This window comes from Affinundibacterium flavidum, assembly GCF_014284175.1.
Taxonomy (GTDB): Bacteria; Pseudomonadota; Gammaproteobacteria; order Burkholderiales; family Burkholderiaceae_D; genus Undibacterium; species Undibacterium flavidum.
In genome coordinates, this window is record NZ_JACOGA010000006.1 from 115,343 (window position 1) to 173,013 (window position 57,671).

Consider the following 57,671-nt stretch of genomic DNA (forward strand, 5'->3'; position numbering starts at 1 on the left):
TGGATAACCGTAATTGCGCGGCATTTAAATATTCGCGAGATGCATCAGCTACAAAAAAATGGGTAAATGCTCCTTTGTAGGCTTGGGATATTCTCCAGGCCGCCAAGACGCCTCCATCAGAAAACGAGTTATTGTGCCTCGTGTAGACACGCCCTGGCCCAGAAAATAGGTCTATATAGGTTCGGTTAGGCCATTTGTTTCGAGCCGCAAATGCTGAATGAATGTAACGCTTGATAATTTGATGCTTTTCGTCTGTAACCCATCGACCTACGATCATCGCGGGAAGACTATCAATTGGATCTAAAATGGTGTTTAAAGAGGCTGACATAGTTATCTAAGAGATAGGAATCTAAGCAACATTATGCAATAGATCATATACGGCTCTACGGATATTCGCTTGATCAGGCCGAGATATCTTTCTTTTTATTAGTTCAGAAAGCTCTTCTGGTGTAACGTCCCTATCATTCACCATTCCCAAAATATGCATACAGCGCATAAGAAAATGTTCAGGAGGTGCTGCCTTATTATGAATGTATTTTGATAGATTGTATTGCTTAATACCATTCTCCATGGAAAACTGCGCTTGAGTTAAGCCGCTTTTTATCCATGCATTCTTAATTATTTCGGCGGGGGAGGAAAACATTTACTCTGAGTCACAGTTAATAAATTATGCCAATTATATGCTTTACATGCATAAATACAATACCTATAATTAGAGTTAAGATATAGCTCTGGAGAGCGACATGGGTAAAGAAAGTAAAATTGAATGGACACATCACACTTTTAATCCCTGGTGGGGATGTGTTCGTGTTTCACCAGCGTGTAAATTCTGCTATGCGGAAACATGGGCGAAGCGTTTAGGTGAAGACTTGTGGGGCGGCAAAGCTGATCGTCGCTTTTTCAGTGACTCACACTGGAATGAACCGATTAAATGGGATCGTGAGGCTGCGACAGATGGGAAAAGACGCAGAGTCTTTTGCGCCTCTATGGCTGATGTCTTTGAAAACCGTAAAGACCTACATGTTGCGCGTGAGCGACTTTGGCAACTGATTGAAGCAACACCACATCTTGATTGGCTACTTTTAACAAAGCGCATTGAGCACGTAAAGAAACTAGCTCCTTGGTCAGGAAAATGGCCGCGTAACATATGGCTCGGTGCCAGTACAGAAAAACAAAATTGGTTAGAAAAACGTGTTGATCATCTGCTCTCACATGACGTGTCAGTACGATTTGTATCAGCCGAGCCGTTACTGGGACATTTGGAAATCGCACCGTGGCTAGCAAAGCCGAACTCTAAGGAGGCGGGAATAAACTGGGTTATTGCTGGAGGGGAAAGCGGCGTCAATGCAAGATGGATGAATCCCGCTTGGGTAGAGAGTTTGCGAGATCAATGTCGCGAAGCTGGCGTTCCATTTCACTTCAAGCAATGGGGACACTGGGGGCCAGAAGAAATTATCAAAGAGGGGATCTCCGCTCGTGCTCAACGAGTTGAAGTTGTTGGGCGCATGGGTGAAATGATACGAATGGTAAAAGTTGGAAAAACTAAATCTGGTAGACTTTTAGATGGATCAACTTGGGACGAATTTCCGATTGTGTTGTAATTACTTGGAAGTGATATGTCAAAAAAGCATTATGAGTGGCAAGATGGACCAGCAAAATTAAAACAACACAGCATCGCTAAACATAATCTTTTGAGAAGCTACCTTGCTTCATATTTTCCAACGCTCGTTAGCGCTCCTGGTCAAGAAGAGCTTCGTTTGACTATAGTAGACGGTTTCGCTGGCGGTGGCGTCTATCATCACGAAACTACTGGTGAACGCCATTTAGGTTCACCATTCATATGCTTAGAAGCGGCAAGAGAAGCTGAAGCGATGATAAATCATCCTGAACGCGCAAAAAAAGTTCACTTTAATGTGGACTATTTTTTTGTGGAAAAAGATAGAGATGCCGCGAATTTTTTGAGCAAGAGCATGGTGGAAGAAGGTTTTTCGCACCGTGTTGGTAATGATGTTCACCTGTTGAAAGGTGACTTCAATATTCATGCCGATCAAATTATCTCCCATGTACTTAAGAAAACCCCACGATCTGGGAGGTCTATTTTTGTATTGGACCAGTATGGATACAACCAAGTACCAATGCCGCTTTTAAGAAAGATTTTTCAAAAATTGCCTAGAGCCGAGGTAATACTCACATTCAATGTAGATTCCTTTAATTCCTTCGCCACAGAAAAAAATGGAAACTCGCCACTCGAAAAAATCGGCCTTCCGAATATTTTTGAGGGCCGCAAGCTACAAGATATAAAAAATCATGAATGTGATTGGAGGGCTTTTATACAAAGCCAACTCTATCCGCACATCGTTAAATCGGCGGGATCTCGTTTTCATACTCCATTTTTTATTCGCTCAGCCAAAGGACATGGGGACTTTTGGCTAATGCATTTGTCGATGCATCCAAAAGCACGCGACGTCATGACGGAAGTTCATTGGAAGCATAGCAATACCTTCATTCACTACGGTGGTGAAGGTTTTGATATGTTTAAGATCGGCTATATAACGAGCGCAGACGAGCGCTTCTCACGACAAGGAAAATTGGGCTACACCTTCGATGACGACGCGGAAAAACGCACGATTGAAAGACTGCACGAAGATATTCCACGGGTGATATATGCAGACGAGGATGGGCACAGCTATGAAACTTTATATGCAACTACTTGCAACGATACGCCCGCAACGTCGAGGATATACAAAGGAGTCCTTGGAACGCTAGCCAAGCTAAAAGAAATCGAAATTATTTCTTCTGATGGGCACTTAAAAACCTCTGCCAATCAAATTAAAGACAGCGACCGCATTCGACCATCAAGGCAGGGGAAACTGTTTATATAGTCATGCGGGGAAGGCCGGTCGCCAAGATTGCCAACCGACTGGCGCTATGCTGCCAGAGCTCCGGACGAATAAACCCAAAAGAGTGCGACTCGTCTATCAATTTCTCTTTGTCTACAAAAAAGACCTCGTACTCTTGGCAATTTTACTGATAGGCTAAGCTAACATAATCAAATTTCATGACATAATTTAGAAGACAATGGGATTCGTTTTTACAATTCAAGAGCTGAATATTGATTCAAAATTTTGGCGAATTGACTGGTTTGGATCAGTATCTTTTTCAGAGAACTATCGGCGCTCTAGTCAACCAAAAGTCGAAGTGCAACTCTCTCAAATTCTAGATCATGAGATCGATACGTCCGTCAATTTTGATTTGGAAAACATCAAGAAGGCGCGAAAACGAACTGTAAGGCTCCCGGTCGGTCTTTTGTCCGCCCTAAAGATCGGTGACATTTGGAAAAACGGGGCGCTTTCAATGCAGCCCGAATATGAAGTAATGTCGTTCAATCAGTTAAAAATTACCCGCGACACTTCATCATTAATAAAGGCTGGACTACCTGATCCAGAAACAGGGGAATATTTTCTCCCGATGTCGCACCATCCACAACATATGGAGCACACACAATCTTACTGTGTACATATCAAGACAAATGCCTGTCATATCATTGTCCCCTGTGTGGAATTGATTCGCTTCTATTTCGGTTCCTCTAGTACAGTTCTCGCAAAAATTTTTGACGCACCATTTGCTCAAGAAAACTTTTGGATGAGCACCGAAAATACTTCATCAACAAAGCCAACGATCCATCTAGCACCTGGTATACCAGGATTTTCAGCACCTCACATTGGGCGAATTGCGTTTTCAAAAGTAGCTCGCTCAGCAGCTGAGTTGATTGGTAACTCATGCATTACGGCCACTGCTCGGAATGAACCCGCTTTTCCTAAGGCAGTGTTTCCCTTTGAGGGAGAAACTGACTTAGTCGTTTCGGGAAAGTGGCTTCCATTCAACGGAAATAGTAAAGGCGTGTTTCTGGTATTCAGCCTTATTTCTTGCTCACATCCATTTCCATTCAAGGAAATCAAATACACCTCTACAAAAAAATCTACTTCAAAGTCAGGAGAGGCTCCTAAAACTGATTTAAAAGCAAAGCAAGAGAAGAGTGAGCTTCAATACTCAAAAGCCCGTCAGACGAACAATACGGTTATTGATGAGGAGCCAGATAAGAAAAGAGTCGCACAGAAAATCAGCACGCAACATTCAAGTGCTCAATTTCCAGATCTAATACGCAAGTCAATTACAAAAATTGAAAATGAGCACGTCCCAACCCTAATGCTACGCAAAGAAGGAATATCAGTCGTTGACGGACTATCTGTTGGTGATGAGGGGAACCTATCCACGATTCACCCAATTGAATTCTCTGATTACGATGACGAAGATTTCCAAATTCCAAAATCTACAAACAAAAAAATATCTTTAACTTCCTTAGTATTTTTCGAGTTACTCAAAAGGATTCGTCGGAACTACCAGCACATGCCAATTAACTTGGTTCGCTTAGACTCGCGGCAACGATTTAACTACCTTTCGACCATGCCCAGAATCGTTAACGAGGATGGAGAACTGCTTTCGTCTTGCGTAATGTCATTTCCAGAGTCTTCCAACAATTCAAAAGCATTTACTCGAAATCGACAAATTTCGGTTGCTCGGATTATTGATGCCTGCAGCTGTATTTATCTCATCGTTCCGGAGATGTCTGAAACCACGAAAGAACTCGAATTGCACGTCATCCTTGATAAGTCAAAGACGATAAGAACAAACCAGGATTTATTGGCCGCAATTGGGATCCATTTTTCGAAATATGTCGAAACAGAATCCAATTACGAACTCGGTCAAGGTGCGATATCGACCGTGCATAAAGCAGAATTATTGGATGTTCAAAATAGCCACGAATTAATTGCCGAAATTTTTCATTCAGCGGTAAGTGGAATGTTGACACAAGAATTTAAAAATGCATGCAAGGATTCTTCATCCACTTTGATCGACAAAAAGCTTAACGCACTGACTTTGAATTAAAAGCACCTTTCAACCAATCCGCTCTTACTCAGCCTCAATAGGCATAATTAATTCCACCACATCGACACCTAATGCGATAGCCAGTTGCTCTAAGCCATCGATGGATATATTCGTGATGCAACGTTCCAATTGCGAAACATACGTGCGATGAAAGTCCGCAGCCTCGGCCATGTACTCTTGACTCCAACCACGCTCTTTACGCAGACGTTTCAAATTAATGGCAATTCGATGCCGTGCATTCTCTATAGGTTTTTTTCTTGCATTCATACACGCAAGGTTGAACCTCTACCGCTTTTGAATCTACAGCCTATAACTCTACTGTTTTTAAATCTCATTTTCAGGTAAGATTAACGAAGTTGCATCGTCAAATTCAACAAACTATTGAAAACTGAGGATACCGATGGCGAATACCTTAAAAACAGCTGGCACTATCATGGCCGCGTCTCTTGCAATTCCCATCGCAGGGCTCTCTGGGCTCGGTGCACTTGGTTCAATGCTAGGCTGGTTGTTTATCAAAGGTAATCGAACAAGTGGTGTATTCCTTTTCTTTGTCATCGCTTCTGCCATTTTTTACATCACGTTTCGCTTTTTAATCAATCTTCAAAAAAAGGCACATAACCTCGTGATAAAAACAAACGAGGAAACAAACTTCAAATTCGACAAATCCAACTTGCTTGGCTACCCCAGTCCAGTTTTCTTTGCATTTGATCGAGCAAATCGAAAAATGGCTTCCTTCAATAGTGTGGATGGATCCTCACAAATATATGAACTCTCGTACCTATTAGCGTGGCAAGTTGAATGGACCAATAAGAATAGAATGGAAATTTCCGGGATGGGGAATCAAATTGATGGCACCAACATGCGCGTACCAGCCTTCCAGAACACGACTCGACGAGAGAGCTTTTGTCTCGCCATTGAAGTAGCCAATATGGACAATCCGATTCTCAAATTTCCAATGAGTGAAAGAGCGGCAAACGAATGGTGCGCAAGACTCAACGCCATTGTTAATGGCTAAATATTTTCAAGAATAATGATTTGTATCATCTAAAAATGAACGATCTCTCAAATTAAGTAAAAAATCTAATGTACTCTGTTAAAGATTTAAAAGCTGCATCCAATGACGTCAAATTAATTTGCTTAGATGCGGTAACCAAATTCGCCCATCAAAATCCCAATGTACCAGCACACGCGGTCATGATTGGTGTTGGTGAATTACTCATTCAATTTTCCGTATCACATACGGGATGCGAAAAAACCATCCATTTACTTAACTCACTTCGAGATGCAGTCGTTCATCTAGGCTCAAACGAGGAGTCAATTTAACTTTTATATGTATTAACATATGAAACACATACAAAGTTGTAAATAACTACGTTTCGACTTTTTTTAGACACTCAACGATGCTAAACATAACGGCATAAATTGGATGATCCTTTTTCTTGATTTCGATGGCGTGCTACATCCTGACGAAGTTTATCTTGTTCGCGGTCGACCTATGCTACGCGACGAAGGACATTTATTTATGTGGGCACCGCTATTAGAAGATGCACTAAGTCCATTCCCAGACGTTCAAATTGTTTTGAGTACAAGCTGGGTTCAAAAATTAAATTTTAGGCGCGCAAGCAATTTCTTGCCTGAGGCCTTGCGTCGGCGAATAATTGGTGCAACTTGGCACAGTAAGATGGCCGAAGAAATCGATTATTCACATTGGTGGAACGCCGCCACACGCTACCAACAGATTCGACGCTACGTGAATCGTGCAGAGCTTACCAATTGGATTGCGATCGATGACGATGGCGAGGGATGGTCAACAGGAGATGCCAATAAATTGATATTAACTGACAGCCAAAAAGGATTATCTGACGCCAAGTTACTGCTGCAATTGTCGATCAAATTGAGGCTACACGATGATTAGCGAAAAAATTAACAAATGGATACTCAAGGTAATCCAAGACCGAGAATCTCATGATTTGATGATTGAATTACCACCTGATCTGCTTAAGTCCGTAGGCTGGAATATTGGCGATACACTAAACTGGGAGCTGAGTGAATGACGTACAACTTATGAAATATTTTCCAATGTTTGACGCACTGAACCCGTTGAGATTCGTTTAGCGATAATTTTCCATAGCTCTGTCTTATATGGCGTGTTTTCGTACTTTATCAGCAATTGAAGCATCGCTGCTTTCTCCCCTTCAGATGGCCCCACTGGCAAATATTTTAACTCTTGAACGGCGTCGAAAAACCAGAATGGTATTTCATCGAAATCACGTATTAATTCTGAATGACGTACTTTGAGTAAAGTACATAGTTCTAGGAGCCGATTTGGCCAGTCTAGAAGAAACCAAGTTCCTATTTGCAGCAAGCAATGCCGCTCTGCCACACCATAAAATTCAAATGCTTGTCTATTGACGATTTTCAGAGACCTAGTCACAGGAAATTTCTCTTGAAAATGCTCAAGTAACCTTGATGTGGTCCAGTTCGAAAGCAATTTATAGATTAGATTCCGGAGAGCCGAAAAATAGAGATGTGAGTACAGAAAATTTTGCCCGGGAATAAATGTCCATCCATTGTCCAAGAAAAATAATTGTGATTTCAAATTGATCCAAGAGTGAATCTCTATTACGGGGGCTTGAAAAGCCGGTGATCTCTTCAAATCAAAACCACATGTGGTACATAGCGTAATCGAGAGCACCTGATGACGCCATCGATCACCAAGCTCCTGCCGATGAAACACGACCGGTGCTTGGCATTTAGGGCAACAATCATGCAGCAATACATCGTGTTGATCACAAAAAGTATGAAGCGCGAGCCGCCACTGTTTTCGAAAGTATGGTACTTGATCCATTGCAAGACACAGTGGACAAAATTGCATACTGCGCCTACGCCGTTTTCGATGAAATACGCCGGCTGGCAAAATCCAATTAGTATTACCAGTTGTCGTTATTTTATCAAATAGCAGTGTTTCAAAACTTCGAAGAGTTGTGTCGCGTGCACGATCAATATCAGTCGCACAAATCGAAGCGACTCTCTCTAAAGTGGGCTCGTCAATTGACCTATCGATGTCTCGAGTCCAAATTTGTTTGTCTCGACCAAAAAGTTGCACCTCAAGCGTATGCAGTTTGATTCCATTCTCTTGCGCGATTCGGCAATACCATGACGAGAATATCTCGTCAGTTTTTGGTTGCGGGTGAATGGGAAGAACATTTCCGGATAAACCCAACGTCATCTCAATGATCCTTCAGCGCCTTTCTTCTGGCGCTAGGTTTTTCATATCCAGATTTGTCGAGCACGTCGATATCGATTTTTTCGATACCATTACTTATCGCGTACCGAGCCGATGCTTTCAACAAGGTTACGGTCTCTCCGATGGTTCCCTCCGCTCTTGCCCAGATGTCATGAGCTAAAATTTTTTCAGATAAATTCGAAGGATAGGATAGGGGTAACATTTGTTCATAGCTAGCTAAGAACCGACGAAATTCAGTATCAAAACCCCACTTAGGAAGTATCATCGGATTAAATCGATTTTCAAGCTGCCGATCCGTCTTTATCGCTCTAATCGCATCTTCTGTACCAGCAGCTACAATAGGAATTTGCAGCTCATTGCTTAGATGTTTCAAGACAGTAAGAAACTGCCTCTGTCTTGCAGACGAACCAGACAATATGCTATTTAGCTCGTCAATGATCAACATACGTACGCCAATACGGGAAAATTTGTCCTTTACATTACTCAGCAACTTGTGCGGATGGTCAGATACAGAATACTTTGCAAACAAGGTATTCAAGATGTCTGCATACAGTCTTTTTTCATCAGGCACGGCAGGAGCTTGAACGTAGACAACTGGTACACTGATCGCCTCTTCTCCCAAATTATCATTTCCAGGATGTAGCTCCCGAAACCTCTTCAAAATTTGGGTCTTTCCATTGTTTGTACTGCCAACCAAGAGCATATTTGGCATGCGACTGATTCTAGGAAAATTCAGTAGTTCTTCCATTCTATCCAATATCATTCTTGCGTGAGAATACCCAACCCATTGATCTTGATTCATGAGAAAAATACGTTCATCCCGCGATAATCTCATCCGGTTTTGGGTTTCTGCATTGAGATGCGGAAAATCACTCATGATCTGTTCACCACAATGTCTTCAAACGGCAATATCAAATCATCGTCGTCCAAGAATCCATCACTTGAACTGACACTGTCTTCAGACGAATTTGAGTTATCTTGGTAATCTAAAATTGCTGTTGGTAATTGCATTTTTTTTGCGGTCACATTCTTTTTCCGTTTATCTTCATGATCTTGGCGTTTTTGTTGATTTCTACGTGCTGTTTTCTTCTTTTCAGCTGCTAGTCTTTCTACCTCTCGCATTTCTAGAATGCCTTCAAAAATAATATTTTCGTCGACTTGCGAATTTCCTTTTGCGTTCTGCTCTCGAACTATAGTGCGAACTTCCCAAAGAGACGCCGGTGGACGCCCCAGATGTGCATATGGAATTTCACGATAGTTCTTTGAATCAGGATCCCAAAAATAAATCACGCTAACATCGACAGGGTCACGTCGAAAAATAAATTTCCTGGCGTTCTTTGGGTTTTCAGGATCTGGCTCATCAACCCTCATTCGCAAAACATCATCAAAATAATAGATATGATCGATTAAGACGCCGTATCGTTGTACCGTTCTTTCATAGAATGGGAGGAAATCTATTCTAAAAGTTTCTGGATCCGCAAAAATTTCAAGTTCCCCAACGCCAGGCTTATCATCAGTGCCACCAATGCCTTCCTGAAATCGTGCCAAAGGTGTGGTATTGATACCAGAGTGCTTTTTTTGATGATAAATTTTGGTGATGTACACTGTGAACCAATACTCAAACTCTTTGAGAGTAAAGATCGCTTTTCCTTCAGAATCATAATCAAATTTGGATTTAATATTTGAAAAAGTAGTGCCTGATGCTGTATGGGTCCTACGCATGAAAGTCCTAAAGCTGCTCTCGACAGTGCCTCCATAATTCGGTGAACCACGCGGCCGTTGCTCTAAATCTATCCCGTAATTTTCGCAGGCTCGACCAAGAACGGTACCACGAAATTCTTTTGCGTTATCTGTGTGAATTTTTCGTGGGCGCCCATAGCAAGGCCAACTAATATCGATCCCTAAGTCTTTTAGCCATTTGTCTTTCGGCATAAGTGCATGCATCAAACACAAGCCTGTGCTTGCCACACTCGGTGCATCCAACCACAAATTGAAACCCATGAGTACCCGTGAATTCACATCAATTGCTATGGTAAGAGATGGGCGCCCGATGGGCTTTCGATAGACGTCGTCTACAATAATAATATCAGCTGGCGTGTGGTCAATTTGAATGACATCTAATGGGTGTTCTGCGCCTGGAAATTCTCCCAAAGTTGGCATAAATCTTTGTTTGGAAGCCTTCTTGCCTTGTCTACTTGAAACTCGCTCTTTCTCAGAAATTTGGGAGAATCGATTACGAATAGTCGAAACACTCGGCGCTTTAATGTTTTGTTTTAGACATGCTTGCTTCACTTCAAGATAGACGTCACCAAAGGTACCAAACTCTCGTTTCATTAAAAGTCGCTTGATCGCTTCCGCAATAATGGGTTCAACTTCGGGCACTAAGCGGGAGCTACCTTTGTCGATTCTCTCTTCTTTGAGAAACGTCCTTACAGTCGAGTCCTTCTCGAACTTTGCTATCCACCTATAAATCGTAGGTATCGATCGATCAAACTCTTTGGCGATCTTTTCCACTTCATCGCGATTTTTTTGTCGTCGCCCCATTTCAAAGAGCGCTTTTACCTGCGCCATTTGCTTTGTTGCTAGACTCCATTCCTCAGAATTCACTGCACCCAGATCTATTTTTTCTTTACGCTTTTTCGATGCTTTTTCCGAATCCCTCTCAAGCTCGACAATAAGTAATTTCGTCGTTTCTCTACTCGATAACTTTCGACACAAAACAGACTCTAAATCAATAAGACTCACAACAATATAGCGCTCGCCTTGATGCCGAACGAAAATACCTGGCTTTAATTTGAAGATAGTATTCATTTAGAAAGGCTAATTTGGGAATTCATTGTGAGCGGTGACAAAAGATCGACCGTGATCAACCCGTTTGCAACAAGATTCCATAAACAGCTTATTAGCTCAGCTTGCCTTATCGAATTTTCACTGACAGAATTTATCAATATTTTTGGAGTGACCATTTTGTCGGTTGCGATTAGCTCTAGCAAAAGCTCTCGATCAGATTGTGAGACCAATCGTTTTTTATAGCGAAATAAAAATTTCAGATTAGCAAATCGAGTTGTTCTGATTCGTCTCTCGGTAACAACTTTAAATATCCATCCGCGTTCTCTAGCAAAACGACGCGCAACGAAAAACCGCTCTCTGAATTTATCAAAATCGTTTTCAAGTTCTTCCCGATACTTTACTTCGCAAAGGATAGGGCGACGGGGTGGTAGTCCTGCTTTAAGTGATTTGAAATGTACCAGTGCATCCGGTGTATAGCGACGTAATTTGTTATCGGTAGTTAAATACTGAATCTTCACAGGCTGTGCTTCCAAGCGGTCAAAGTCTGGTTCCATCATCATGCACTCAAAGAAATCTCGCTCAAGTGAGGACTCATATCTTGCTCCGGTACCAGCGTGTAGACCCGTCACCGCACGATTACTAATTGGAATTTTACGCACCGGCATTTTGATGTTCTCCTGATTGCATTCCTTTAATTTCCCAAAGAACACTTTAAAGATAATTACTGTTTATGTGGCTATTTTAGTAAAATCTAGTTCGATTAGACATCATTAATTTCTTACACGAAAAATATTTGTAATCACTATTGATTGGAGTTGTATGGCTGAGACATCCGCTACAAAAGTTCCGTTATTCAGCATCGATCTTGGTTTTAAAGGTGGAATATTTTCTCCTTCGGATATAACTGAAATTATTAATTGGATAGCGGAGGAGCTATCTTTTTGGTCTTGGATAAATCCTTTAAATTCAAACTATCAAGACCAAGCTATTCGACAAGCCATAGGGCGGCTAAATGAATCAGCGGACTACATACGCAGAGCATCTGCAAACTTAACTTCTAATCCTAACGAATCTACAAGATTAATTTTGGAAGCTGAGAGATCTCTTAAAGAAGCTTTTATTACTCACGGGCTACCACACAGCTCCTCGACGTTAGGGAAGAGAATCGCAGATTATCGAAAGGAAAATGATCAAGTTAGTGCACTTTATTTCGCTTCTGTTTTTATTCCTCCGAGCATTGGCAATCATTTTCAGCCTCAGGATCTGAACGCTTGGCGTGGCTTGGTGGAGGGCTTGGTTGACAAATACTCGATGGGCTCGAATGGACAAAAAGCGGAGCAAATCGCGGCTATTCAATCGTTTGAGCAGCTGAAATCCAGAGTCGATGTCTTGCTCAACGAGAAAACGGGGCAATTGAACACACTACAACAAGAATATGATGCGATTACTGGTGATATTAATTGGCAGAGAACCGAACAACTCACAAAATTCGACGAAACCCAAACTCAGCGAAATTCTGATTTTGAAAAACTACTACTGGAGCACAAGTCCGAAATGGAAAACCTCCGAAAAATTTTCAAGGAGGAGATTGCGCTACGCGCACCAGCTGAATATTGGACTAAAAAGCACTCTAGCCATCTTTGGCAATCTGTCGGATTGGGCATAGTTTCATTTTTGTCGATGCTTGGATTTGTATTCTTTGCTAAAAATTATGTGCATGACTTATTGGGTGAGGTCAAATCAGGAACCCTTCCAGAATCTTGGAAGGTCGCGACACTGGTACTCATCGGACTTTTCTCTGTTTGGGCGGTAAGAATTTTGGTACGTATGTTTTTGAGTCAACTCCATTTGGCTACCGATGCATCGGAACGTGTTGTAATGGTTCAAACATATCTATCGTTACTAGAAGGTGATCAGCTCATTTCAAAAGAGGATCGACACCTTATTCTACAAGCGCTTTTCAGGCCTGCATCTGATGGAATAGTAAAAGATGAGGGGCTTCCGCCATCGGTATTTGAATTCATGACACGAACATCAAAAGCTTAAGAAAATTGAGTGGCATAAAAGAAAAAACAAATAGAATTCACGACTCAATGAAACTCGCGTCCTTCGAAAAATTTATTGTTTCACTTGATAATAGTCTCATTTAATTCTGTTGTTTTAGTCAAAATTTCTCGTTAGGATCTGTTTTATTCTCACTTAATTCTGTTTTTTTAGCTAAAAATCGCATCTTATTCTCATTTAATTTTAATTTTTACAGGAGGCGGGACACCGCGTCCCGGTGAAATTTCACTGGCGCACCATGGCGTTTTGTTTCTCGATGAATTGCCCGAATTCGACAGGAAGGTATTGGAAGTATTGCGAGAACCCTTAGAATCTGGCCACATTCACATTTCACGTGCTGCCAAGCAAGCTTGCTTTCCCGCTCGATTTCAACTGATTGCCGCGATGAATCCTTGTCCCTGCGGGTATTTTGGGCACAACAACGGCAAATGTCGTTGCACGCCCGATGCGGTTCTACGCTACCAAGCGAAGATTTCTGGGCCCTTGCTTGATCGAATCGACATGCAAATATCGGTTCAAGCCTTACCTCAGGAAGATCTGTTTGCACCGAGTCAAGGCGAAAGTAGCGTCGCAATACAAGCAAGGGTTGATGCAGCTTACCAGCGGCAAATGCAAAGGCAGGGTAAGGCGAATAATTTGCTCACGACCAAAGAGATAGACCTACATTGCTTAACCGATAGCGGCACCGAACAACTATTGCGCAACGCTATGCTCAAATTGAATTGGTCCGCCCGAGCCTATCACAGAGTATTAAAAGTGGCACGCAGCATTGCCGATCTGGCGAATAGCGCGCAGATTCAACAAGCGCATGTGGCAGAAGCGATACAGTATCGTCGTGCATTGCGTGAACCTTAATTTACCGCAATAAGAGTTTCGCATTTTCTAAAACTTTGGCTTACACTGTTACCTAGCAGTAAGTACTTTTAGGCAGACATTACTGCATCAAAATTAGCCTTGCTTACATCGTCATTTACTTTTTCTCTATCTAAGTTCTTTTATTAGATTTCTGAGCTTTCACGAATCTTTTACGAATAACAAGTCAGCATCCGTTTGCTTAATGTCGGAACGCATTGAACTCCGACCTGTTTTTCTCAACAAAAGGCGAGGTTTTTAGATGAGTATCAAACGTAGAATTTGGGCTCTCCCCATCATTGCAACCGTGATTTTCGGCGTAGGAATCGCCGCGAGCGTGTACTTTTCAACGACCGCGATGAATTCAATTAAAACTACCGAAAAAATTGATTACCCGGTTTTAGATCGTGCCAAAAATATTCAAGCAGACGTACAGGGTATTGTCGACGCCTTGAAGCAAGCTGTTGGTGAAGATGACAAAAAGGGTATCGATGCCGCAGGTGAGCGCGCCAAAAAAGTGAAAGAGAAGTTTAAAAATCTCAGTAGCTTGCCAGGGCAACAAGCGCTCGGTGATCGACTGGCAAAAGAATTTGATGCCTATTACACGCCCGCAATTAGCGTCGCCAAAATCATGCTGGGTGTGGATCAAGGCGATCCTCAGGCAGCCATTGGACAAATGCAAACCTCACTCAAAGTTTTAGAGGATGACTTAAAGAAGACCGTCGATACTTCGCAGGCGCAATTTACCGCGGGGATTGATCGTAGTGCCGACAACGTAAGTCGGGTCTTATGGACTGTTATCGTCGCAGGTTTGATTGTGACTCTGGTGTTGGGAATAGTCTCGTATTTCATTATCCGCACGGTATGGGCACAGTTAGGCGGCGAGCCCGAATACGCACAAGAAATTGCCTCAGCGGTCGCGTCTGGCAATTTGACTATGCAAATAGAAGTTGAATCGGGTGACACGAGTAGTCTATTGGCCGCTTTAAATGAAATGCAAACCCGTTTGCAAAACATGGTGTCCGAGATTAAGACTTCCGCAGAAACGATCAAAGTCGCCAGTGCGGAAATCGCTTCTGGAAATACCGACCTCTCATCGAGGACTGAATCACAAGCAAGCAGCTTAGAAGAAACTTCTAGCTCCATGGAGACGATGACCGAAACCGTACGCCAAAACGCGGACAATGCGCGCCAGGCAAATAAGATGGTGCAAACCGCTTCAGAAGTTGCTGTCAAAGGTGGGGAAGTCGTGAGTCAGGTCGTCACTACCATGGATGAAATCAATCAATCATCGAAGAAAATTGTCGACATCATCAGCGTGATTGACGGCATCGCGTTTCAAACCAATATCTTGGCATTGAACGCGGCGGTTGAAGCGGCTCGTGCGGGTGAGCAAGGACGAGGTTTTGCGGTTGTAGCTTCCGAAGTCCGCAGCTTGGCACAGCGTAGTGCAGCCGCTGCAAAAGAGATCAAAACCTTGATTGGCGATTCGGTCGACAAAGTGAGAACAGGTTCAACGCTGGTGGATCAGGCAGGTCATACCATGGAAGAAATCGTCGCTTCTGTCAGACGTGTCAGCGACATCATGTCAGAAATCACCGCCGCCAGCCAGGAACAAAGTACCGGTATTCAAGAAATTGGTTCTGCTATCAACCAAATGGATGAGATGACCCAACAAAATGCCGCCTTAGTGGAAGAGGCCGCAGCTGCAGCCGAGTCACTGGAAGAACAGGCGGACTTGCTAACGAAGGCCTTGGACGTCTTTAAATTGAATGCCGTGCATGGCACACCAAGAGCAGCCAGTCGTCCGCAACAAAGTCGCTCCAATTCAAAACCAGTAGCCAGAATTAGTGCTGCACCAGCGCCTAAGCCTGCCACCAAACCAGTGACAATGCAAAGTGAAAAACCAACGGATGATTGGGAGGAATTCTAAGTTTCAGTTGCACGAATCCGCTGTTGAGGTAGGCACATCATCGAGCGGTTCTGTATTTTTGTTCTTGCAAGCCAGATCATTGAGAATCTCAAGATCTGGCTTTTTTGATTGTTCGTTTTTCGTTGTTTTGCGTATTTTTAAGTCGCCAATTTAAGCAGTCCTGATCATTCAGAGGACTCGGGCGACTCAATCCTACTCAACTACAGGGCAAATACGCCTGAACTAAGCGCACCCAATAGCTGGCTCCAATCGGCAATAAATCATCGTTGAAGTCGTAACTTGGATTATGTAAATTGCAGGGCCCCAAACCATGCCCAGCACTGCGATGATGGCCATCGCCGTTACCTAGAAATACATAGCAACCTGGTTTCGCTTGCAGCATAAAGGCAAAGTCTTCCGCGCCCATCGTGGCTTCAACCTCTGCATTGACCTGTTCTTTACCAACCAGATCGCGCATCACCTCAATCGCAAAACGCGTTTCATTTTCATGATTGATCAAGGGTGGATAGTTGCGCTTGAATTTAAAATCGACGTCAGCATCAAATGCGTTCGCGGTGGAGCGCGCTATTTTTTCCATTCTGGATTCGATGAGATCCAGCACTTCGGTACTAAAAGTGCGCACAGTACCAATTAATTTTGCGTCATCAGGAATTACGTTGGTGGCACTGCCAGAATGAATCTGCGTTAAGGACAAAACTGCTGGCTCTAAGGGATTCACATTACGGCTAACAATGGTTTGCCAGCTTTGTGCGATTTGTACCGCAATCATGACCGGATCTATGCCTTTTTGTGGTTGCGCAGCATGCGCACCTTTACCACGTACGGTCACTTCAAACTCATTAGAAGAAGCCATCATACCGCCGGTTTTCACACCAAAAGTCCCGACCGCCAAACCCGGCCAATTGTGCATACCAAATACCGCATCCATAGGGCATTGCTGAAACAGACCTTCTTCTATCATACGGCGGGCACCGCCACCACCTTCTTCCGCTGGTTGAAATATCAGATACACAGTGCCATCAAAATCTTTGGCCTGCGATAAGTAGCGCGCCGCACCCAATAACATCGCAGTATGCCCATCATGTCCACAAGCATGCATTTTTCCGGCATTTTGGGAAGTGTGCGCAAATTGATTGATTTCTTGCATGGGCAAGGCATCCATATCTGCCCGTAAACCCAGTGCTCTTGTACTACTACCGCGCTTGATCACGCCGACGACACCGGTTCCAGCTAAACCCTGAATCATGGGAACTCCCCATTCTTCTAATTTTTTAGCGACGACATCCGCGGTTCTGAATTCTTCAAAACACAATTCTGGGTGAGCATGGATATCACGACGAATTGCTTGTATCTCTTGGTGAAATTCTAAAATAGGATCTAATAGTTTCATTCTTGTCTCCAAACGGCACTCACTACGTGTCAGAGCTAGAGTGTAAATCATTTCCATAGGCAAAGTCCTGACTATAGAATCACGGCCTCAAATGCGTCATAACACTGGATTATTGAATGACAATGGCGATTTTCACACCGAACCAAGATATATATTTGCTTTATATCTGGTATACGAAAATGCAAGGAGACTTATTTGCTGCACTGCGATAAAGTTACACCTGTCTCCTCCAACACCTACTAAGGTTTGGACTTAACCCGCAGCTTAGGCTAGCGGGTTTTTTTTGCCCAAACACTTTGTTGCCTAGTAATACCGACGAAAAAAAACAGCGCGATCAGCGCTGTTTGCGTAGAAGACAATTCTCTTGTATATCAATGCAATAGAACTGACTGTCCCATATAGGAATCGAATTTAGCTAAAAATTCGTCTATTTCTTCTATGCTAGGCTCGTTGGAAATCAATTCTTGCACATCTTGTCGGAAGGTTTCCGCTTGTATGCCACCAATGAAGCATTCACGACGCACAGATTTATCGGTGATTTCATATCCGCCAAAACGCAGCGTTTCATGATCTGTCTGGGCACCAAATTCGACCACACTGTATTGGTCGCTATTATAAATAATATTCATTTTGTTCTTCCTCAATCTCGTGGCAATTCATGTTCAAGAACAAACCAGGTGCTTTTGATCAATCTTCGGGACTTTGAGAGTCGCTATCCCGTATGAATAGTTACGGCAGAGAAAGGGTTGAACTTTAGGGCCTGTTTACATTTAAATCTGGAGTGCGAATGTGGAAAAACGGGCACAGGGCTAGGCTATCGCTGTAGAAAAGCATCCTTGCAAGGATGCTTCGTTGCGTCAGCGAGCAGCATGCTGCTCGAAACCCTGACTTCACCGTCAAGGCGCGCCGCAGTGCGAGCACTGTAAGCGACTTGCAACAACGCCATGTGCCCGCGAGTTTACCCAATTCGCCCATTCCCGAAGGGTTCAAGCCAAAACGCGAGATGGACTGCGCGAGGTCTATTTCTGCTCTTGCCGAGGCACCAGCCTCGGCGACGAACTACGCCTTGCCATCCCACCTTTTGGCTTGAACGCATCTCCAGATTTAAATGTAAACAGGTCCTAGCTCAAATGATTATTTCATTTTCAAATGTCAGTAATTGCGCATACTGAGGCTGAGAAAGCGTATCTTTTAGGGACGATAAATGCTGTGCATCATTGATAGCGATGTATAAATGTGCAAGTTGTAAACGCAATAGACGATGAAAAGTCACACGCATGGCGATTTGTCCTATGCAACAAAAACAACCTGGTGCTATTCGTTCTACGCTTAAGAGAGGGGAATTTTCTAGTATCAGTTGACCACTAGGCAAGCCTTCTAGTAGTACACCTGATTTGTTGAGCGATGGTTCTGATGCTCTGTTTGCTAAGGCAGTAGCTATCCAAGCTTCACGCTCTGCATAACTACCGCCCGCAATTAAGCTTACTCCGGTGAGTTTATTCGCCGCGCTTACCATACTTAACAGACTCAACCCCAAGCTGTTTGAGCTTGCGATACAAATGGGTACGTTCTAAGCCTGTCTTTTCAGCGACACGTGTCATGCTGCCGCCTTCGCGATGCAGATGATATTCAAAATAAATTCTTTCAAATGCATCTCGCGCTTCACGCAATGGTAAGTCGAAAGATAAATTATTGAAGGAATGCTGATTATTTTGCAGCATGTGATTTCCCATGGAGAAATCACGGCTTTCGTAAGTACCTGGTGTCGCCGCAAATGGTGCGCTGCTAACCACGCTCGAAGACGTATCTGAGACGTTAATCCTCGCTACGGGAACCACCGGACGAGGTGCTTCCACATTACGGGTCAAACCTTGCTGTACCGCCTTTAAAAGCTTTTGTAAGGCAATTGGTTTTTCGAGAAAATTCAAAGCCCCGATACGGGTAGCTTCGACTGCGGTATCGATAGTGGCATGACCTGACATCATAATGACGGGCATCGTCAATAAGCCATCACGCTGCCATTCTTTCAATAAGGTCACGCCATCGGTATCTGGCATCCAGATATCGAGTAAGACTAAGTCAGGGCGCGATTGCGCTCTGGCTTCACGTGCTTGTTGTGCATTTTCAGCTAATTGAACGACGTGTCCCTCATCGCCCAAAATTTCCGAGAGTAACTCTCGAATTCCCATCTCGTCGTCGACGACTAATATGTTTGCCATAAATCTACCCTAAACCCCTACTCCGATATATACGTGATGTCATTCTTCTCTAAGGAAGCTCTTGATCTTGATGAGATAAAAACCCGAATCATATAGGACTTATGCAAAACAGACGCTTGCTTCGTTGTGTTCCCTTGCAGGGCGCGACAGCACAAATATGTGCTATCTGCTCCGTGGGCAAGCAGCATGCTGCTTAAATTCCCCACTGCGCCCTCGCCGTACGTTGTACTGTCTTCGGCTCACCGCCTCGCCAGCGCAATTTTGCATAAGCCCTATCATGCGGTATTTACATCCGGTGCTAACTTTAACAGCAAAATCGAAACTTTGGCACCGTTTGAATCAGTTCGGTTCTGAATATCGATCTTACCACCGTGTTCATCAACTATTTTCTTCACCATCGCCAAGCCTAAACCGGTGCCACGTGGTTTGGAAGTGGCGTATGGTTCAAATGCGCGTGCCAATATTTTATTGGAAAATCCCGGGCCATTATCGATTACCGACAAACGTACCGCCAATCGCTCGGTTTTATCAGCACCGACATAATGCACAATCTCGGCAATCACATCAATCCGTGGCGCCTGACCCGCTTTTACGTGCTCGCTCACCGCGTCCTGAGCATTCTGTAATAAATTATGTATGACCTGACGTAATTGCGTCGCGTCACCCATGATCAAAGGCAATTCAGACTCAATCTGCAAATGAATAATATCGCGGCCATCTCCCGATAAATAGAGATGTAAAACATCATCAATCAAGGCGGCCAGATTGATTTTGGATAAAACGGCTTGTGGGATTTTTGCATAATCGCGGAAATCATCAACCATGCGCTTCATCGACGTTACTTGATTGACTATGGTAGTCGTGCTCTTGTTCAAAAATTGCGCGTCAACCTCATTTAATTTATCCACCAGTTTCATTTGCAAACGCTCTGCCGAGAGTTGAATTGGGGTTAAAGGATTTTTGATTTCATGCGCCAAACGGCGGGCTACTTCACCCCAGGCAATCGAACGCTGCGCGGAAATAATATTCGTAATATCATCAAAAACAATCACGTAACCAACCTGTGAATCCACTGGTAAATGTGAACCACGTGCGAGCAAAGTCACGCCTTTATCTTCTTCGGTATTAAAGCCAACTTGATTCGCTTCACCTATGCCTTCAAATACCGAACTCGGCAATTCGATTTGTTGTTGCCAATGCTCTTGCTCAGGTCCGCCAGCAGATTGTGCGTGTTGTTCAGAAAAGGCTTTATCAATAGCGGCGGCAAACACTTGTAGTCCTGGAATTTCTGACATTGGCCGGCCGATTTCTTTCTCTAAATCGCGTCGCAAAATTCGTCCTACCGAATGATTACAACTGACCAGACACGCGTTCTGATCCAAGACCATCACACCTGCCGACATATTTCCCAACACCGACTCCAGATAAGCTTTGGCATTTTCTAATTCATTGCGGTTTTGTTCGACCGCCGAACGGGCTTCAAATAATTGATGCGTCATCGTATTAAATGACTGCGTCAGGCTGCCCAATTCATCCGAGGTCGTGGTAATAGGGCGCGGAGATAAATTACCTTCAGCCACCGCCTTGGTACCTTCTGCCAGCAACAATAAAGGGCGGGCCAATTCGCCGGAAATAAAGAATGCTGCGGTGATCGCGCCAAAAATGGCAAACAATAAAAGTAAGGTCAGCGTCACTAAGTACATATTCTTCAAACCATTGCGACTCGATGAACGCTCGCGATGTTCGGCAATCGCGTTGGTAAATACTTTGGCCTGGGTATCCAATAAATCCGGCACCGGTTGTATCACTTGCAGGTAATGCGTTTCTTTTTGAAAGCGCGAATCGACTCCGGTCGATTGCAGGGGAATAATCACGCGCAAAAATTCTTGGTTACCGTTTTCAGAATTCGTATTTTGATGCGCTTCGGTAAATAAATTACGCGTTGCGTCTTCACCAGTATGGTCAACATGACTGCTATATTGCGAATATTTACCTTCGGCACGTGCGGTTTGTATCATGCCCGCCGTAGGTAATTCTGGTACCAATACGCCGGGAAATTCATTCGTAGTAGCCACTACCCGGCCACGGTTACTAACGATAGTCGCTTCTTTAACCTGCATTTGCTCACGCAAGCGCGACAGTCTGATCGGCAAGGAAGATGACATCGCATTATCAGCCACATCGGCTAGTTGATTCGCCATACTGCGCGCTTTACCTTCTAAGTCCTTCAAAGTGTAATCTAAGGCTGTGTGCCCGAGATTCACACCGGAATTAAGTAATGGATCAAGCTTAACGATAAACCAGGAGTCAATCGAACGCGTCACAAACTGGACTGACACCAGATAAATTAATGCGCCCGGCACAATCCCAGTTAAGGCAAACAAAATTACCAAGCGCGTCATAATTCGCGAGCCAAATTCGCGCTGGCGATAACGGCGTATCAGCTGCCAGAGCAGAGCGGTAACCATTGCCAACAAGCCGAAAGCAACCACTGCATTGGCCATCAACAGTAAAGGAAGATTTTCATTAATGGCGCGAAAACGACTGGAGTTTTCAGTCGCCGTCATCAAGATAAATAAGAGGACGCTCATCAGAACGCCACCAATGACTAAACCTTGCCGCAAAAATCTGGTCACTTGTCGTCAGCCTTGAACGTAAATCGTTTCCACTCGGAGGCCAGACGCCAATCACTATTGCTGAACGAGGTTATTAACATAGGTTTTGATAACTGATTACTGTCTAACTTTAAACGTACACCGACGTTATAAATTGCGCCGGGATTTAGCGCATTTTTTTCCGCGACCAGCCAACGACGTGGGCGCCAAACCAAGGCCATGGCCTCGTCTAAACTATTAAAATTTTGCTTAAGACCACCATTTACCGCAGCCGTATATTGACGACGCCAGAGATCATATTGAATTTTGACGGTTTGCGATGAACGTATGGTTTTCTCATCAAACCAGTACCAGCGTGGACGATTGATTTCAACTTCAGCAGTAAATGAAACCGGTATGCCTTCATTGATAGCACTTTTTAAGTCGGGCCCCAGTTCAAATGAAAACGACACGAAAACCCGGTAACCTTCATCCGTGCTTTCCAATCTTGCATTCATCACTTCCACCCCGTTCGCTTGTGCAGGGGCGGATGAAAACAGCATGGGCGCGAAACACATCAGCGCCCATGCAAATAAAAACGATCGCGAAAACTGGATCAAACGGGTGAACATTGAAAATACTAAAAAGCCCTCAATCAAACCAAATAAGCCAAATCTAAACTATGTCAATTTCTATTGCTTTCGTTAATGAAACAATAGCAAAAGTGAATCGAAAAAATTTTTATAGGATTTACGCAAAATTGCGCTGGCTAGAGCCTGCCCTCGAATGCTTAAATCGGGGGCGTGGAGCCGAAGACAGTACGATAGTACGGCGAGGGCATAGTGGGGAATTCTAGCAGCACGCTGCTTGCCCACGTAGCAGATAGCACATACCTGTGCTATCGCGCCCTGCAAGGGAACACTGGGCTTCTAAAATCGCGTCAGCGTCTGTTTTGCGTAAGTCCTATGTTATTGACATCATAACGTGAAACAAAGTTCACACTGCTGGTTTTTGAAATAAGGCGTAAAACAAACCATCATGTTCGTTGTTGATTTCCGACGTTGGTAGTAATTGACCGGGCGCATCAAGTAAGATTGCACCATGTTTGCTTGCAAAGTCTTGTGCTTGCTTTTCTGACTCTATAGGCCAGATTGAGCAGGTTGCTAAAAGTAATTTTCCACCTGGTTTCAACATCCGCCACAAATTATCCAAAATCTTATTGGATGTGACCGCTAATTGAGCAGCATCAGTCTTACGACGTAACCAACGAATATCGGGATGACGACGCACTACGCCAGACGCCGTACATGGGACGTCGGCCAGAATACGATCAAATTGTTGACCATCCCACCAATTTGACCAGCTTGCATCACCTTCTTTAATCGTCGCAAATAACTGTAAGCGCGCCAAATTCTCATGAATTTTGTCTAAACGCTTAGCATCAACATCCAACGCCAATAAATTGACTTTGGCCAATTCTAAGATGTGACTGGTTTTACCACCGGGCGCGGCGCACGCATCCAGCACTTTATGTCCGTCTTGCACATCCAATAGAACCGCAGCGAGTTGTGCTGCAGCGTCTTGAACTGACACGACGCCACTAGAAAATCCGGGAATATTCTGGACTGGCACAGGCTTATGCAAACGTACGGCAAACGGCCCTATCTGGGTCGATTCAATTTGTTCTTGCTGCAATAACTGTAGATAATCTTCAACTGTACTTAAACGCTGATTCACTCGTAAAGTCATCGGTGGTGGGGTATCAGCCGCTGCCAAAATCTTTTGCCAATCTTGTGGATAAGCCGTTTTGCATTGATCCACCCACCATTGCGGATAATTCCAACGCGCTGCAGCCTGCTTTAACACGACAGGTAATAGTTCTGCTTTTTCACGCAAGAATCGACGTAAAACAGCATTCACCATACCTTTGGCAAACACCATGTTAGTAGACGATGCAGCAGCATTCACCGCCTGATCAACCACCACAAAATCATCATACGGCGCTTCATCTGCATTTTCTGTGGCTAACAAAGTGAGTGCGCAACACATTAAGCCATACAGCAATGGTGGCTCTGGTGGTTTGCTGGTCATCAGAGCGATTAAGGCATCAACTCGCCCGACTTGACGCATAGTTCTATACGCAATGTCTTGCATCGCTCCTCTGGCCTGAGGACTGGCATCCATTTGAGTAAGTACTCTGGATAGCGCCTGAGGTAACGCAACACCTTCCAATACATAAGCAACTGCTTGTGCAGCGCCAACCAAGCTAAATGCTAATGAATCTGCTTTGATTGCTAAGGTTTCTGGCTCGGGGGCTTTAGATTTTACGGATTCTTTAGAATGCACTGAGGTGCTATTACCAGTGCGTACTCGGGTTTGATTTTTATTGACGTTAGGCTTACTTTTCTTAAGCTCGGGTAGTGTCAAAATTTTTCTACTGGATTCAACCATCACAATTTCCGATATTAAATTTATTTATAGTTGTCACTATTTAATTCTTATCAATTTCGTTTTTCTTATTTTGTTCTTCTTATCTTGTTATGATTATTGCCGCGCTGCAGGCATAAAATCATTTTCTTCTAACCAAATTCTGACGTCTTCAAAAACCTGTAAGGCTTCTAATTCATTAAAAACTTCGTGATAGAAACCCGGATAAATTTGCGTTTTCAGACAAGATCTATGCGAACTTGCATTCAATTTTGTCGAGAAATTTTTAGCCCCTTGTGGGTTCACAACCAGATCTCCATCCGCAATCAGTAGGAGCGTCGGTGTCTTTAATTCTGTCGCATGCGCTTTGACATACTGCATTGCATCTAACATGCTTTGAAATAAACTGGCACTAATACGTGCGTGCACCAAAGGATCGTTTTGATAGGCTGCAACAACTTCACTGTCGTGTGATAAATACCGACCATTCGTGCCGTGACCGACACCTAAGTGCGGAATCAATACTCGGCTGATCTTAAATAGAAATTTTTCTATACGACTAGTACGAACGGAAAAAGCAGGAGAAGATAAGATCAATCCACTTAATGGTGTTAATCCTTCCAAAGCAAAACGGGTAGCAAATAGACCACCCATACTATGCGCCACGACAAACGGTGGTTTCTGCAATTGTTTTGAAAAGTCCGTAATCACTAAACGTGTATCACGCAAAATTGCATCGGTATCAGGAATATCGCCACGAGCACCAGATGATTGTCCATGTCCACGTTGATCAAAACTTCTGACCTTAAAGCCTAAGGCATTAAAGAATCTCGCAACGTGAACATAACGTCCTGAATGTTCCCCCAAGCCATGCATAACAACAATACCAGGCGCATCGCTTCCATCTTGCACTGGCCAGTCGCGAACAAACAGAGAAGCGCCGTCCAAGGCTTCTAAGAAAAATTCTTCTGTATGTTCTACATGCGCAGTCATCGTTTTATACACCCCACAAAATTTCAGTTTGTTTTTTGTTCGCTGCCTTTAGCATTTCCAATAACGGAAATAGACGCGCTGATAAAGTCACCGTATTAAATTTCTTTTTCTTTTCAAATTCATCCAAGTCTTCATCTTCTTCAATTTTTTCCTGAAGTTTTCTCTGTAACTTGTCGTCTTCTATCAGTTTTTCTATTTTTTGAATGGTGTCAGGTAGTTCGGCTGATGTAATAACACCTCGGTCTACACTTTTACCCAAGAGTTCTAATACAGCAGCAATATGCTCTTTATACATAATGACTTCAGCAGCTGCTTTTGATTTAAAAATAATTAACATAAAGACTCATTAAAAATACGAACTAAATAGTTTTCAACATTTTTGCTGCGTTCACCATTTTTAGGACAACACTTAATTAAATTTTAGTGAACCAAAAAACATATCCATCACTTCAGGTGTAAATGCTTTCTCATCACCAAGCATGATCGCTTGAATAATCCAAGGTCCATGCTGTGTAAAACGCGCTACCAATTTTACGCTCTGTCCGTTTTGTGCTTTACCTAGCGCTGTAATAGTATTTTTTGGTGCATCTGTAGGCGATGGTTCAACTAGCTTCGCTTGAATATTTTTGAGCATTCCTGCTTGCATCGCATTCAAAGCACGTTGTTGTTGCGCCAACAGTATCTTTTGATCTACAGATTTATCGTCAACTTTGGCATAGGCGATGGCAAAACTGATTTGATTCACATCCGTTGCTGTCATCTGTAAAGTCACTTTGATGCCATCTAAATCAACTTCTCTACTATGACTAGCGGGCTTACCTGGAAACAGGGCGCTGATAGGCGCATCCTGACTTCTAAATTCACGCCAATCAAATTTAGGTGTACAGGCATTGATTCCCAGTAAAGTAATGAGTATCAGTAAAAATCTAAAAATCTTCTTCATTTCCTTCTCTCTTTATTCTTCTCTTTATTCTTCTCTACCATTTTTGCAAACACGTTTCAGACACTTATATAAGTGCAAAGTACAAATTCATGATTAGCCTCCATTGTAGGTCAAGCCTGTCGCTAACTCATACCAAAATCCCGTGCAATCCGTATTTATCCTTGTAAAAGCACAAAAACAGGCTTTTCACACAAAAAGCGAACAATCTGACTGCCACTTATCGCGTGAAATTACCTTTGAGCTATAGCTTTATGCGCTTAATCGCAGAGCGCTAGAGCTAGTTTTTCGCCGATGCTACTGTGTAGTCATACAAGCAGTAATTCAAAACACAAAAACTGCAAGACAACACTAAGAGGAGAACAACATGTCAGAGCCAGAACAAGAAACACAACAAATAATGCAAGAAATTTCGTCAGACACAAGCACTACAACTTTTACAGAAAATACGACAAATAATTCATCAAATACAAGGAGCAATACCATGAACTCAACAACTAAAAACCCAGTCCTCGAATTCGTTTTGAACGTCGCAGATACCGCTAAATACATCTGGCAACATTATGTCGAATGGATTATCGATGTCTCATGGGGAAAATTGTTTCTCGCTTGTTTATTAACTCTGATCGCTGGTGGACTTTTGTCTGTACATGCGCTGGCTAACTGGTTAGTGATTGGTTCCTTGTTGTTGAAATGTTTTATTGGCAAAGAAGACCAAACTACTCAGCACCAAACAACGCAACAAGCTACACAACAAACTTCGGAACAAGCTACAGAAAAAACAGCAGAAAAAAAACCGGATGAGGAGAGCTAAGATGGATGCGGGCGATAAAAATAAAGTTCTTTTGTTCATGCTGGATGTAGCAGAAACAGGTAAAGAATTTTGGTGGAAATTTTTTGACTGGTTAGCAGTGATTTCCTGGAGTTACCTGGTTTTTGTTTCTGTCTTGGCGATGATCATCGGTGGCATTTTAGGTTTAGGAAGTTTGTTGCCTTTGTTGGTATTCGCTTCCATCATGATCAAGAGTTTGGCAGGTGGTAAACGTCGTGCGGAAATTGCTGCTAGTGACGCATCCACCAGAGCCGATGTTGAAGCTTTAGAACGTCGCGTGTTAGAAGCGGAAATGGCGACTTTGCAAGCTCAGATAGAACCTCATTTTTTATTTAATACCTTAGCTTTAATTGGTCAGTTAATTGAAACCGATCCGCATCAAGCTTCTATCGTTCATACCCATTTAATCAAATATTTGCGTGCCGCTTTGCCACAAATACGTGAACAAGGTGGTGGAAAATTAGGACAACAATTAGCTTTATCGCGTGCCTATTTGAATATTATGCAAGCACGTATGCAAGAACGTTTAACGTATCAAATTGAATGTCCTGCTGCACTAGAACATGTCGCCTTTCCATCCATGATGATACAAACCTTAGTGGAAAATGCGATCAAGCATGGCTTAGAACCGAAGACCGATGGTGGCCACATCAGCATTCTTGCGCGCCAAGGTGAAGGCGAAATTCAAGTAGAAGTATATGACAACGGTATCGGTTTTGATTTACATGCTGACGATGGAATCGGCCTTAGCAATATTCGTGAACGCTTAAAAGTTTTATACGGAGTCAAAGCGAGCTTGGTGATTGAAGTACCAAAAACCGGTGGTGCTAAATTGACTTTGCATATTCCTGATTTTCAGTAAATGTATTTTTTGAACCTAAAGATTCTACTAATAATCAAATTTAAAAAAATAAAATGATTAACCAAATTACCGCCATGATTGTCGATGATGAAGCCCCTATGCGTGCACATCTGCGTAGCAAATTAAAACAAGCTTGGCCAGATCTCAACATCGTGGCAGAAGCAGCGAACGGCATTGTGGCAATTGAAGAAGCCAAACTACATCATCCGCAGATTATTTTTTTAGATATTCGTATGCCTGGTAAAAATGGCATAGAAGCTGCTAGTCAATTAGCTAAAAATGCGCTCATTATTTTTGTGACCGCTTACGATGAATACGCAATTCAGGCTTTTGAACGTGGTGCGATGGACTATTTATTAAAACCTATCGACACTGAACGTTTACAACAAACTTGTCTGCGCTTGCAGGAAAGATTAGCCAAAAAAAATACTGAATCGTCGACTGTTTCTAGTTCAAAAATAGTTTTATCGGATAAAACTGAGCAAACTCACCATGTTGAACAATCACATCAAGTCGAACAATTGCTAACGCAATTAATGCAGCAACAACAAGCTCAACAGAGAGAATATTTACGCTGGATACAAGCTAGTGTAGGAAATAGTTTGCGCATGATTAGCACCAAAGAAATTCTCTTTTTTAAATCGGATGAAAAATATACTTTAGTACAAACAGAACAAGCTGAATTTTTAATTCGTAAAACTTTAAAAGAGTTAGAGGATGAATTAGATCCTAAAGAATTTTGGCGTGTTCATCGATCTACTTTGGTAAGGGTTAGTGCTATTGCAGAAGTAACGCGGGATTTTCGTGGTCGACAAATGTTAGGTTTAAAAGGATCTCCTGAAAAACTCGAAGTGAGCCGCAATCATACCCATTTATTTCAACAAATGTGAATTATTTCAGCAGTTTTTTTTGAGTCGCCAAAAAAAACTTTTTTCTTTTAATTGAATAAGTTTATATATATGAATAGTAATAGTTGTTAACGACAAAGAATTTTGTGGATAAGCCTGAATTAGACTCTAAAATCAAAGCTCTAGAGAAAATATAAGTAGGCTGAAAATCTTTGTATGAGAGCTCAACAATTTTTGTATAAGTTTTTTGGCTTGAATAAGTAAGCGAGTTCTACACAAAATCTGCAAAGCTTATCCACAGCTTTATCCACAAAAATATTTTTTAATTTGTCGAAAATTTGTTGTACGTTTATTGTGAACTGATCACCGATTTACTTTATTCGTTCTTATTTTCAAAATAATTCTTCAAAATTCCCAAGGTATACGGTGCGGCAACGTTTTTTACAAAACTTTGAAAATCATGATGCGCCGTTTCATCCGCACTATCCGAAATTGTTCTTAAAATTCCAAATGCGAGGTTATGTTCTTCACAAACCTGAGCAATTGCCGCTCCTTCCATTTCTACTGCGAGTAGATCCGGCAAAGCTTGCTTTAAATGATTCAAAACTTGCTTGTCATGAATAAATTGATCACCACTAGCGATTAAGCCGGTATGCATTCGCACGTTTTGCAATTGAAATTCTTGAATTTGTTCGGCGGAGAGATGTTGGTGTATTTCTTGGATAAATGCTTGCGTCGCTTTTTGAAGGTCTAAAGATAGATCTTGTTGGGCTGAAAAACGAGATTTTCCGCTTAAAGGAATTTCAAAACGTGGAAATAGAGGAGAAGCATCCATATCGTGTTGTAGCAGCTCTTGAGCGATGACGATGTCTCCCACCTTTAAACTTGCATCGGCAGCGCCTGCTACGCCACTTAAAAGCAGTTGATTTACTTGAAAATGATGAATTAAGAGACTAGTAGTGCTGGCAGCAGCAACTTTTCCTATTCCAGCTAAGACCATTACTACGGGATGTCCCCATAAATTACCTTGTATGAAACTTCGTTTAGCAATGTGATGTAGTTCTTGGTCGGTAATCAATGTTTGCAATCCTTCTTGTTCTTCACGCATAGCAAAGATTAAGCCTGTGGTATTGGGTTTAATTGAAATAGACATAGGGTTTTGAAAAATGAAGAAGAAAGAAAGCAGCTTTGTTTTGTATACATAAGGTATATATATACATAGTAGTAGTAGTTAACGTCGCTGATTTTTGTGGATAAGTAAGTTTACTAAAATGAAATCAAGGATTTAGGTCAAGGATAAAGTCTAGGACAATGCTTGTACAGAAAAAGAATAGATTCTGCATAAGATTTGGACTGTGGAAAGCTTAGGCGGTTTTACACATACCTTCCTCAAGATATGCAAAGACTTATCCACAGATTTTTGTAGTGTTTTTGTATTCTGTTTTTATTTTCTGTTTCTATTTTTTATCTAAGACAAATAGAGAGCCGTATAGAGCACATCGATCTTTACTTTGTAATTCTTGATTACGCAAGGCATTGGTTTGCCAGCTTGCCTGCTCAGATTGAAAAACGACTTGTGGTAGCGGCAATTGTGTTCCCAGGCTGCGTATTAATACTTTAGCACCAGGTGCTGCGCAGCGATTGATTTCTTGCCACAGGCTTTTAATTTCTTCTGAGCTTAAATAATCGAGATGATCCTGTAAGACAAAAGCATCGATGGACTGTGGGCTTTGCTGTTGTAGAAAATCGATTAGACGATGTTGATGTGGGTGAATACGATGTGCGTATTGACGTAATTGTGGAAAAACATTTTTCTGCAAATAGAGCGGCAAGCTTTGTTGTAGCTGGATTTGGTAAGTGCTTCCTATTACTTGCTGTGCGAAATGGTTTTCAGCAATGCTGAAATCACAGAGTAGACGTCGTAATCTTTGTATTAAGAGTTGCGACAATTCGGCTTGATTTGTATCTCGATTTGCATCTTGTTTCGTATTCTTAAGTTTGTTGATTTGATTTTGATTAAAGCCTAGTTGATTCAATATAAATCGACGTCGCATCAAGAATAGAAAAGTTTTGTTTTGTAGTGCAGGCAGAATATCTTGTTCAAAGATGTGATTTTGTTGCGCTAAATCTTTTGCTAGTGGTAACTTATCAAAGCGCGCGCCCAATTGGATCAAGAGAAAACGTAAAAAACGTAAGCTGGTGTTGTAGTAACCATGTTCTTGTAAATTATTACTGAAGGCGTAGTAGCGTGGGCGACCAAGTAAATTGCGCTTTTGCCAGTAATGACTAGCTGCCTCTGACAAATTGGCGCGTAAGTGACGTTGATAGCGTTTGAGATTGTCGCTCTGATGTGGTTGTGCCAAAAATTTGAGAACCGCATCGTAATCGGGTAAATGAATTAGCGCTTTGGCTTTGATTTCTAACAGCGCTAATTGTGCAGAGTTTTCATCGACGCAATGAATCGCAGCTGGTTTGCAACTGAGGTAGGCTAAGGCATGGCAAGCACCGGCGGTAATGGTGACGATATTCGCAGCTGGTTTGAGATCTAAGGCTAATAAATCTATATGACTGTCGGCCCAAGTTTGGGATTGAATCAGCGTATTTTTTTTCTTAGGGCTAGAAATATATTGGCGCGCTAAAAATGCATCGAGCAAAGATGTTTTGAACGCTGTGAGATTTGTCTTGCTATGGAAAAAGGCTTTCGCATTCATGAAGTGCACCTGAGAGTTTGCTGAAAATAGACTTACTCTAGGCTGATCAGGTGACAGGTTTATGACAAAATTATTGATGTAAGGGTGTTTTTTATTTTGTTTGAATTTTGTGTGAATTTTAGTGGAAGGAGCTTCCATGTAAATTCTATAGTTGCCCGCAGGTCACAGGAAGCGGCGGTGGAGATAGTTCTAATTTTTCTCCGGCTTTGGGATGGCGAATACAATAGGTGCCGTATGGTGTTTTAACTTTACTGACAGGTCTGCCATCGTAGGCAAATTTCTTTTCGATAATGACACCCTCTCTTTGGATTTTGGCTGCATCAGCCATCGCATTCGAAAATTTCTTCATGTTTTCATTCAGACTTTTGCTTTCTGGCCGAAAGTTTTTTTCTTGTTTTAAGAAGTCATCTTTCAAGCTCATACTTAAATCTCGGATATTTTTTTCTAAGGGCGGTGCTGCAGGTGCAGGTGTTGGTACTGGCACTATTTCAGGTACAGGATTGTTGGCTGCCGCATGCTCGGGAAGCGTGATGGCTGTTGAAGTAGGGAGACTTTTTTTCTTACTAGCTAATGTGAAGGTTTCTGATACCGTAGGCTTTGTTGGTGTGTTGGGTTTTATTTGACTGACTTTGATAGCTGGGCGAATTTGTGGAATGTTCACTAACAGTAATACTTTGTTCGCTTTGGTGGAGCTAAGCTTATCGAAAGTTGATTTTGTGTTTTGCCAAATCAAAATTATCGCGATATGGGCTAGCAGGATAATTAGTAGTGTGAAGAATCGGCTAAAACGATTGATTTGCATAGAATTTTGAACGCTGTGAATTTTGCTATTTGTCTTGTTTAGGTGAGATTTAAATATGGAATCTAAGTCACTATTAAATTTATAGAGTGGTTTTATTATAAAAAGTTCTAAAAATTGCATTGAGAGCGTTACCCAATAAAAAATGGCGAGAAAGCTTACACTTTCCCGCCATTTTTTGTGTCAGATACTACGAAATTTACGGCTGTTTTTCTGCGACAGTTTTGAGATTTTTTAATCCATCTTCAAAATCAGGACCGACCATTTTATCCATGAAAGGGGCAAATAATTTCATCATAAAATTGCCTTCGCTACTGCCTACCATAGACCAAGTTACTTTAGTCGATGCGCCCTCTGGTTCTAGTGTTAATGCTCCATTGGATGGTTTTCCCATACCTTCGAAATGCAGTTCATAATTAATGACTTGATTCGGTGCGACCCGGGTAAATTTCATGCCGCCATTGCCCTGACTTTTACTTTTCCAATCCCAGCTTGCCCCTGCACCGGTTTCAGGTCCGGCATACAGCATTTCCATTTGAGGATCACGTTGGTTCCAGATCGACCATTTTTTCCATTCTTTGGGTGCTGCGATTAAGGGATAAATTTTATCGGGGCTGGTATTGATGTGAATGCTACGTATAACACCATAATGATTCGGCATCAGGTAAGCTAATCCTATCATCACGACGATGAGAAATAGCAGGCCAATTAGGATACGTTTTAAGACGCGCATGGCAACTCCATAATATTGATAATTAATGACCATTTCATTGTGCTTGACTAGGCCGCTTTAAAGCAAGCGGGCGACCGCGTTTTTCCAGATTTGCAGGCGATGATCGGCTTGAGTTCGACTAATTTGTGGTAAAAATCGCTGTTGTTCTTGCCATAGAGCACTGCATTCTTCGGGATTACTATAAACCCCAGTCTGTAATCCCGCCAGATAGGCAGCGCCCAATGCTGTGGTTTCCAGTACGCGAGGGCGTACCACAGGAATCCCTAATAAATCGGCTTGAAATTGTAGGAGCGTCGTATTGGTCGCTGCACCGCCATCTACCCGCAATTCTAAGATAGGCGTAGGGCTGTCTTTTTGCATTGCCATCAATAATTCTGCGGTCTGAAAAGCAATCGCTTCTATCGCTGCGCGGGCAATGTGAGCGGCGCTGCTGCCGCGATGTAAACCCAGAATTGCCCCGCGCGCATTGGCGTCCCAGTAGGGGGCACCTAAGCCAGTAAATGCTGGTACAAAAATTACGCCGTCACTATCCGGGACGCTGCTCGCCAGCGCGTCAATGTCCTTGGCGCTCGGTGCTAAATGTAAGTAATCGCGTAGCCATTGCACGACGGCGCCACCGATAAATACACTACCCTCTAAAGCATATTGCGGATGTTGATCAATTTGGCAGGCGGCGGTACTGATTAAGCCATGTTGCGAATGACTACAAAAAGCACCGGTTTGTAAGAGGGCGAAACAGCCTGTGCCGTAAGTGTTTTTAGCCATACCGGTACGGAAACAAGCTTGCCCGAATAGAGCTGCTTGCTGGTCGCCAGCGATACCTGCAATCGGAATCGCACTGCCAAATAAATGGCAATCACCAAAATAATAACTGGAAGGACAGACCTCGGGTAACAAGCTGCGTGGAATATCAAATAAGGCGAGTAATTCTTTATCCCACTCGCGTGTATGAATATTCCACAGCATCGTGCGTGAAGCATTCGTCACATCCGTGACATGTAATTGTTGGCCGCTGAGTTGGTAGGCTAACCAGCTATCGACCGTGCCAAAAGCCAATTCACCACGTTGTGCTTGTGCCCGGGCGTCTGGAATATGTTGCAATATCCAAGCGATTTTGCTGGCGGAGAAATAGGGGTCGAGGATTAAGCCGGTTTTTTCTTGGATTAATTTGGCGTAGCCTTGTTCGCGCAAATCTTCACATTGACGTGCGGTACGACGGTCTTGCCAAACGATGGCAGGGCCCAGCGGAAGTCCGGTTTTACGATTCCAGAGTATCGTGGTTTCACGCTGATTGGTGATGCCAATCGCGGAGATTTGTTGTGCCTGGAGACCGCTTTGCTGTAAGACTTGTTGTATGGTGGCGCGTTGGCTGTGCCAGATTTCCATCGCATCATGTTCGACCCAAGCTGCTTGCGGAAAATATTGAGTGAACTCTTGTTGCGCTGTACTGATGATATTGCCGCGCTGATCGAAGATAATAGAACGAGAACTGGAAGTACCTTGATCAAGTGCTAGTAGGTAAGCCATGAGTGTCTCCGCTGGCCAGGTTATTCGAGCGCTACAAAAATCAATTTCTATCGATGTCAGTATTCCATACTTCTTCACCAAGTAAGTCGATTTGTGTCAGATACAGGCGGCAATCGAGTTCATATTGGTGATAATTTTCTTCCATGTAGGTACATAGTTGATAAAAGGCTTTGTCGTGTTCTTTTTCTTTTAGATGCGCGAGTTCATGCACCGTAATCATTTTGAGGAATTCTTCGGGCACTGATTTAAACAGGCTGGCGATACGAATTTCATTTTTGGTTTTTAGCTTGTTGCCTTGTACGCGCGACACATAAGTATGTGTGCCCAAGGCGTTTTTGATTACGTGTAGTTTATTGTCGTAGATGACTTTACTGATTTGATCGCCATTGCGTAGTGAAGCATTTTTTAAGTCTTGTACGTATTGATACAGTGCTTTGTCAGTACGTATTTGGTGTACCTGTGGATACTTATTGCGCAAGTGGTTCGCGAGTTGATTTTGCGCGAGCAAAGCCCGAACCTGCGCTTGTAGATGCGCAGGGTAGGCAGTCAAATACGTCAATTTTTGTGATGTGATATCCACAGGGGTTTTTGCTTATTTCGCGTTAACTTTGACTTTTAATAATTCAACGTCAAACACCAGATCTGAATTGGCGGGAATTAAACCATTCCCAACTTCACGTGCACCATACGCGAGTGCTGCAGGAATAATCAGCGTACGCTTGCCGCCAATTTTCATACCTTGCACGCCCAAATCCCAGCCGCGAATTACTTCACCGCCATTCACTGTAAAACTAAAAGCTTCGCGTTTGCGCGAGCTGTCAAATTCTTTACCTTTTTGACCTTTGGCTTTGGGATCGCGCAACCAGCCGGTGTAGTGAACCGTGACGGTGTTACCGCTTTTAGCCTCGTCACCTTTACCGATTTTACTGTCGATTTTTTCAACTTCTGGCATGTTGATGACATCGAGTAATTCGATATCGAAAATCAAATCAGCATCTGGTGGAATCACGCCACGACCCGCACCACGTGGACCATAGGCCAATGTCGACGGGATCTGCAAAGTCCGTTTGCCACCGACTTTCATTCCTTGTACGCCTTGTTCCCAGCCGCGAATGACGCGCCCTTCACCTAAGTTGAAACTAAAAGGACCGCGACCAACTGAGCTATCAAAAGATTTGCCGTGTTGGTTTTCGGCTTGTGGATCACGCAACCAACCTGTGTAATGTACGACCACCGTTTTGCCTACGACAGCTTCTTTACCGGTGCCAACTACGCTATCGATTTTTTCTAATGTAGCGAATGGCGGAACCACGGCGACTGTTACTGGTGCACTGGCAGCGCTTGCAGCAACTTCTTGCTCAGGTTTTTGATCTTGTGCGCTTGCCTGATTGATGCAGAGATGACTGCTTAGTGCGAGGCTGATAAACAAAGCTAATTTCATGAAGTAAATTCCTGGTTAGATTAGTTGAATTAATGAGAGTGTTTCATACTGTATTACACGATTAGTTGCGTTTCAATTTAGCTTCAAACGCGATATCAAGTTTGCTGGCTTTACGCGGTGCTTCTTTATTCACGCTATTCACGAAGCGGACAAAGTCATCGATTTCTAGCGGTGCGCAGAGTTTTTCCTGGGTATCTGGATCATGTCCCAACACCAGATAAAAATGGCCACTGGCGGTTGTTACCATAGAGTAAGGAGCGTTCGCACTGCGTTGTTGCAAACGCAATACAGCGTTACTGGCTTTGGTTGAACGTGCCATAAAAACCTTTATCAAAAAACTGCTTAGGAAAATCATCAATATCGCTTATATCATTTAGCCGATACTGGTATCGCGATGCTGCAACATGATAATCTAGTCGCTGGCTCAGGAGAATAGCAAAATCGCAGAAGGTACAATATGTCTAAGGCTTTACATTTCACATTACATCAACGGTGGCGTGACTACAGAAAACAGTGTTCGTACGCAATCCGTTTTCAACCCGGCCACCGGGGCGGAAATAGCGCAAGTGGCTTTAGCCGATCCTCGTCAAGTGGATGAGGCGGTGGCCGCTGCCAAAGCAGCTTGGCCTACATGGTCAGAAACTGCACCCTTACGACGGGCGAGAGTGATGTTCAAATTTAAAGAATTACTGGAACAGAATCACGTCAAGTTGGCGAGCATCATCACGCGTGAACATGGAAAAATATTGTCGGATGCGATGGGCGAAGTGACACGCGGGATCGAAGTGGTGGAATTTGCCTGCGGCTTACCTCAGCTTCTAAAGACGCAGTTTTCTGACAATATTGGTGGCGGTATCGACAATTGGAATATTCGTCAATCATTGGGTGTGACGGTCGGCATCACGCCCTTTAATTTCCCTTTTATGGTGCCAATGTGGATGGCACCCTTAGCGATTGCCTGTGGTAATACCTTTATCTTGAAGCCTTCAGAACGTGATCCTTCTGCATCTTTGCTGATCGCAGAACTATTCCAGCAAGCGGGATTGCCGGATGGGGTTTTCAATGTTTTGCAAGGCGATAAGGTTGCGGTTGATGCCTTGTTAGCGCATCCTGATGTGGCGGCGATTTCTTTTGTCGGCTCGACCCCGATTGCAGAATACATTCATAGTGAAGGCAGTCGTTTTGGTAAGCGCGTACAAGCCTTGGGCGGCGCGAAAAATCATTTGGTCGTGATGCCGGATGCGAATCTGGAGCAAGCGGTTGATGCCTTAATGGGCGCTGCTTACGGTTCGGCTGGAGAACGTTGCATGGCAATTTCGGTGGCGGTTGCAGTCGGCGATATCGCGGACGAATTAGTCGCCAAGTTGGCGCCACGTGTGCGCGCTTTGAAAGTCGGTGATGGGATGGCGGCGGAGGTCGAAATGGGACCGGTAATCAGCGCTGTACATCGCACTAAGATAGAGACTTTGATTGCCAGCGGCGTGGAGCAAGGCGCGCAATTAGTGGTGGATGGACGTGGCTTGCAGGTGAGCGGACAGGAGCAAGGCTATTTTATCGGTGGCTCCTTGTTTGATCATGTACAAGAAGGAATGCGGATTCATAGTGAAGAAATTTTCGGGCCGGTGTTGTGCGTAGTACGCGTGCCAGATTTTAGCGCGGCGCTTGATCTGATTAATCGCCACGAGTTTGGGAATGGCGTTTCTTTGTTTACGGCGGATGGAAATACGGCACGTGAATTTTCACGTCGGGTGCAGGTCGGTATGGTTGGTATTAATGTGCCGATTCCAGTACCGATGGCATGGCACTCATTCGGCGGCTGGAAGCGTTCTTTGTTTGGGGATATGCATGCCTATGGCGAGGAGGGAATTCGCTTCTATACGCGCTATAAATCGATTATGCAGCGTTGGCCGGATAGTATTGCCAAGGGTGCGGAATTTACTATGCCAGTGGCGAAATGAATGAGGGGTTGAATTGATTGACGGATGAACCGCTGTGTGCATCGCGCACGTCATTTAACAGAGTTGGTTCGCGAATAAGATGGTGCGCATGGCGCACCATACGGGGAAATAATTTGATTATAGTGTGCGCGGAGTTTTCGTAGGGTGCGCCGTGCGCACCTATCGATAAACGCTGTGAATACTGTCAACGCCCCAATTTCACTCAGCACGCACTGTATTTACCAGGCTCCACACCAATCAGGCGCGTGATTTTCAAATAATTCTGGATGCGCATTTGCTGTTGTTGATAGCCGATATTCGCTGGTGGTTTGCTGCATTCCAAGTCACCATTAATGCTGCGCACGGTTTCGCCGAAGCCCAAGTTTTGCTTGATGGCGACATGGCTAGGCAGTGGGCCTGATCCCTTAATTTCCATCCAATACCAGAGTGCAGTTTTCCAGGCGACTGTCGCATCGCGTGACACCATATCCGGATCATTTAAGAGATCTAAGCCTAGCGCTTTTCCGGCTAAGGCGTAATTAAAATTCCAGCTGAGTTGAATTGGACCACGACCAAAATATTGCTTACCCTGGGCACAGGGTACGCCTTGCTTATCATTGCAATAGTGATCGTGAGTGCTAGTGTCAACTTCGGTGATGGCGCGTAATTCGAGTGACTCGTGCATGATATTGGCGAGAAAGGCGGCGACTTCACGTTGGTTGTCAGCGCTACTGCCAAAGTTGCCGAATTCAGGATACGCCTTGATCGCTGCTAGCAAACCTGCATAGGTATAAAACGGAATTCGTTGCGGAAATAGCTGTTCGAATTGTGCTTCGCTAATCATGAAGGCTTTGCTGCTTGGTTGATCTGCGGCACGCAATTCAGGTGTCGTAATACAGGCAGTGAGGGCGAGTACGAGCGTGCTGGCACCGATATAGGAAATAATTTTCATTAAAGCTTTCTGAAGGATTCGCGATAATTTAGCTGTAACTAACAGGAGTTTGAAGCTTAATCAAAGTCGAGTTTGAAAGCAAAGAAGTGGTATTGAATCCGAGAAAAAAATGTAGACGAAAGGACGAAAAAATGGCGAACCGAAGTTCGCCATTTTACTGACAAGGACTAATCAGATTAGAACTTGATCGTTGCGCCTACACTAAAATATCGACCAACTGCATCGTAGTTTTGTGGGAAGGTGTTGCCACTATTAGTGCCTGTTGAACCGATGGTGGAACCAACGATAGGAGGTGCCTTGTTGCTGGCGTTGTTGATACTGAGGTTAAAGCGGACATGCTTGTTAAAATTCCAAACAGCACTTAAGTCGATATAGTTGTAAGCATCAATTTTTGCATAGGCTGGCAAGAAGTTTGTTCCGCCTGGCTCTTCCGTTACAGCACTGACGTGACGCCAGTTATAACCGACTACAAATTCACCAAATGTCCAGGCTGTACGTTGGTTGAATTTATTTTTGTAGTTAGGAGCGCCGCATGCGACTGAGTAATAGCCGAGACAATGTCTTGTGACCGAAATTGGAGATGCTTTGATCACGAAAGAGTTGACGATATTCATATCAAAACCGAAGTCCAATTTCCCATATTTTGCATCTAATCCAAGTTCGCTGACAGGCAATTGATATTTCATGCTGAGATCATAGCCAGCAGTATTTTGTTTGCCAGAGTTCGTGGTGGGTGTAACAACGCCTGGCGAATCTGCACCGTTGAAAGAACCGTCAGCCTTGCTTCGCAAAATGGCAGCACAATTCGAATTAAATGCCATGGTTGGATTACGTACTGGGTCATAGCAATCATCTAATACATCTGTGACGCTTGGCGCGGAAATCGCATTTGTGATTTCTATCTTGTAATAATCCAAACTAATCGACAGATTTCGCAAAGGGGTTACGACGAATCCTATCGTATTCGTTTTAGCTTTCTCTGGTTCCAGATTAGGATTACCACCGAATTGATTATTGATTTGGCTAGCAGATGGTTTTGCTAAAGAACCAATGACACTCAATGGCACTCCAGTTTGTAAACAAAGATTCGATAAGGTTCCTGCTTTATTAGCATCCGTTTTATTAATTAAATCTAATTGGCAATGATCTTTTGATGCATTACTGAGCCCTGTAATGACAGGAGCAAATAACTCATTGACGTTAGGTGCTCTTGTGGCCAATTGTGTCATCCCACGAATACGCAAAGTCTTAATGGGTTCCCATTCTCCACCGTATTTATAGCTACCGTAGTCTTGTGCTTTTTTTGCTGTTTCAAAAGTGGTTTGGCGATAACCCACTTCTAAATTGAGTCTGCGAATGAAGGGTGCGTCTTTCACCAATGGAATCAGCGATTCAAGCGCATATTCTTTTAATTTGAAAGTTCCTGAACGATCAGGTGTGGGTGCACCTGTTCCTAATACTTCACCTTGTAGTTGAGAAGCAGCATCTGAACGGGTTAGTGCAGTGACTTTACGTTGTTCTGCACTTACAGCAACGTTTATTGCTTGTTTTGCCCATGGACTTTGTATATCGCCAAGTTCGCCAGAAGCGGATACGGCGGCTACGTCTTGATCCACACCTTGCATTAAGATGGCACTCTGATTGATAAATGCGAGTTGATCAGCTGTGATAGAACCTGCTGCTCCCCAAACGTTCAAAGGAACGCAACCGTTAGATGCGTCAACACACTTGCCTGTCGCAACAGAATTCAAAGCTTGCTTTACTTTAGAGAGAGAACCCCAGTTTCTACGCAATTGAGTCTGGTCTGCTGATCCACGACTCCAGTATCCATCATAGTTCCAGCTACCAGCAATTTCACCCTTTAGACCTAATGTATATTGGAGTGTTTTATTACTAAAATCATTGAATCGAGGTCCCATTTCTGTAAAGCGACGGCCAATGGAGAGTGGAACGATAGTGGTGTTTCCGACTACACAATTTGCTGCTGAGATATTACGTCGTAGACATAATTGTTCACGAGCCGCGGCTGGAATGAATGGGTTTCCAATAGGGACACTAAAAGTGTTATTAAAGGTGCCAGATTCAGCTAAAGTTGATGCGACCACACTTGATGTATAAAACATCTCTGCGTAGGCTTCAAAATTTTCATTGATTTTATAGTTTGCTAATGAGGTTGCTTGTGAACGATCCAAACCAGTAACAAAATAATTTAATGGATTGAAGTTGTAGAGTTTAACTGGTTGAATTAATTTCCCTGTTGCCGGATCGATTTGCCAGGCGTCGGCGGTCTTATCGGTCGCGCCGTCAACTGGTAAAGTATTAAAGCGTCCAGGAATTGTGGTGGAAGAACCATCTGCAGCGCCGGTTTCAGAGTTGAGTGAACTTAATCCAAATGAGCGAGTTCCTTGCGTTAATGGATCCGTTTTTGTTTTACCTAAACTCAATACGACATTACCGCGACCTTGGTCTAAGCTAGCGCCCATTGTAACGTCGGTACGATGGCGTTTGGCATCTGCTTTGCTGGTAGATCCGTATGATGTGTTGACTTCAAAACCCTGAAAGTTTTTCTTCAAATTGAAGTTGGCGACACCGGATACGGCATCTGCACCATAAACAACAGACGCGCCACCGGTCAATAGATCGACGCGACTAATCAGTGCAACAGGAATGGAATTGGTATCAACAACACCAGCGAGGTTGAATGGTACCAAACGACGACCATTGACCAAAACCAAGGTGCGATTCGGTCCCAAGCCACGTAAGTCAATTGTTGCTCCACCACCTGTACCATTGTTGGTGCCAGGACCAATTGCAGGAACTGCCGCTGGTAAGCCTTTAAAAAATTCTTCAACAGCAATAGGTTGTGAGGATTTGATTTCTTCGGCGGTAATAGAGCCAATCGGGCTGTTTGAGGTCGTGCCTGGCGATGTAATTCTTGTACCAGTGACGACAACGGACTCCACCTTATTATCCTGTGCCAATGCTGGTAAAGCCATGACACCCATACTTGCCACGACACTACCTGTAAACATCATGCGCATTGAGCGCGATAGGACTTTCTCGATCATTTAGTACTCCTCTATTGGAAATAATGGTTTTTTTAAGTACACCATTGTGGATAGCGTTGAGATTTACAAATCCCTCAGGAATTTTCATCCTTTTAATGCACGTTGTTTTTAATTGCGTGTCTGACTTGCCAACTATTGGGGAACAATTGACGCAAGTGACATCAAAGCATTTTCTTAAAGACAATGTCAATGGAAGTTCTTTTTCTGTTTATGGGATACAACGAAACATTTCGATTCAAATTGCCGTTCGTTGTATTTGATGTTGTCTTGTGGAAATGCGCTTGATTTTCTGCGACTTTCGTGAATGAGCTTGTTATGCTTTGTTCTTGTGTATAAATTGGACTAGATGTGACAGATTATTTGATATTAGGAATCGCGGGCTTTTGCGCTGGTTTTGTTGACGCGGTAGTTGGTGGTGGCGGCTTAATACAATTGCCAGCTTTGTTTTCGGTATTTTCTGCTGCAGCACCCGCGAGCCTGTTGGGCACCAGCAAATTTGCAGGTGTGTGGGGAACTTCCGTAGCGGCGATGAACTATGTCAAGGCGGTGCGCTTGCAGTGGCATATTATTATCCCTGCTTGCATAATGGCTTTTGTTTTTTCGTTTATCGGTGCTGTGACCGTAACGCATATACCTCCGACTTATTTGCGCAAAGCATTGCCATTTATTTTGATTGCGATTGCGATCTATACTTTCTGGAAAAAGGATCTTGGTGCGAAATCGGTATTGTTGCACTCTGGACGCAAGGAACTAATTCTGGCGATGTTGGTTGGTGCCGGGGTAGGGTTTTATGATGGCTTTTTTGGACCTGGTACTGGTAGCTTTTTTATCTTTATTTTTGTGCGCATTTTTGGTTATGACTTTTTACAAGCATCAGCCTCTGCTAAAGTATTGAATGTAGCCTGTAATGTTGCTGCCTTGATCTGGTTTGGATACAGCGGGCATATTATGTGGTTGATGGGTTTGGGAATGGCGGTCTGTGGGGTATTGGGATCAATCGCGGGAAGTCGGATGGCGATTAAGCATGGCAGTGGATTTGTGCGGGTGCTCTTTTTGCTGGTAGTGAGCGTATTAGTGATGAAGACCTCTTACGACGCATTCTTTAAATGACCACGTTCCACGTGAAACAATTTTGAATTGAAAGTGCTTGGGGATAATTTTGGATCAGATGATAGACAAAATATTTCAGCGGACTGAATTGGGTGAGGCAGAAATCCGTCAGCGCAACTTGCCATTAAGTAGAGCGGAGCAAGTAGTTTTGTTGGCTATAGATGGGCAGTTGAGCTATTCCCAGTTGCAGCTTGAATTCGTTAACGATTCTTCCATAGAGTTTGAAAAAGTCATTGAGAGCCTGTTGAGGAAGGAATTGGTATGCGCTGTCAAAGAGAAATCTTCGCAAGTGTCGTCATCAGGCAGTATTCAGACGACTTCGTTCGAAGTCCCTAGTTCCGCTGACGATGATTTTTTCTCCTCCTCTATGGATCCCATGAATAGTGGTTCGGGATTAGTCGTAGATACCAAGACTAAGTCCATGCGCTCAGTCAATTTGAAAAACAAGAAGCAAGAGAGTGTCTATGATGTAGATATTCCGCTTTCGCTTGAGTTAGATACCAAGTTAAGGTTGAAGAAGGACAAGCGGAAGAGTAAATTGGTGCAAGTGTTTCCCGAGCCGGAAAAGCCAAAAAAGCGTCGGCGTTCTAAGCGTCCTGTCGCTCCACCTGCAAGTAAGTGGCCTATGCGCATTTACATGGGTTTGACCGCAATTGGCATTTTGTTGGTGCTGGTGGCCGTCGCGGTGAAGATGTAAAACTGTTTCACGTGAAACAGTTTTCTGAATTTTTACAGTTTTTGGAGTGGGATTCAGGTTTTGCGACAGCAAAAGCATCTATAATCGTGCCTCGTATAAGTTTTACCGTATCGTCACCAAGCAATTCCTCCTTGAGCTATCCACATGTTTTATCCAAATGAATTCGATGTCATCGTCGTTGGCGGCGGTCATGCCGGTACAGAAGCCGCTTTGGCTTCCGCACGCATGGGCCAAAAAACGCTATTGCTGACCCATAATATTGAGACCCTAGGACAGATGTCTTGCAATCCATCGATAGGTGGAATTGGTAAAGGACATCTGGTGAAAGAGGTTGATGCCATGGGTGGTGCGATGGCGATCGCGACAGATGAGGCTGGCATACAATTCCGCATTTTGAATTCATCTAAGGGCCCTGCAGTACGGGCAACCCGCGCCCAAGCTGACCGGATTTTGTATAAGCAAGCAATCCGCAGTCGCCTTGAGAATCAAGAAAACCTGTGGATTTTTCAGCAAGCCGTCGATGACCTGATGGTGGAGGGTGATAGAGTCGTCGGTGCTGTGACGCAGGTTGGCCTGAAATTTAAGGCGCGTGCTGTGGTGTTAACAGCTGGTACTTTCCTCGATGGGAAGATCCATGTTGGTCTAAATAGTTATTCAGCCGGTCGTGCTGGCGATCCACCAGCTATCTCTTTGTCCAGTCGCCTCAAAGAATTGGCGTTGCCGCAAGGCCGTTTGAAGACGGGAACCCCACCACGGATTGATGGTCGCAGCATCGATTTCTCCCAAATGGAAGAGCAGCCGGGCGATCTCGATCCTATTCCTGTCTTCTCGGTTATGGGTAATGTCGGTATGCATCCACGTCAAATGCCATGTTGGATTACCCATACCAATGCAAAAACGCATGACATTATCCGTGCGGGTTTAGACCGTAGCCCCATGTACACGGGTGTGATTGAGGGTGTTGGCCCACGTTATTGCCCGTCGATAGAGGACAAGATTCATCGCTTTTCAGGCAAAGATTCACATCAGATTTTCCTTGAGCCAGAAGGTTTGACGACGAACGAATTCTATCCAAATGGCATCTCCACCAGCCTGCCATTTGACGTGCAATTAGAGCTGGTGCGTTCTATGCGTGGTATGGAAAACGCTTATATTTTGCGCCCCGGCTATGCAATCGAATACGATTATTTTGATCCGCGCGGTTTGAAAACTTCGCTGGAAACCCGTTCTATCCAAGGTTTGTTCTTCGCTGGCCAGATCAATGGCACCACAGGATATGAAGAAGCAGCAGCCCAAGGGATGCTGGCAGGTCTGAATGCCGCATTGCAAACACAGGGCAAAGAGGCCTGGGTTCCACGTCGTGATGAAGCCTATCTGGGCGTATTGGTCGATGATCTGGTCACCAAAGGCGTGCAAGAACCCTACCGTATGTTCACCAGCCGTGCCGAATTCCGTCTGAGTTTGCGCGAAGATAATGCCGATATGCGCCTGACGGAAATAGGTCGTCAACTCGGTTGTGTCAGCGATAAGCAATGGCAAATGTTCGAAGAAAAGCGTGAAGCTGTTTCACGTGAAATGGAAAGATTGAAATCAACCTGGGTCAATCCACGTATCGTCGAAGATGCTGAAGCAGAGCGTGTCGTCGGTAAGGCTCTGGAGCGCGAGTATTCTCTGGCGGATTTATTGCGCCGTCCGCAGGTTACTTATGATCACTTGATGACGCTTAAAGGCAAAGAAGGACAATCCCTAGGCGGTGAAGTTGTCACCGATCCGGCAGTCAAAGAACAGATAGAAATTCAAATCAAGTATTCAGGCTATATCGGACGTCAGGCCAAAGAGGTAGAACGTCAGGCGCATTATGAGAATTTGAAAATGCCAGAGGACTTTGATTATCTGGAAGTAAATGGCCTCTCAATCGAAGTGAAGCAAAAACTGAATGCGCAGAAACCAGAAACTTTAGGGCAGTGTGGCCGTATCTCTGGTGTGACGCCCGCGGCTTTGTCTTTGTTGCTAGTGCATTTAAAAAAACGTGGCTTTAAAGGTTTTGCCAATGCAGCACCTGCCAATGATGAAGAACTGAATGTCAAAGTGGTAGGTGAATAAGCGATGAGTCGTTTTGATAAAGAAGCTCTGGGAAATGAGCTCAGAGATGGTATTGCCTCCTTAGGTCTGCCCTTAAATGAAGAGCAGGTAGAGAAGATGTTGTCCTACCTGGCTTTATTGATCAAATGGAATTCAGTCTACAACCTGACTTCCATCCGTGATCCGCATGATATGGTTAAACAGCATTTGCTCGATTCTTTGTCAGCAGTACATGCTTTTACCCAAGCGAAGAATATTCTTGATGTCGGTTCTGGCGGTGGTTTACCGGGTATCGTTTTGGCGATCGTTTTTCCGACGGCTTCGGTCACGATGATCGATATCGTGAATAAGAAGACCGCGTTCCTGACGCAAGTCAAAGCTGAGCTCAAACTCAAAAATGTCACCGTGCATACCGGGCGCGTTGAGCTCCTGAAAGTCGAGCACAAATTCGACGTGATTACGTCCCGCGCATTTTCTGAGCTGAATAATTTCATCAACTGGTCGCATCATCTGTTGACCGAGGATGGTCGCTTTTTAGCGATGAAGGGTGTTTCGCCAACCCAGGAAATTGAACGTCTGCCCGAAGGATGGGAAGTCGAAAGTATTGAACCTCTGCAAGTGCCAGGTCTGGATGTGGAAAGACATCTGGTGCATGTGAAGAAGCTTGCTTTAGCAAATTAAGTTACACGTGAAACAGCAGTTCCGGGATTTTCTTTTAACCGCAATTATTCTAAAAAGTGTCTATGGCTAAAATTTTTTGCGTTGCCAATCAAAAAGGTGGTGTAGGAAAAACTACTACAACGGTCAATCTGGCTGCGGGTTTAGCTAAGCTTGACCAGCGGGTTTTGCTGGTGGATTTGGATCCCCAAGGTAACGCTACCATGGGCGCTGGCGTCAATAAAGCGAAGATAGAATTGTCTGTTTATCAAGTATTGTTGGGGATGGCAGATGTGAAATCTGCCGTGGTGAGATCAGAATCTGGTAAATTTGACATCCTTCCAGCGAACCGTGAACTCGCAGGTGCCGAAGTTGAAATGGTCGAGTTGGAAAACCGCGACAAGCGCCTGCGCTCAGCCTTAGACCAAGTGGGCGCTGACTACGACTTCATTTTGATCGATTGCCCACCGGCTTTATCGATGCTGACACTGAATGGTTTGTGCGCGGCGAATGGCGTGATTATTCCTATGCAATGTGAATACTATGCCTTGGAAGGATTATCGGATTTGGCGAATACGATTAAGAAGGTGTCCGCCAATTTAAACCCTGATCTGAAAATTGTCGGCCTGCTGCGTGTGATGTTTGATCCACGCATGACTTTGTCGCAGCAAGTTTCGGATCAGTTGGAACAGCATTTTGGCGACAAGGTATTTAAGACTGTGATCCCACGTAATGTACGTTTGGCCGAAGCGCCATCCTACGGCATCCCTGGCGTGGTGTTTGACCCATCGTCCAAAGGCGCGCAAGCCTATATTGCCTTTGGCGCAGAGATGGTGGAAAGAATTAAAGCTTTAGATAAGAAATAAGAAGTAAACATTTAAGATAATTATGGCAACTAAAAAACAAAAAGGCTTGGGGCGTGGCTTAGACGCTTTATTAGATGGTGCGGGCGATTTCGCCGAAGCGGTACCGACCGTGGTCGGCGCTCCAACCAGTTTGCCGGTCACGCAAATGCAAGCGGGTAAATACCAGCCGCGCACTCGCATGGACGAGGGCGCATTGGCTGAATTGGCCGCGTCAATCAAAGCTCAGGGCTTGATGCAGCCCATCCTGGTGCGTCCTATCGGTCAGGCTAATGGGGTGACTAAGTACGAAATCATCGCCGGTGAGCGCCGCTTCCGCGCCTCGCAGATGGCAGGTCTAACTGAAGTCGCCGTGTTGGTGAAAGATGTTGATGACCAAGCCGCCGCAGCGATGGCCTTGATCGAAAACATTCAACGCGAAGATCTCAATCCCTTGGAGGAAGCGCAGGGCATACATCGTTTGATTTCCGATTTCACCTTCACGCATGAACAAGCTGCCAATGCGGTAGGGCGTTCGCGTAGTGCGGTATCAAATCTGTTGCGTCTGTTAAATCTGGCGCGTCCGGTACAAACCATGCTGATGGCGGGGGATATCGACATGGGCCATGCTCGCGCCTTATTGGCCGTTGATGCGGCCACCCAGATTCAATTGGCGAATCAAGTCGTGGCAAAACGCATGTCGGTGCGTGACACAGAAAAGCTGGTCACCAAGACTACAGCTGAATTAGCGACACCCGCCAAACAAAAAGATAAGGCTGAAAAATCACGCGATATCACCCGTTTGGAAGAAGAGTTGTCAGATTTGCTAGCAACCCAAGTGACTTTGAAGATGGGCAGCAAAGGTCGCGGTCAGATGCTGATTGATTTCGCGGATCTGGATTCTTTGGATGGCGTGATATTGAAGATTCGTGGACAGTAATTTCTTTCATTTTGCTACCAAGTCAAAATGCGCAATTTGCGGTCGCTACACAAGTTATTAAGAGAAAACTTCACACACTTTAACGCCAAGACGCAGAGTCGCCGAGGAGCGTAGATAAAAGCGAAGATTTTACTAGTTTGCTCTGTGTATCTCTGCGCCTCAGCGTCTCGGCGTTGAGGGGGTTACGTTTCGGCTATGTGTGAGTGACAAAATAGCAATTTGTCCGATAATCCTCGGCAAACCTGCTAAATGATCGAAGACAATTGGGTAGATGACTTGCAAAACGAAATTTGTTGCATTGCATCAAACGTTTGACCTTGCTTATACATGCACGTATAATTCCGTGGCTTTGGAAAATCTGCCTCATTGTCATCGAAAATTGCACTGAAATGACACAAAAGCAGCACCAAAATAGACCAAATATAGCACCAATGTAGCGCAAACTAAGCACGAACTTAGTCTATAAAAAGAAGAAAAATACATATCGCGCATTGGTGGTAAACGAACATTTGTTGTAAAACTGGGGAGTGGCATGGCGCGCATCATCCTGTTGCAATTTGCAGCAGCTTTCATCGCGGCGCTGGTGGCGTTGTTAGTGTCTGGTCTCTCTTCCGGTATATCCGCTCTACTCGGCGGTCTATGTTGCGCGCTCCCGAACGCGTTTTTTGCTTTGCGCTTACTCAGTAGCGCGCGAAAACCCGGCGGTGCCAACCCGATGAATTTTTTCGTCGGCGAGTTTATAAAAATTGCACTGACCTTCGCTCTCATGGGTGCGGCGGTTATGTTTTACCCCGAATTGAATTGGATGGCGTTCCTCGCTGCATTCATCGTGGTAATGAAAAGTTATTTAATACTACTCTTTAGGCATTGATTATGAGCGCAACTGAGCACGCCCCAACCCCGTCGGAATACATCGGCCATCATCTCGGTCACTTAGCCAATTCTCATGAACAACAGACAGCCCTGGTTGACATGTCGTATATCAACTACGACACGATTATCTGGTCTGTGGTTTGTGGCTTGGCTGCAATTTTGTTGATGTACTTGGCATCACGCAAAGCAACTTCTGGTGTTCCAGGTCGTTTCCAATGTGCAGTTGAAATGGTCGTTGAAATGGTCAACGACCAAGCCAAGAGCATCGTGCACGGCAATGTATCTTTCATCGCGCCGATGGCATTGACAATCTTTGTTTGGGTTTCTTTGATGAACGCGATGGACTTCTTGCCTGTCGATTTGTTCTCAGTCTGGTTGTTCCCACTGTTGGGTTTAGATCCAGAAATGCACCACCGCGTAGTTCCTACTGCTGATTTGAATGGCACCTTGGGTATTTCTGTAGGCGTATTCGCCTTGATGATGTACTACTCCATCAAGATTAAAGGCGCAGGCGGCTTCATTAAAGAATTGTGTACAGCACCGTTTGGCCCAATGATGTTTCCAGCAAATATCGCATTGAACTTAGTTGAATACGCAGCGAAAACTTTCTCACTCGGTATGCGACTGTTCGGCAATATGTTCGCCGGTGAATTGTTGTTCTTGTTGATCGCTCTGTTAGGTGCTTACAGTCACTTCGGTGGAGTTGGACAAATTATTGCTGGTTCGGTTTGGGCTATCTTCCATATTTTGATCGTATTCCTGCAAGCCTTTATTTTCATGATGTTGACTTTGGTGTACATGGGTCAATCTCACGAGGCGCATTAATCAGTAAGGTAGTTCAGTAATATTGGTTTTGAATTGAATCAGATTTAAGTTCTCAGTTTTTTGGTTTTAGTTTTTGGTTTTGGTATTTTAATTTTTTAACTTTTAGGGAGTTTTCTCATGACTAACGTCGCATTTGTAGCTTTGGCTTGTGGTTTGATCATTGGTTTGGGCGCTTTGGGTGCTTGTATCGGTATCGCTATGATGGGTGGTAAATACTTGGAAGCGTCTGCTCGTCAACCAGAATTGATGGACAAGTTGCAAGGTAAAATGTTGTTGTTGGCTGGTTTGATCGATGCTGCGTTCATTATCGGTGTTGGTATCGCAATGTTCTTCGCAACTGCGAACCCATTCAAAGGTTAATTTAATTTCCTTTTCTACCGCGGTGTTGGTCATAGGATCAGCACTAGCGGAACGATAATTCACACAAGGAAACGACGATGAATCTTAATCAAACCATGTGGTACCAAGCAGGGGTGTTCTTCATCCTGGCTTTGTTTACCATGAAATTCGTTTGGCCACCATTGATTGGTGCCATCGATGCACGTATGAAAAAAATCGCAGACGGTTTATCCGCTGCGGATCAAGGGCAAGCCGCCATGAAAGAAGCTGAGAAAAAGATTCAGCTTGAATTGGCAGCCGCTCATGATAAAGGTATGACACAAATTGCTAACGCTGAAAAGCGTGGTCAGTTGATCGTAGAAGAAGCCAAGAATGCTGCGAATGCAGAAGCTGCGCGTATTATCGCTGCTGCTCAAGCGGAAGCTGCAAATCAAGTCACAAAAGCACGCGAAGAATTGCGCGACCAGGTTGCTACATTAGCAGTCAAAGGCGCAGAGCAAATTCTGAAACGTGAGGTTAACGCGTCTGCTCACGCAGATTTGTTGAACCAATTGAAGACTGAGCTGTAATCATGGCAGAACTCGCAACGATCGCTCGTCCATACGCAGAAGCGTTGTATCGCGTTGCTAAGTCCGGCAACCTGTCCGCCTGGTCGGAACTGGTTGCTGAGATGGCGCAAGCCGCGGCGCACCCAGATGTAGTAGCTCTTGCACATAACCCCAAAGTCTCCGCAGCGCAAACTGCTGAGGCTTTCTTGTCCGTGTTGAAGTCACCTGTTAATGCTGAAGCGAAAAACTTCATCACTACATTGACTGAATATGACCGTTTAACCACGTTGCCAGAAATCGCTGTGCAATTTCACGCTTTGCAAAATGCCGACGCTGGCTCTGCAGACGCTGAAATCACCAGTGCATTTGAAATGACTGAAGCACAGGTTAAAGATTTGGCCGTAACACTGGAAAAGAAATTTGGTCGCAAACTGCACCCAACCGTGACAGTGGATTCGTCCCTGATCGGTGGTGTGCGTATCGTGGTTGGTGATCAAGTGTTAGATACTTCGGTTCGCGCTAAGCTGCAACAGATGCACAACGCTCTGACGGCCTAATTGGCAGTCAAAAGGGAGCCTCTATAAATTCAATTATAGAGATGCAGCACAAGGTGACTTAGTTGAAAAACCTTGGAGCAATACGAAAGTATTGCGAGGAAAATCAACGCAGTGATGCGCTCTAGAATTGGATTTTAGTGGTTCCCGAAAGAATGAAATAATTTTAGGAGTTTGTATGCAACTCAACCCATCAGAAATCAGCGAGTTGATCAAGAGCCGTATTCAAGGCCTTGGCGACGGTGCTGAGATTCGTAATCAAGGTACGGTTATTTCCGTTACCGACGGCATCTGCCGCATCCACGGTTTGTCCGACGCGATGCAAGGCGAGATGTTGGAATTCCCAGGCAATACATTTGGTCTGGCTTTGAACTTGGAACGTGATTCCGTTGGTGCCGTTATTCTCGGTGACTACGAGCACATCTCTGAAGGCGACACAGTGAAATGTACTGGTCGTATTTTGGAAGTTCCTATCGGCCCAGAATTGCGCGGCCGCGTTGTCAATGCATTGGGTCAACCAATCGACGGCAAAGGTCCTATCAATGCAAAATTGTCTGCACCAATCGAAAAGATTGCTCCAGGCGTTATTGCACGTCAATCCGTTTCTCAACCATTGCAAACTGGTTTGAAGTCTATCGACTCCATGGTTCCAGTTGGTCGTGGTCAGCGTGAATTGATCATTGGCGATCGTCAAACTGGTAAAACAGCGGTAGCGATTGATGCGATCATCAACCAAAAAGGTCAAGACGTTACATGTATCTATGTAGCGATTGGTCAAAAAGCCTCTTCCGTTAAAAACGTCGTACGTGCTTTAGAAGCACACGGCGCGATGGAATACACGATCGTTGTTGCAGCAACTGCAGCTGAATCTGCAGCGATGCAATACGTATCCGCATACTCCGGTTGTGCGATGGGTGAATACTTCCGTGATCGCGGCGAAGACGCATTGATCGTTTATGATGATTTGTCTAAGCAAGCTGTGGCTTACCGTCAAGTTTCCTTGTTGTTGCGCCGTCCACCAGGCCGTGAAGCTTACCCAGGTGACGTGTTCTATTTGCACTCACGTTTATTAGAGCGCGCAGCACGTGTTAACCCAGACTACGTTGAGGCTTTCACTCAAGGTGCGGTAAAAGGTAAGACAGGTTCTTTGACAGCATTGCCTATCATTGAAACTCAAGCTGGTGACGTTTCTGCTTTCGTTCCAACTAACGTCATTTCTATTACTGACGGTCAGATTTTCTTGGAAACTTCTTTGTTTAACGCCGGTATTCGTCCAGCGATTAACGCGGGTATTTCCGTGTCTCGCGTTGGTGGTGCTGCTCAAACTAAAGTTATCAAAAACTTGTCCGGCGGTATTCGTACTGACTTGGCGCAGTATCGTGAATTGGCTGCGTTTGCGCAGTTCGCGTCTGATCTGGATGAAGCAACACGTAAGCAATTGGATCGTGGTGCACGTGTTACTGAATTGTTGAAACAAGCTCAGTACGCACCATTGTCAATTTCTCTGATGGCTGTCACTTTGTTCGCAGTGAACAAAGGCTTCTTGGATGATGTACCTGTGAAGAAAGTTTTGGCTTTCGAAGCTGGCGTACACAACTTCATGAAAACTAGCCATGCAGCCTTGTTGCAAAAGATTGAAGAGACTAAGCAGTTGGACAAAGATGGCGAAGCTGCCATGGCTGCCGCAATCGCTGATTTCAAAAAATCCGGCGCGTTTTAATTACTTATAGCTTGAAGGAGTTTACTCATGGCTGTAGGTAAAGAGATACGTGGCAAGATCAAGAGCGTAGAGAATACGAAGAAGATCACGAAGGCGATGGAAATGGTCGCCGCTTCTAAAATGCGTAAAGCGCAGGAAAGAATGCGTGCGGCTCGTCCGTACAGTGAAAAGATTCGTACGATCACAGCTAACTTGTCACAAGCTAACCCAGAGTACACGCATCCTTTCATGGTTCAACAAGACCAATCCAAGAAAGTTGGATTGGTTGTTGTGACGACAGATAAGGGTTTGTGCGGTGGCTTGAATACCAACGTTTTGCGTTTGGTCACCAATAAAATGCGTGAACTTGAAGCTCAGGGTTCAAAAATTGAAGCGGTCGCAATTGGTAATAAAGGTCTTGGTTTCCTGAATCGTGTAGGTGCAAAAGTTGTGTCGCATGCGACGCAATTGGGTGATACACCCCACCTCGATAAATTGATTGGTCCAGTGAAGTTGTTATTGGATGCGTATCAGGAAGGCAAAATCGATGCGGTTTACTTAAGCTACACGAAATTCATTAACACCATGAAGCAAGAGCCCGTGTTAGAGCAATTATTGCCTCTGACAGCGGACAAGCTGGAAACAAATAAAGCCCAACATTCTTGGGACTATATTTACGAACCAGATGCGGCTGCGGTGATCGATGAATTGTTGATACGTTATGTTGAAGCTTTGATTTATCAAGCGGTTGCAGAAAACATGGCGTCTGAACAATCGGCACGTATGGTGGCGATGAAGTCAGCAAGTGATAACGCAGGTAGTGTGATTGGTGAGTTGAAGTTGATTTACAACAAAACTCGTCAAGCCGCTATTACCAAAGAGCTTTCCGAGATCGTCGCCGGCGCGGCAGCGGTCTAATTAGCGGTCTAATGCAGTTTAGCTCCTCCCCTCGAATTTTAATTTTTGGGGGAGGTTGGGAGGGGGATGGGTTTATTTTGGGGTACTAAAAGTCGCGTTTAATTTTTTCTTAGTTACTCGCGGTTTACCCCATCCCCACCCCGGCCCTCGCCCAGAGTGAAAACTCGGGGGAGGGAGTTGAAGTGAAGAATCTATTTTAATATTGAAGGAACGAACATGGCTAATGGCAAAATCGTTCAGTGTATCGGCGCTGTTGTGGACGTTGAATTTCCACGCGACGCGATGCCTAAGGTTTACGATGCCTTGAAAATGGAAGGCTCTGACCTGACGTTAGAAGTACAACAGCAATTGGGTGACGGTATTGTCCGTACGATTGCTTTGGGTACTTCTGATGGTCTACGTCGCGGCTTGATGGTTAGTAACACAGGTAAACCAATTATGGTTCCAACCGGCAAAGCAACACTCGGCCGTATTATGGACGTATTGGGTAACCCAATTGATGAATGTGGTCCGGTTAGCCGTGAAACACAAGCATCGATTCACCGTAAAGCACCTGCTTACGACGAACTCTCTCCATCGCAAGAATTGTTGGAAACCGGTATCAAAGTTATTGATCTGGTTTGCCCATTTGCGAAGGGTGGTAAAGTTGGTTTGTTCGGTGGTGCCGGTGTTGGTAAAACCGTTAACATGATGGAGTTGATCAACAACATCGCGAAAGCACACAGCGGTTTGTCCGTGTTTGCTGGTGTTGGTGAACGTACTCGTGAAGGTAATGACTTCTACCACGAAATGGCTGACGCTAACGTTGTTAACTTGGAAAAGCCTGAAGATTCCAAAGTAGCGATGGTGTACGGTCAGATGAATGAACCACCAGGTAACCGTTTGCGCGTTGCTTTGACTGGTTTGACCATCGCTGAAGGTTTCCGTGACGAAGGTAAAGACGTGTTGTTCTTCGTCGATAACATCTATCGTTACACATTGGCTGGTACTGAAGTTTCCGCGTTGTTGGGCCGTATGCCTTCCGCGGTAGGTTACCAACCAACATTGGCTGAAGAAATGGGTCGTTTGCAAGAACGTATTACTTCCACTAAGACTGGTTCTATTACTTCTATTCAAGCGGTTTACGTTCCAGCGGATGACTTGACTGATCCATCCCCAGCTACTACGTTTGCTCACTTGGATTCCACTGTTGTTTTGTCACGTGACATCGCCTCTTTGGGTATTTACCCAGCGGTTGATCCACTCGATTCAACTTCACGTCAGTTGGATCCACAAGTCGTTGGTCAAGATCACTACGAAACAGCACGCGCTGTTCAAGGTACTTTGCAACGCTACAAAGAATTGCGTGACATTATCGCGATTTTGGGTATGGACGAATTGGCACCTGAAGATAAGTTGATCGTTGCTCGTGCACGTAAGATGCAACGTTTCTTGTCTCAGCCTTTCCACGTTGCTGAGGTATTTACTGGTTCTCCAGGTAAATACGTTTCACTGAAAGATACAATCAAAGGCTTCAAGATGATTGCATCCGGTGAACTCGATCACTTGCCAGAACAAGCGTTCTACATGGTAGGTACAATCGACGAAGCGATCGAAAAAGCGAAGAAAATGGCAGCGTAATTAGCCAAGAGGAGAGAGCGACTTCTATCATTTGATGGTAGGAGAATCTCCCTCCCCTTCAAGGGGAGGGTTGGGGTGGGGATGGGGTAAAGTCTGAGTAACATCAGACAAAGTTAACAACCTCATCAAGCGAACCCCCTCCCCCTCCCAGCCTCCCCCTTGAAGGGGGAGGGGCAAAACAGAAAAGGTTAGCACATGGCACATACTATTCACGTTGACGTGGTTTCCGCAGAAGAGTTGATCTTTTCTGGCGAAGCTGAATTCGTCGCGTTGCCGGGTGAATCAGGTGAATTGGGTATTTATCCAAAACACACACCATTGATCACACGTATCAAGCCAGGCGCAGTACGTATTAAGGTTGCAGGTCAAGCGGAAGACGAATTTGTATTCGTTGCCGGCGGTATCCTGGAAGTTCAGCCTGATACAGTCACTGTATTGGCCGATACGGCGATTCGTGGTCATGATCTTGATGAAGCGAAAGCAGCAGAAGCTAAGAAATTGGCGGAAGAAGCTTTGGTTAATCGCGATGCAGGCATCGACTACGCGCAAGCGCAAGCCGAGCTGCAATCAGCGATCGCGCAATTGGCAGCGATACAGAAATTACGTTCGAAGCGTTAATTCTGCAAAGATTTTACTTTGTAGAAAGCAGTAAAAGTTAGAAGATATTGGTTTTACGATATTAGTCTTAAGAGAAAAGAGGCAGCTACGGCTGCCTTTTTCTTTTTCCACATGATTTTTGTAGGGAGTTGAAATATGTCAGAAGGGTTGATTGATCATCTCATTGACGATCGCAATAATGATCGTATTAATGATCGCATTAATGATCTGCTAGGCACCGCGAAGACTATTGCCATCGTCGGCATCTCGAATAAACCAGAGCGCGACAGTTACAAAGTGGCAGAGTACTTACAAAAGCATGGCTACAAAATTGTGGCGGTGAATCCACACCAAGCGGGCAATACCATTTTAGGTGAGCACTGTTATCCGAGCTTGGAAGAAGCGCAACGACAAACAAGTCTCAGCATCGATATCGTTGACTGTTTCCGTAAATCAGAAGATATTCCTGCCATACTGACAGAAGCGATAGCAGTCAAAGCTGCAGCACTCTGGATGCAGCTAGGCATCGTTAATGATACTGCCGCAAATCAGGCACGCGCCGCCGGATTAGAAGTGGTGATGGATAAATGCACCAAGATAGAACATAAGCGTTTGCACAATATCGTCGAATAGATCAAGCGGGAGTGATTAGGCATGAATATCTCAGCACAATTTCTGGCTTCAAACAAAACGCTCTTGCAAGATAAAGATGCGGGATTGCATGCTTTTTCTTCTGACAGCAATAAGACCTTGATGAAAGAAAAGACGCTGGAGCTCAGTGCGCAAATCGCCGAGTTTCAAAATATCCTGTACGCCCAACAAAAACATAAACTGCTGATTGTGCTGCAAGGTATGGATACGTCGGGCAAAGATGGTACGGTCAGAGTCGTTTTCGGCGCATCCAATCCTGCTGGTGTACGTAGCGTTAGCTTTAAAGCGCCGAGCAGTGTTGAACTCGCCCACGATTATTTATGGCGCATCCATCAGCAAGTTCCCGCCGCCGGTGAGTTAGTTATCTTTAATCGCAGTCATTACGAAGATGTCTTGATCACGCGTGTACATGGCTGGATCACCACTGAAGAAGTCAAACGACGCTACGCGCACATCAATGCCTTTGAACGTATGTTGAGTGAAACGGGAACGACCATCCTAAAATTCTTTTTACACATTTCTAAAGATGAGCAAAAAGAGCGACTTGAAGAGCGTCTCAAAGATCCGCATAAACATTGGAAATTTGATCCGCAAGATCTGACAGAACGTGCGT

Annotated in this window: 56 protein-coding genes and 1 pseudogene (2 of these 57 running past the window's edge); 30 read left to right on the top strand and 27 right to left on the bottom strand. The window is 44.2% G+C overall.

The features are described from left to right. Both tcmP and H8K55_RS07845 read right to left on the bottom strand, forming a co-directional pair. Positions 1-328: the 5' end (the start) of a three-Cys-motif partner protein TcmP gene (gene tcmP / locus H8K55_RS07840; protein WP_186941528.1), read on the bottom strand. Its footprint begins 497 nt before the window's first position; the window shows 328 of its 825 coding nt (coding positions 1-328); the start codon lies at positions 326-328; its stop codon lies beyond the left edge, outside the window. A gap of 21 nt (positions 329-349) precedes the next feature. Beyond that, the gene (locus H8K55_RS07845) at positions 350-643 is read right to left on the bottom strand and encodes a helix-turn-helix domain-containing protein (RefSeq protein WP_186941529.1); all 294 of its coding nucleotides are present in this window, start codon (positions 641-643) and stop codon (positions 350-352) included. 100 nt (positions 644-743) lie between these two features. On the opposite strand from H8K55_RS07845, the gene H8K55_RS07850 reads away from it, so the two are divergent. From H8K55_RS07850 to H8K55_RS07860, 3 genes are all read left to right on the top strand, one after another. Next, on the top strand, positions 744-1,601 hold the full coding sequence (locus tag H8K55_RS07850) for a DUF5131 family protein (RefSeq protein WP_186941530.1): 858 nt from the start codon (positions 744-746) through the stop codon (positions 1,599-1,601). 15 nt (positions 1,602-1,616) lie between these two features. Then, entirely contained in the window at positions 1,617-2,882 is a 1,266-nt protein-coding gene (locus H8K55_RS07855; protein ID WP_186941531.1) for a three-Cys-motif partner protein TcmP, read from the top strand. Positions 2,883-3,078: 196 nt separating this feature from the next. After that, positions 3,079-4,947: a hypothetical protein gene (locus H8K55_RS07860; RefSeq protein ID WP_186941532.1), complete on the top strand. Its 1,869-nt coding sequence runs from the start codon at positions 3,079-3,081 to the stop codon at positions 4,945-4,947. Between the two features lie 24 nt (positions 4,948-4,971). On the opposite strand, the gene H8K55_RS07865 is transcribed toward H8K55_RS07860, so the two are convergent. Continuing rightward, the gene (locus H8K55_RS07865; protein WP_186891467.1) at positions 4,972-5,214 is read right to left on the bottom strand and encodes a helix-turn-helix domain-containing protein; all 243 of its coding nucleotides are present in this window, start codon (positions 5,212-5,214) and stop codon (positions 4,972-4,974) included. A 133-nt stretch (positions 5,215-5,347) separates the two neighbouring features. Here H8K55_RS07865 and H8K55_RS07870 point away from each other — a divergent pair, with 133 nt between their 5' ends. The 3 genes from H8K55_RS07870 to H8K55_RS07880 all read left to right on the top strand — a co-directional run bounded on the left by H8K55_RS07870 (position 5,348) and on the right by H8K55_RS07880 (position 6,862). Beyond that, positions 5,348-5,962 (top strand): hypothetical protein, encoded by a 615-nt coding sequence (locus H8K55_RS07870; protein WP_186941533.1) that lies wholly within the window; start codon positions 5,348-5,350, stop codon positions 5,960-5,962. A 68-nt stretch (positions 5,963-6,030) separates the two neighbouring features. Beyond that, positions 6,031-6,270: a hypothetical protein gene (locus H8K55_RS07875; protein ID WP_186941534.1), complete on the top strand. Its 240-nt coding sequence runs from the start codon at positions 6,031-6,033 to the stop codon at positions 6,268-6,270. Between the two features lie 103 nt (positions 6,271-6,373). Then, positions 6,374-6,862 carry an HAD domain-containing protein gene (locus tag H8K55_RS07880; RefSeq protein ID WP_186941535.1) on the top strand — a complete coding sequence of 163 codons (489 nt, stop codon included), beginning with the start codon at positions 6,374-6,376 and terminating at the stop codon, positions 6,860-6,862. A gap of 147 nt (positions 6,863-7,009) precedes the next feature. Here the strand turns inward: H8K55_RS07880 and H8K55_RS07885 are convergent, their stop codons facing one another. The 4 genes from H8K55_RS07885 to H8K55_RS07900 are packed head-to-tail and all read right to left on the bottom strand — an operon-like array spanning position 7,010 to position 11,649. After that, positions 7,010-8,176, bottom strand: a complete 1,167-nt coding sequence (locus H8K55_RS07885) for a TniQ family protein (RefSeq protein WP_186941536.1) — start codon at positions 8,174-8,176, stop codon at positions 7,010-7,012. 1 nt (position 8,177) lies between these two features. Continuing rightward, positions 8,178-9,071, bottom strand: coding sequence for a TniB family NTP-binding protein (locus tag H8K55_RS07890; RefSeq protein ID WP_186941537.1), 894 nt, complete (start codon positions 9,069-9,071; stop codon positions 8,178-8,180). After that, complete coding sequence (locus tag H8K55_RS07895; RefSeq protein WP_186941538.1) at positions 9,068-11,005, bottom strand: Mu transposase C-terminal domain-containing protein; 1,938 nt, start codon at positions 11,003-11,005, stop codon at positions 9,068-9,070. The genes H8K55_RS07890 and H8K55_RS07895 overlap by 4 nt, the downstream gene beginning before the upstream one ends. Further along, positions 11,002-11,649, bottom strand: a complete 648-nt coding sequence (locus tag H8K55_RS07900) for a TnsA endonuclease N-terminal domain-containing protein (protein ID WP_186941539.1) — start codon at positions 11,647-11,649, stop codon at positions 11,002-11,004. Before H8K55_RS07900 ends, H8K55_RS07895 begins: the two co-directional genes overlap by 4 nt. Positions 11,650-11,803: 154 nt before the next feature. On the opposite strand from H8K55_RS07900, the gene H8K55_RS07905 reads away from it, so the two are divergent. From H8K55_RS07905 to H8K55_RS22160, 3 genes and pseudogenes are all read left to right on the top strand, one after another. After that, entirely contained in the window at positions 11,804-13,030 is a 1,227-nt protein-coding gene (locus H8K55_RS07905) for a DUF6161 domain-containing protein (protein WP_186941540.1), read from the top strand. A 210-nt stretch (positions 13,031-13,240) separates the two neighbouring features. Continuing rightward, a pseudogene (locus H8K55_RS07910) lies at positions 13,241-13,903 on the top strand (ATP-binding protein); the annotation flags it as partial. Positions 13,904-14,162: 259 nt separating this feature from the next. Beyond that, positions 14,163-15,833: a methyl-accepting chemotaxis protein gene (locus H8K55_RS22160; protein ID WP_186941541.1), complete on the top strand. Its 1,671-nt coding sequence runs from the start codon at positions 14,163-14,165 to the stop codon at positions 15,831-15,833. Between the two features lie 196 nt (positions 15,834-16,029). Here the strand turns inward: H8K55_RS22160 and H8K55_RS07920 are convergent, their stop codons facing one another. From H8K55_RS07920 to H8K55_RS07965, 10 genes are all read right to left on the bottom strand, one after another. Next, on the bottom strand, positions 16,030-17,223 hold the full coding sequence (locus H8K55_RS07920; protein ID WP_186941542.1) for a M20 aminoacylase family protein: 1,194 nt from the start codon (positions 17,221-17,223) through the stop codon (positions 16,030-16,032). Positions 17,224-17,594: 371 nt separating this feature from the next. Further along, positions 17,595-17,852, bottom strand: a complete 258-nt coding sequence (locus H8K55_RS07925) for a BTH_I0359 family protein (protein ID WP_186941543.1) — start codon at positions 17,850-17,852, stop codon at positions 17,595-17,597. A 497-nt stretch (positions 17,853-18,349) separates the two neighbouring features. Beyond that, positions 18,350-18,739, bottom strand: a complete 390-nt coding sequence (locus tag H8K55_RS07930; protein ID WP_186941544.1) for a GTPase — start codon at positions 18,737-18,739, stop codon at positions 18,350-18,352. Beyond that, positions 18,720-19,442, bottom strand: coding sequence for a response regulator (locus tag H8K55_RS07935; RefSeq protein WP_186941545.1), 723 nt, complete (start codon positions 19,440-19,442; stop codon positions 18,720-18,722). Before H8K55_RS07935 ends, H8K55_RS07930 begins: the two co-directional genes overlap by 20 nt. A gap of 275 nt (positions 19,443-19,717) precedes the next feature. Beyond that, positions 19,718-22,033 (bottom strand): sensor histidine kinase, encoded by a 2,316-nt coding sequence (locus H8K55_RS07940; RefSeq protein ID WP_222612399.1) that lies wholly within the window; start codon positions 22,031-22,033, stop codon positions 19,718-19,720. A gap of 41 nt (positions 22,034-22,074) precedes the next feature. Next, positions 22,075-22,599 (bottom strand): DUF4390 domain-containing protein, encoded by a 525-nt coding sequence (locus H8K55_RS07945; RefSeq protein WP_230408527.1) that lies wholly within the window; start codon positions 22,597-22,599, stop codon positions 22,075-22,077. 433 nt (positions 22,600-23,032) lie between these two features. Then, positions 23,033-24,487 carry a 16S rRNA (cytosine(967)-C(5))-methyltransferase RsmB gene (gene rsmB / locus H8K55_RS07950; RefSeq protein ID WP_186941547.1) on the bottom strand — a complete coding sequence of 485 codons (1,455 nt, stop codon included), beginning with the start codon at positions 24,485-24,487 and terminating at the stop codon, positions 23,033-23,035. Positions 24,488-24,580: 93 nt separating this feature from the next. Then, positions 24,581-25,456 carry an alpha/beta hydrolase gene (locus H8K55_RS07955; RefSeq protein WP_186941548.1) on the bottom strand — a complete coding sequence of 292 codons (876 nt, stop codon included), beginning with the start codon at positions 25,454-25,456 and terminating at the stop codon, positions 24,581-24,583. A gap of 4 nt (positions 25,457-25,460) precedes the next feature. Next, positions 25,461-25,793 carry a DUF1840 domain-containing protein gene (locus H8K55_RS07960; protein ID WP_186941549.1) on the bottom strand — a complete coding sequence of 111 codons (333 nt, stop codon included), beginning with the start codon at positions 25,791-25,793 and terminating at the stop codon, positions 25,461-25,463. A gap of 72 nt (positions 25,794-25,865) precedes the next feature. Continuing rightward, complete coding sequence (locus tag H8K55_RS07965) at positions 25,866-26,399, bottom strand: hypothetical protein (protein ID WP_186941550.1); 534 nt, start codon at positions 26,397-26,399, stop codon at positions 25,866-25,868. Positions 26,400-26,763: 364 nt separating this feature from the next. Between H8K55_RS07965 and H8K55_RS07970 the strand changes: the two genes are divergently transcribed. Genes H8K55_RS07970 through H8K55_RS07980 form a run of 3 tightly spaced genes read left to right on the top strand, consistent with a single transcriptional unit; the run spans position 26,764 to position 28,980 of the window. After that, a complete protein-coding gene (locus tag H8K55_RS07970; RefSeq protein ID WP_186941551.1) occupies positions 26,764-27,210 on the top strand; it encodes a hypothetical protein in 447 nt (148 codons plus the stop codon). A gap of 1 nt (position 27,211) precedes the next feature. After that, positions 27,212-28,090, top strand: a complete 879-nt coding sequence (locus H8K55_RS07975; protein WP_186941552.1) for a sensor histidine kinase — start codon at positions 27,212-27,214, stop codon at positions 28,088-28,090. A gap of 53 nt (positions 28,091-28,143) precedes the next feature. After that, positions 28,144-28,980, top strand: a complete 837-nt coding sequence (locus H8K55_RS07980) for a LytR/AlgR family response regulator transcription factor (protein ID WP_186941553.1) — start codon at positions 28,144-28,146, stop codon at positions 28,978-28,980. A gap of 334 nt (positions 28,981-29,314) precedes the next feature. Here the strand turns inward: H8K55_RS07980 and H8K55_RS07985 are convergent, their stop codons facing one another. The 8 genes from H8K55_RS07985 to H8K55_RS08020 all read right to left on the bottom strand — a co-directional run bounded on the left by H8K55_RS07985 (position 29,315) and on the right by H8K55_RS08020 (position 36,468). Beyond that, positions 29,315-30,091 carry a 5'-methylthioadenosine/adenosylhomocysteine nucleosidase gene (locus H8K55_RS07985; RefSeq protein ID WP_186941554.1) on the bottom strand — a complete coding sequence of 259 codons (777 nt, stop codon included), beginning with the start codon at positions 30,089-30,091 and terminating at the stop codon, positions 29,315-29,317. A 304-nt stretch (positions 30,092-30,395) separates the two neighbouring features. After that, positions 30,396-31,649 carry a DUF3419 family protein gene (locus H8K55_RS07990; protein ID WP_186941555.1) on the bottom strand — a complete coding sequence of 418 codons (1,254 nt, stop codon included), beginning with the start codon at positions 31,647-31,649 and terminating at the stop codon, positions 30,396-30,398. A 145-nt stretch (positions 31,650-31,794) separates the two neighbouring features. Beyond that, positions 31,795-32,571 (bottom strand): hypothetical protein, encoded by a 777-nt coding sequence (locus H8K55_RS07995; RefSeq protein WP_186941556.1) that lies wholly within the window; start codon positions 32,569-32,571, stop codon positions 31,795-31,797. 76 nt (positions 32,572-32,647) lie between these two features. Continuing rightward, positions 32,648-33,181: an SRPBCC family protein gene (locus H8K55_RS08000; protein WP_186941557.1), complete on the bottom strand. Its 534-nt coding sequence runs from the start codon at positions 33,179-33,181 to the stop codon at positions 32,648-32,650. A gap of 57 nt (positions 33,182-33,238) precedes the next feature. After that, positions 33,239-34,708, bottom strand: coding sequence for a glycerol kinase GlpK (gene glpK, locus H8K55_RS08005; protein ID WP_186941558.1), 1,470 nt, complete (start codon positions 34,706-34,708; stop codon positions 33,239-33,241). A 40-nt stretch (positions 34,709-34,748) separates the two neighbouring features. Then, positions 34,749-35,288 carry a YgjP-like metallopeptidase domain-containing protein gene (locus H8K55_RS08010; protein ID WP_329605011.1) on the bottom strand — a complete coding sequence of 180 codons (540 nt, stop codon included), beginning with the start codon at positions 35,286-35,288 and terminating at the stop codon, positions 34,749-34,751. 12 nt (positions 35,289-35,300) lie between these two features. Then, positions 35,301-36,149 carry an FKBP-type peptidyl-prolyl cis-trans isomerase gene (locus H8K55_RS22165; RefSeq protein ID WP_186941559.1) on the bottom strand — a complete coding sequence of 283 codons (849 nt, stop codon included), beginning with the start codon at positions 36,147-36,149 and terminating at the stop codon, positions 35,301-35,303. Positions 36,150-36,210: 61 nt separating this feature from the next. Then, a complete protein-coding gene (locus H8K55_RS08020) occupies positions 36,211-36,468 on the bottom strand; it encodes a hypothetical protein (RefSeq protein WP_186941560.1) in 258 nt (85 codons plus the stop codon). A gap of 100 nt (positions 36,469-36,568) precedes the next feature. Between H8K55_RS08020 and H8K55_RS08025 the strand changes: the two genes are divergently transcribed. Beyond that, positions 36,569-38,107, top strand: a complete 1,539-nt coding sequence (locus tag H8K55_RS08025) for a CoA-acylating methylmalonate-semialdehyde dehydrogenase (protein ID WP_222612407.1) — start codon at positions 36,569-36,571, stop codon at positions 38,105-38,107. Between the two features lie 202 nt (positions 38,108-38,309). Here H8K55_RS08025 and H8K55_RS08030 read toward each other — a convergent pair whose 3' ends face one another. Continuing rightward, complete coding sequence (locus H8K55_RS08030; protein ID WP_186941561.1) at positions 38,310-39,038, bottom strand: chitinase; 729 nt, start codon at positions 39,036-39,038, stop codon at positions 38,310-38,312. 176 nt (positions 39,039-39,214) lie between these two features. Beyond that, a complete protein-coding gene (locus H8K55_RS08035; RefSeq protein ID WP_222612400.1) occupies positions 39,215-42,106 on the bottom strand; it encodes a TonB-dependent receptor domain-containing protein in 2,892 nt (963 codons plus the stop codon). A gap of 348 nt (positions 42,107-42,454) precedes the next feature. Between H8K55_RS08035 and H8K55_RS08040 the strand changes: the two genes are divergently transcribed. From H8K55_RS08040 to H8K55_RS08120, 17 genes are all read left to right on the top strand, one after another. Next, positions 42,455-43,216 carry a sulfite exporter TauE/SafE family protein gene (locus H8K55_RS08040; protein ID WP_186941562.1) on the top strand — a complete coding sequence of 254 codons (762 nt, stop codon included), beginning with the start codon at positions 42,455-42,457 and terminating at the stop codon, positions 43,214-43,216. A 49-nt stretch (positions 43,217-43,265) separates the two neighbouring features. Further along, positions 43,266-43,913 (top strand): hypothetical protein, encoded by a 648-nt coding sequence (locus H8K55_RS08045; protein ID WP_222612401.1) that lies wholly within the window; start codon positions 43,266-43,268, stop codon positions 43,911-43,913. Between the two features lie 144 nt (positions 43,914-44,057). Then, positions 44,058-46,016 carry a tRNA uridine-5-carboxymethylaminomethyl(34) synthesis enzyme MnmG gene (mnmG, locus tag H8K55_RS08050; RefSeq protein WP_186941564.1) on the top strand — a complete coding sequence of 653 codons (1,959 nt, stop codon included), beginning with the start codon at positions 44,058-44,060 and terminating at the stop codon, positions 46,014-46,016. A 3-nt stretch (positions 46,017-46,019) separates the two neighbouring features. Next, positions 46,020-46,676 carry a 16S rRNA (guanine(527)-N(7))-methyltransferase RsmG gene (gene rsmG / locus H8K55_RS08055; protein WP_186941565.1) on the top strand — a complete coding sequence of 219 codons (657 nt, stop codon included), beginning with the start codon at positions 46,020-46,022 and terminating at the stop codon, positions 46,674-46,676. A 62-nt stretch (positions 46,677-46,738) separates the two neighbouring features. Further along, complete coding sequence (locus H8K55_RS08060) at positions 46,739-47,518, top strand: ParA family protein (protein ID WP_186941566.1); 780 nt, start codon at positions 46,739-46,741, stop codon at positions 47,516-47,518. A gap of 22 nt (positions 47,519-47,540) precedes the next feature. Beyond that, on the top strand, positions 47,541-48,434 hold the full coding sequence (locus H8K55_RS08065; protein WP_186941567.1) for a ParB/RepB/Spo0J family partition protein: 894 nt from the start codon (positions 47,541-47,543) through the stop codon (positions 48,432-48,434). Between the two features lie 532 nt (positions 48,435-48,966). Further along, the gene (locus tag H8K55_RS08070) at positions 48,967-49,305 is read left to right on the top strand and encodes an ATP synthase subunit I (RefSeq protein WP_186941568.1); all 339 of its coding nucleotides are present in this window, start codon (positions 48,967-48,969) and stop codon (positions 49,303-49,305) included. Between the two features lie 2 nt (positions 49,306-49,307). Beyond that, on the top strand, positions 49,308-50,132 hold the full coding sequence (gene atpB / locus H8K55_RS08075; protein ID WP_186941569.1) for a F0F1 ATP synthase subunit A: 825 nt from the start codon (positions 49,308-49,310) through the stop codon (positions 50,130-50,132). A gap of 117 nt (positions 50,133-50,249) precedes the next feature. Beyond that, positions 50,250-50,492, top strand: coding sequence for a F0F1 ATP synthase subunit C (atpE, locus tag H8K55_RS08080; protein ID WP_186917574.1), 243 nt, complete (start codon positions 50,250-50,252; stop codon positions 50,490-50,492). Between the two features lie 77 nt (positions 50,493-50,569). Next, a complete protein-coding gene (locus H8K55_RS08085) occupies positions 50,570-51,040 on the top strand; it encodes a F0F1 ATP synthase subunit B (RefSeq protein ID WP_186941570.1) in 471 nt (156 codons plus the stop codon). 2 nt (positions 51,041-51,042) lie between these two features. Next, positions 51,043-51,576, top strand: coding sequence for a F0F1 ATP synthase subunit delta (locus tag H8K55_RS08090; protein WP_186941571.1), 534 nt, complete (start codon positions 51,043-51,045; stop codon positions 51,574-51,576). A gap of 175 nt (positions 51,577-51,751) precedes the next feature. Continuing rightward, positions 51,752-53,293: a F0F1 ATP synthase subunit alpha gene (gene atpA / locus H8K55_RS08095; protein ID WP_186941572.1), complete on the top strand. Its 1,542-nt coding sequence runs from the start codon at positions 51,752-51,754 to the stop codon at positions 53,291-53,293. Positions 53,294-53,320: 27 nt separating this feature from the next. Next, positions 53,321-54,190 carry a F0F1 ATP synthase subunit gamma gene (gene atpG / locus H8K55_RS08100; protein ID WP_186941573.1) on the top strand — a complete coding sequence of 290 codons (870 nt, stop codon included), beginning with the start codon at positions 53,321-53,323 and terminating at the stop codon, positions 54,188-54,190. A gap of 216 nt (positions 54,191-54,406) precedes the next feature. Beyond that, positions 54,407-55,810 carry a F0F1 ATP synthase subunit beta gene (gene atpD / locus H8K55_RS08105; protein WP_186941574.1) on the top strand — a complete coding sequence of 468 codons (1,404 nt, stop codon included), beginning with the start codon at positions 54,407-54,409 and terminating at the stop codon, positions 55,808-55,810. A 195-nt stretch (positions 55,811-56,005) separates the two neighbouring features. Further along, complete coding sequence (locus H8K55_RS08110) at positions 56,006-56,428, top strand: F0F1 ATP synthase subunit epsilon (protein ID WP_186941575.1); 423 nt, start codon at positions 56,006-56,008, stop codon at positions 56,426-56,428. A 135-nt stretch (positions 56,429-56,563) separates the two neighbouring features. Then, positions 56,564-57,040, top strand: coding sequence for a CoA-binding protein (locus H8K55_RS08115; RefSeq protein WP_186941576.1), 477 nt, complete (start codon positions 56,564-56,566; stop codon positions 57,038-57,040). 21 nt (positions 57,041-57,061) lie between these two features. Further along, positions 57,062-57,671: the 5' portion of a polyphosphate kinase 2 family protein gene (locus tag H8K55_RS08120; protein WP_186941577.1), read on the top strand. The gene runs 200 nt beyond the window's last position; 610 of the gene's 810 nt are visible here — the first part of the coding sequence; it begins with the start codon at positions 57,062-57,064; its stop codon lies off the right edge, out of view.

Excerpts from the sequence above, each read along its gene's own strand:
- H8K55_RS07970 (WP_186941551.1), top strand. The coding sequence starts at position 26,764 with ATGTCAGAGCCAGAACAAGAAACACAACAAATAATGCAAGAAATTTCG.
- rsmB (WP_186941547.1), bottom strand. The coding sequence starts at position 24,487 with ATGGTTGAATCCAGTAGAAAAATTTTGACACTACCCGAGCTTAAGAAA.
- H8K55_RS07955 (WP_186941548.1), bottom strand. The coding sequence starts at position 25,456 with ATGACTGCGCATGTAGAACATACAGAAGAATTTTTCTTAGAAGCCTTG.
- H8K55_RS07845 (WP_186941529.1), bottom strand. The coding sequence starts at position 643 with ATGTTTTCCTCCCCCGCCGAAATAATTAAGAATGCATGGATAAAAAGC.
- H8K55_RS07985 (WP_186941554.1), bottom strand. The coding sequence starts at position 30,091 with ATGTCTATTTCAATTAAACCCAATACCACAGGCTTAATCTTTGCTATG.
- atpA (WP_186941572.1), top strand. The coding sequence starts at position 51,752 with ATGCAACTCAACCCATCAGAAATCAGCGAGTTGATCAAGAGCCGTATT.
- H8K55_RS08000 (WP_186941557.1), bottom strand. The coding sequence starts at position 33,181 with ATGCGCGTCTTAAAACGTATCCTAATTGGCCTGCTATTTCTCATCGTC.
- H8K55_RS08085 (WP_186941570.1), top strand. The coding sequence starts at position 50,570 with ATGAATCTTAATCAAACCATGTGGTACCAAGCAGGGGTGTTCTTCATC.
- H8K55_RS07935 (WP_186941545.1), bottom strand. The coding sequence starts at position 19,442 with ATGGCAAACATATTAGTCGTCGACGACGAGATGGGAATTCGAGAGTTA.
- H8K55_RS07920 (WP_186941542.1), bottom strand. The coding sequence starts at position 17,223 with ATGAAACTATTAGATCCTATTTTAGAATTTCACCAAGAGATACAAGCA.
- H8K55_RS08070 (WP_186941568.1), top strand. The coding sequence starts at position 48,967 with ATGGCGCGCATCATCCTGTTGCAATTTGCAGCAGCTTTCATCGCGGCG.
- H8K55_RS07940 (WP_222612399.1), bottom strand. The coding sequence starts at position 22,033 with ATGAGCGTCCTCTTATTTATCTTGATGACGGCGACTGAAAACTCCAGT.
- H8K55_RS08115 (WP_186941576.1), top strand. The coding sequence starts at position 56,564 with ATGTCAGAAGGGTTGATTGATCATCTCATTGACGATCGCAATAATGAT.
- H8K55_RS07960 (WP_186941549.1), bottom strand. The coding sequence starts at position 25,793 with ATGTTAATTATTTTTAAATCAAAAGCAGCTGCTGAAGTCATTATGTAT.
- H8K55_RS07865 (WP_186891467.1), bottom strand. The coding sequence starts at position 5,214 with ATGAATGCAAGAAAAAAACCTATAGAGAATGCACGGCATCGAATTGCC.
- atpD (WP_186941574.1), top strand. The coding sequence starts at position 54,407 with ATGGCTAATGGCAAAATCGTTCAGTGTATCGGCGCTGTTGTGGACGTT.
- H8K55_RS07905 (WP_186941540.1), top strand. The coding sequence starts at position 11,804 with ATGGCTGAGACATCCGCTACAAAAGTTCCGTTATTCAGCATCGATCTT.
- H8K55_RS07855 (WP_186941531.1), top strand. The coding sequence starts at position 1,617 with ATGTCAAAAAAGCATTATGAGTGGCAAGATGGACCAGCAAAATTAAAA.
- H8K55_RS07875 (WP_186941534.1), top strand. The coding sequence starts at position 6,031 with ATGTACTCTGTTAAAGATTTAAAAGCTGCATCCAATGACGTCAAATTA.
- H8K55_RS07965 (WP_186941550.1), bottom strand. The coding sequence starts at position 26,399 with ATGAAGAAGATTTTTAGATTTTTACTGATACTCATTACTTTACTGGGA.
- H8K55_RS08065 (WP_186941567.1), top strand. The coding sequence starts at position 47,541 with ATGGCAACTAAAAAACAAAAAGGCTTGGGGCGTGGCTTAGACGCTTTA.
- H8K55_RS22165 (WP_186941559.1), bottom strand. The coding sequence starts at position 36,149 with ATGAAATTAGCTTTGTTTATCAGCCTCGCACTAAGCAGTCATCTCTGC.
- H8K55_RS07990 (WP_186941555.1), bottom strand. The coding sequence starts at position 31,649 with ATGAATGCGAAAGCCTTTTTCCATAGCAAGACAAATCTCACAGCGTTC.
- H8K55_RS07890 (WP_186941537.1), bottom strand. The coding sequence starts at position 9,071 with ATGAGTGATTTTCCGCATCTCAATGCAGAAACCCAAAACCGGATGAGA.
- H8K55_RS07925 (WP_186941543.1), bottom strand. The coding sequence starts at position 17,852 with ATGAATATTATTTATAATAGCGACCAATACAGTGTGGTCGAATTTGGT.
- atpG (WP_186941573.1), top strand. The coding sequence starts at position 53,321 with ATGGCTGTAGGTAAAGAGATACGTGGCAAGATCAAGAGCGTAGAGAAT.
- H8K55_RS07900 (WP_186941539.1), bottom strand. The coding sequence starts at position 11,649 with ATGCCGGTGCGTAAAATTCCAATTAGTAATCGTGCGGTGACGGGTCTA.
- mnmG (WP_186941564.1), top strand. The coding sequence starts at position 44,058 with ATGTTTTATCCAAATGAATTCGATGTCATCGTCGTTGGCGGCGGTCAT.
- H8K55_RS07850 (WP_186941530.1), top strand. The coding sequence starts at position 744 with ATGGGTAAAGAAAGTAAAATTGAATGGACACATCACACTTTTAATCCC.
- rsmG (WP_186941565.1), top strand. The coding sequence starts at position 46,020 with ATGAGTCGTTTTGATAAAGAAGCTCTGGGAAATGAGCTCAGAGATGGT.
- H8K55_RS07980 (WP_186941553.1), top strand. The coding sequence starts at position 28,144 with ATGATTAACCAAATTACCGCCATGATTGTCGATGATGAAGCCCCTATG.
- atpB (WP_186941569.1), top strand. The coding sequence starts at position 49,308 with ATGAGCGCAACTGAGCACGCCCCAACCCCGTCGGAATACATCGGCCAT.
- H8K55_RS08110 (WP_186941575.1), top strand. The coding sequence starts at position 56,006 with ATGGCACATACTATTCACGTTGACGTGGTTTCCGCAGAAGAGTTGATC.
- H8K55_RS08020 (WP_186941560.1), bottom strand. The coding sequence starts at position 36,468 with ATGGCACGTTCAACCAAAGCCAGTAACGCTGTATTGCGTTTGCAACAA.
- H8K55_RS22160 (WP_186941541.1), top strand. The coding sequence starts at position 14,163 with ATGAGTATCAAACGTAGAATTTGGGCTCTCCCCATCATTGCAACCGTG.
- H8K55_RS08060 (WP_186941566.1), top strand. The coding sequence starts at position 46,739 with ATGGCTAAAATTTTTTGCGTTGCCAATCAAAAAGGTGGTGTAGGAAAA.
- H8K55_RS07995 (WP_186941556.1), bottom strand. The coding sequence starts at position 32,571 with ATGCAATTTTTAGAACTTTTTATAATAAAACCACTCTATAAATTTAAT.
- H8K55_RS07930 (WP_186941544.1), bottom strand. The coding sequence starts at position 18,739 with ATGGTAAGCGCGGCGAATAAACTCACCGGAGTAAGCTTAATTGCGGGC.
- H8K55_RS07895 (WP_186941538.1), bottom strand. The coding sequence starts at position 11,005 with ATGAATACTATCTTCAAATTAAAGCCAGGTATTTTCGTTCGGCATCAA.
- H8K55_RS07885 (WP_186941536.1), bottom strand. The coding sequence starts at position 8,176 with ATGACGTTGGGTTTATCCGGAAATGTTCTTCCCATTCACCCGCAACCA.
- H8K55_RS08035 (WP_222612400.1), bottom strand. The coding sequence starts at position 42,106 with ATGATCGAGAAAGTCCTATCGCGCTCAATGCGCATGATGTTTACAGGT.
- H8K55_RS07975 (WP_186941552.1), top strand. The coding sequence starts at position 27,212 with ATGGATGCGGGCGATAAAAATAAAGTTCTTTTGTTCATGCTGGATGTA.
- H8K55_RS07870 (WP_186941533.1), top strand. The coding sequence starts at position 5,348 with ATGGCGAATACCTTAAAAACAGCTGGCACTATCATGGCCGCGTCTCTT.
- glpK (WP_186941558.1), bottom strand. The coding sequence starts at position 34,708 with ATGGCTTACCTACTAGCACTTGATCAAGGTACTTCCAGTTCTCGTTCT.
- H8K55_RS08030 (WP_186941561.1), bottom strand. The coding sequence starts at position 39,038 with ATGAAAATTATTTCCTATATCGGTGCCAGCACGCTCGTACTCGCCCTC.
- H8K55_RS08090 (WP_186941571.1), top strand. The coding sequence starts at position 51,043 with ATGGCAGAACTCGCAACGATCGCTCGTCCATACGCAGAAGCGTTGTAT.
- atpE (WP_186917574.1), top strand. The coding sequence starts at position 50,250 with ATGACTAACGTCGCATTTGTAGCTTTGGCTTGTGGTTTGATCATTGGT.
- H8K55_RS07880 (WP_186941535.1), top strand. The coding sequence starts at position 6,374 with ATGATCCTTTTTCTTGATTTCGATGGCGTGCTACATCCTGACGAAGTT.
- H8K55_RS07860 (WP_186941532.1), top strand. The coding sequence starts at position 3,079 with ATGGGATTCGTTTTTACAATTCAAGAGCTGAATATTGATTCAAAATTT.
- H8K55_RS07945 (WP_230408527.1), bottom strand. The coding sequence starts at position 22,599 with ATGCTGTTTTCATCCGCCCCTGCACAAGCGAACGGGGTGGAAGTGATG.